The sequence below is a fragment of the Thioalkalivibrio sp. XN279 genome, from assembly GCF_011089885.1.
GTDB lineage: Bacteria > Pseudomonadota > Gammaproteobacteria > Steroidobacterales > XN24 > XN24.
In genome coordinates, this window is record NZ_JAANBD010000028.1 from 1 (window position 1) to 54,656 (window position 54,656).

The window sequence follows — 54,656 nt, forward strand, 5'->3', positions numbered from 1 at the left end:
GCCGCAAACCCGCCGGCGCCGGCCACCAGTCCCACGTGCAGGCCGGAGATCGCCAGCAGGTGGCCGGTGCCGGTAGCGGCCAGGGCCTCGCGCGTGCCGGCGTCCAGCCCGCCGCGGAAACCGAGGGTGATGGCCGTGAGCACGGCGGCCGACTCGGCGTCGCCGACGATTTCCTGGATGTGGCTCGCAGCGCGGCCGCGCCAGCGCAGCAGCCGATCAGCCGCGGCGTCGAGACGTTGCCCGGCGGCTGTGCCGCTGGCGTAGCCGGTGACGGTGATCCCCTGGCGCAGCAACCATGATTCCCGGCTGCTGCTGCCGGTGTTGAGCAGGCCGCGCGGGCGCTGCACCTTGGCCGCGAAGCGCCAGCGCTCGCCCGGCGCCGGCAGTTCCTGTCCTTCGAACCAGGACAGCCTCAGGCGCCCGCGCAATTCCGCGGGTTGCTCGAGGCGCAGCGTGAGCACGACGCGCCGCTGCTCTCGCCGCGGCAGGTCGTCGACCACGCCGACCAGCACCAGGCGCTGGCCGTCGAGCGCAGGTTCGAGGCGCTGCGCCAGGCCCTGGTCCAGGGCGACGGCCGCCAGCGTGAGACCGAAACCGAGCCCTGCCGCCAGCCAGCGGCCGCGCCACGCGACCGCGACGGCCACCAGTAACATGGCCGGCGCGAGCCACGCGGGCGCCGGCCCGAACACATGCAGCACGAGCCACGCGCCGCCCAGCATGCCGAGGCCAAACACGGGCATGGCCGTGCCGGGCGCTGCTACGTGATAATGCGACGAGAATTTCTCGACGAGTGGCAATGCCCCGAAATCTCCTCAACCGGGTGCTCCCGGCGCGCGCACGGCTCCGCGAACAGTGGTTCCTGCGCCCGTTCAATGCCTTGCTGCACGACCCGGCGCTCTGGGCCACCCATCGTAAAAACGTGCTCAAGGCCTTGGCAGTGGGCCTTTTTGCCAGTTTCCTGCCGATACCCGGGCAAACCGTGCTGGCAACGCTGGTAGCGTTGTGGCTCAGGGTCAATCTCCCGGTGGCCGTGCTGGCCTCGTGGTTCGCCAATCCCGTCACCATCGGCCCGATGTACTACGCCTGTTACCGCCTCGGCTCCTGGCTGCTCGAACGCAAGCCCGGCGGCTTCCCGGAAGCAGTCACCTTCGAATGGCTGTGGAGCGAGATCGGACGGGTCTGGCAGCCGCTGCTGCTGGGTTGCCTGGTGCTCGGGACCGTGGTGACCGCCTTCTCGGTACTGCTGCTGAACCAGGTATGGATTCGCATGTCGCGCCGGCGCTTTCGCGACCGGCGGCACTTCCACCCCTGGCGCCGTCAGCCGCCCGCCTGAACCTCTCGGGGCGGCTGCAGCCGGCCGTCATAGAGTTCCACGACCCTGCCCATGCGATGCGCCAGGGCAAGGTCGTGGGTGACCACCACCAGCGCCGTGCCGAGTTCGCGATTCAGCTCCAGCATGAGCTCGAACACCGTGTTGCCGGTGCGCGCGTCGAGGTTGCCCGTGGGTTCGTCGGCGAGCACGACCGCCGGCCGCGTGATCAGGGCCCGCGCCACGGCCGCGCGCTGGCGCTCACCCCCGGAGAGCTTGGCCGGGCGATGGTCCAGGCGCGCGCCGAGCCCGACGCGCCCGAGCAGGTCGGCCGCGGCTGCCTTCGCCTTCGGCACGTCCATGCCGCGAATAAGCAGCGGCATCGCCACGTTCTCCAGCGCGGAAAATTCGGGCAGCAGGTGATGGAACTGGTACACGAAACCCAGCGCCTCGTTGCGCAGCCGTCCGCGTTGCGCGTCGTTCAGGGTAGAGAGGTCCCGTCCCTGCACGCGCACTGCACCGCTGGTCGGCAGGTCGAGGCCGCCGAGCAGCTGCAGCAAAGTGGTCTTGCCGGAGCCGCTGGCGCCGACGATGGCGAGGCGGTCGCCGGCCCGGACCTCGAGCTCCACGCCGTTCAGCACGTCGACGACGTTCGCGCCTTCGACGAAGCGCTTGCACAGCGCATGGCAGGCGAGAACGGTTGCGGGCTCACTCATGTCGCAAGGCCTCCGCCGGCTGGCTGCGCGCCGCGCGCCACGCCGGATAGATGGTCGAGAGCACCGTCAGCACGAAGGCCGTGCCACAGATGCGCCAAAGGTCGCCGACGCGCAGTTCCGCCGGCAGGTCGCTCATGAAATACACGTCGGGCGCGAGAAAGGTCGTGCCCACCAGCGCTTCCAGCACATGCACCAGTTGCTCCACGTTCAGGGCCAGCAGCATGCCGAGGCCGAGCCCGGCCAGGGTGCCGACGGCGCCTATGAGCGTGCCCTGGATGATGAACACGGTCATGATCCCGCCCGGCGAAGCGCCGAGAGTGCGCAGGATGGCGATGTCGCCCTGCTTGTCTTTCACCACCATGACCAGCGTGGAGACGATGTTGAAGGCGGCGACGGCGACCACCAGCAGCAGGATGGTGAACATCATCTGCTTGGAAAGCTGGATGGAACGGAAGAAATTGACGTGCTGGCGCGTCCAGTCGTTGACGTAGAAGCCGCCGCCGAGCGCGACGGCGATCTCGCGCGACAGCTCGGGCGCGCGGAACATGTCCTCCAGCGTCACGCGCAGGCCGGTGACCTTGTCACCCGTGCGCCACAGCCGCGCGGCATCGTCCAGGTGTACGAACGCCAGGCTGCGGTCGAAGTCGTACATGCCGGCCTCGAACACCCCGCCCACGGTGAAGCGCCGCAGCCGCGGCACCACGCCGGCCGGCGTCACCATGCCCTGGGAGATGGCGAGCACGACCTGGTCGCCGACGCCAACGCCCAACTCCCGCGCCAGCGCGCTGCCGAGCAGGATGTTCCAGCGGCCCGCCGAGAGCGCATCCAGCGAGCCGGCCACCAGCAACGACTCCAGCCCCGACACGCGGCGTTCCTGCTCCGGCAGGATGCCGCGCACCAGCGCGCCGCTCACGGCTTCGCCCTGCAGCAACATGCCCTCGCCCTGCACATAGGGCGCGGACGCCGTCACCTCGGGCACGGCTTCCACTTCCGCCGCCACTGCGCGCCAGTCCGCGATGCCGTCGCCGAACCCTTCCAGCGAGGCATGCGCGGCCAGCGACAGGATGCGCGTGCGCAGCTCGCTCTCGAAGCCGTTCATCACCGACAGCACGACGATCAGCACCGCGACGCCGACCGCCACGCCGAGAATGGAAATCGCCGAGATGAAGGAGACGAAGCGGTTGTGCGTGCGTGCGCGCAGGTAGCGCGTGCCGACCAGCCAGCGCCAGCGGCTACTCATAGCGCAACGCCTCCGCCGGCTCGGTGCGCGCGGCGCGCAGCGAGGGATAGAGCGTGGACAGCAGGCACAGCACCAGGGCGATCCCGGTCACCACCGAGACCTGCCCCCAGCGCAACTCCGAGGGCAGCCGGGAGATGTAGTACACGTCCGCCGGCAGCAGGCTGAAGCCGAACACCGACTCCAGCGCCGGCATGATACTGCCGGCGTTGATCGCCAGGGGCACCCCGAGCCCAACGCCGAGCAGGGTGCCGACGCAACCGATGAGCGCACCCTGCACGACGAAGATGCGCATCACGCTCCCCGGCGGCAGGCCCATGGTGCGCAGGATGGCGATCTCCGCGCGCTTGTCGCCGACGACCATCACCAGCGTGGCGACGATATTGAAGGCCGCGACGGCGATGACCAGCGACAGGATCAGCGTCATCATGGTCTTTTCGATGCGCACCGCACGGAAGTAGCTGGCATTCTCCCCGGTCCAGTCGCGCGCCTCGTAGCCCGGGCCCAGCGCTGCCGCCAGCCTGCGCGTCACTTCCGGTGCGGCGAACAGGTCGGCAAAGCGCAGGCGCAGGCCCGAGACCTCGCCGGGCCGACCGCGTGCCGCGGCGGCATCCTCCAGGTGGGCCAGTGCCAGCGTGCCGTCCTGCTCCTCCATGCCGACCTCGAACAGGCCGACCACGGTGAAGCGCCGCATGCGCGGCACCAGGCGGGTGCCGCCGTCCACGCCCGCCGGCACCAGCAGGCTCACGGCATCGCCCAGCCCGACCTGCAGGCGCGCAGCGAGCAGGCGGCCCAGCAGCAGCGCATCGCTGCCCGGCTGGAGCGCTTCCAGGCTGCCGCCCAACAGGTGCTGGTCCACTTCCGAGACCGCGCCCTCCAGCGCCGGGTCAATGCCCCGCAGCAGCGTGCCTTTCAGGCGTCCCTCGCTGGAAAGCATCGCCTGCACCTCGACGAACGGCGCCGCCCCGGTGACGCCGGGCATGGCTTTGACCTGCGCCAGCGGGCCGCGCCAGTCCTCGAGGCCGCCGCCGGGTGCAGTCACCACGCCGTGCGCACTGAGGTTGAGCAGCCGCCCGCGCAGCTCCTGCTCGAAGCCGTTCATCACCGACAACACCACGATCAGGGCGGCCACGCCGACGGCGACGCCGAGCAGCGAGACCAGCGAGATGAACGACACGAAGCGGCTCGCCCGCCGGGCGCGCAGGTAGCGCAGGCCGATACAGATTTCCAGCGGACGAAACATGGCGCGCCATTAAATCACAGCCCGGGACGCAAAATGAGACATTGATGCCGACTGCAACCGGCCCGCGGTGGTATATTCTGTGCGTCAAACGACCGGAGCCGCGCCATGTCCAAGACGCTTTTCGCACTGGCCATCATCAGCCTGCTGGGTGCACTCCCCGCGGCACGGGCCGACGTGCTGATCATTGAGAAGCTCGAGGCCGAGAAGATCGAGATGCCCGTACGCGGCGCCACGATGCAGCGCGTACAGCAGGTCTTCGGCGCGCCGCAGAGCGTCTCGGGTCCCGTCGGCGAGCCCCCGATCACGCGCTGGAATTACGACAAGTTCGTCGTGGTGTTCGAACACAACCGCGTCATTCACAGCGTCGCGAGGCATGACCGGCCGCCGCGGCCCGCGAACTGAGCCCGCTGTCCCGCCTATGTCCTCCAGCACCCTGAAAACCGGGCTGGTCCAGCACGCCGTCGGCGCGGACCTGGCCGCCACTCGCGCCCTGACCGAGGCCGGCGTCCGTGACGCCGCCGCGCGCGGCGCGCGCCTCGTGCTCCTGCAGGAGCTGCACCAGAGCAGCTATTTCTGCAAGGTGGAGGATCCCGAGCTGTTCGACCTGGCGGAACCCATCCCGGGGCCGGGCACGGAGTGGCTCGGGCGCCTGGCCGCCGAGCTCTCGGTGGTCATCGTCGGCTCGCTGTTCGAGCGGCGCGCCGCCGGCATCTATCACAACACGGCGGTGGTGCTCGAGTCGGACGGGCGCCTTGCGGGGCGCTATCGCAAGGCCCACATCCCTGACGACCCGGCCTATTACGAGAAATTCTTCTTCACCCCCGGCGACGACGACCTGCGCCCCATCGAGACCTCGGTAGGACGCCTCGGGGTCCTGGTGTGCTGGGACCAGTGGTACCCGGAGGCCGCGCGCCTGATGGCACTGGCCGGCGCGGACATGCTCCTCTACCCCACCGCCATCGGGCGCTCCGCAGAAGATCCCCCGGAAGAGCAGCGCCGCCAGCAGGACGCCTGGGAGACCGTGCAGCGGGGCCACGCCGTGGCCAACGGCTTGCCGGTGCTGGCCTGCAACCGCGTGGGCTTCGAGCACGACCCCTCCGGCGCCACCAGGGGCATCACCTTCTGGGGCAACAGCTTCGCCTGCGGCCCCCAGGGCGAAGTGCTGGCGCGGGCCGGAGACACGCCGGAAACCCTGGTCGTGGACCTCGACCTGCAGCGTTCGGAGCGCGTGCGCCGCATGTGGCCCTTCCTGCGCGACCGGCGCATCGACGCCTACGGCGACCTGCTGCTGCGCTACCGGGACTGAGCAGGCATGAAGACTGCCTGGAAACACCTGCCCTTACCCGAGGCAGCCGGCCCGCCGTTGCCGTGGGGCCAGCTCTACGGCGCTGCACCCGCCCTCGCCGTCGCGGAGGCCGCACGCCACCACCCCGGGCCCGTGCTGGTGCTGGCCCGGTCCCCGCGGCAGGCGGACCAGCTCGCCGCGGAGATCGCTTTCTTCGCCGGCAGCGATTACGACGTCATGCTGCTGCCGGACGCCGAGACCCTGCCGTGGGACGCGTTCTCGCCCCATCCCGACATCACCTCGCGGCGCCTGGCCACGCTGGCGCGGCTGCCGGGGCTGAAACGCGGCGTGGTGGTGGCCGCCAGCCAGGGCCTGCTGCAGCGCCTGCCGCCCCCGGCCTGGACCGCCACGCAGGGGCTCGAAGTGCGCGTCGGGGATGCGCTGGATCCCACCCTGCTGCGGCAGCAGTTGCAGGATGCCGGCTACCTGGCGGTGCCGCAGGTCAGCGAGCATGGCGAGTTCGCATTACGCGGCTCGCTGCTCGATCTCTACCCGATGGGCAGCGAGCTCCCTTATCGCATCGACCTGTTCGACGACACCGTGGACTCCATCCGGCGCTTCGATCCCGCCACCCAGCGGTCGCTGGACAAGCTGGAAAACATCCGCCTGCTGCCCGGGCGCGAGTACCCCTTCTCCGCGGAGGCGATCCGGGTCTTCCGCGAGCGCTTTCGTGAGCGCTTTCCGGGCGACCCGTCGCGCGTCGGCCTGTATCGCGACATCGGCGAGGGCATCGCCGCAGGTGGCCTCGAGTACTATCTGCCGCTGTTCTTCGCGACGCTCGCGAGCCTGCCGGACTATCTGCCGCCCAGCACACTCGTGGTCGAGGCCGAACCTGCCGAGGGCGTCCTGGAACAGGCCTGGGCGGGCGCACTCGAGCGCCACGGGCAGCTGGCCCATGACATCGAGCGTCCCATCCTGGACCCGGAGGAGGTGTTCCTGCCGCCCGCGGAGCTGCTCAGCCGCCTGCGCGAACTCCCCGCCATCGAACTGGCTCCGTTCAAGCAGGCCGGCGGCGGGCACGACCTGGGCACGGCGGCGCCGCCCGCGCTGAAGCTGGATCCGCGCGCTGCCGAGCCGGCGCGGGCGTTGCTGGATTTCCTGCTCGGCTTCGACGGGCGCGTGCTGTTCACGGCTGAATCCCCCGGTCGACGCGAAATGCTGCGCGGCATGCTGGGCGGGCACGGCATCGCCACTGCGTCCTGCGATGGCTGGGACGCCTTTCTCCAGGGCGCAGAGCCGCACGGCCTGGCCATCGCTCCGCTGGAGGAAGGCCTGCTGCTCCCTGGTGCCGGGCTGGCCGTCATCGCCGAGTCCCAGCTCTTCGGCGAGCGCGTGCGCCAGCGCGCCCGGCGCAAGCGCGGCGCGCGCGATCCGGAAGCCGTCATCCGGGAGCTGTCCGACCTGCGCGCGGGCGCCCCCGTGGTGCACGTCGATTATGGCGTCGGCCGCTACCTCGGCCTGGTCACGCTCGATGTGCAGGACCGGCGCGCAGAGTTCCTCGCCCTGGAATACGCGGGCGGCGACAAGCTCTATGTCCCGGTGCATTCACTCGACCTCATCAGCCGTTACACCGGCGCGTCGCCGGATGCGGCGCCGTTGCACCGCCTCGGCGGCGACCAGTGGCAGAAGGCCAGGCGCCGCGCCGCCGAGAAAGTCCGCGACGTGGCTGCCGAACTGCTCGACCTGCATGCACGCCGCGCCGCGCGCCGTGGACACGGCTTCGCCCTGGCCGAGCAGGACTATGCGGCGTTCCGCGATGCATTCCCCTTCGACGAGACCCCGGACCAGCGCGACGCCATCGATGCCGTGATCGCGGACATGACCACGGCGCAGCCGATGGACCGGGTGATCTGCGGGGACGTCGGCTTCGGCAAGACCGAAGTGGCGCTGCGGGCGGCGTTCGTGGCCGTACAGGACGGGCGCCAGGTCGCCATGCTGGTGCCCACCACGCTGCTCGCGCAACAACATTTCCAGACCTTCGCCGATCGCTTTGCCGACTGGCCCGTGCGCGTGGAGGCGCTGTCGCGCTTCCGCTCACCCAAGGAGGTGGAGCGTGTCGTCGAGGGCCTCGCCTCCGGCGCCGTCGACGTCGTCATCGGCACGCACAAGCTGCTGCAACACACGGTGCGCTTCAAGAACCTGGGCCTGGTGATCATCGACGAGGAGCATCGTTTCGGTGTGCGCGACAAGGAGCGGCTCAAGGCGCTGCGGGCGGAGGTCGATGTGCTGACGCTGACCGCCACGCCGATCCCGCGCACCATGAACATGGCCCTCGGCGGCCTGCGCGACCTGTCGATGATCACCACGCCGCCCACCGAGCGGCTCGCGGTGCAGACTTTCGTCACCGAGTGGAAAGACGACCTGGTGCGCGAGGCCTGCCTGCGCGAGATCCGGCGCGGCGGGCAGGTCTATTTCCTGCACAACGAGGTGCAGACCATCGAGGACGCGGCGCGCAAGCTGGGCGAGCTGGTGCCGGAAGCACGTATCCGCGTGGCGCACGGCCAGATGCGCGAGCGCGACCTGGAGCAGGTGATGCTCGACTTCTACCACCGGCGCTTCAACATCCTGGTGTGCACGACCATCGTCGAGAGCGGCATCGACGTGCCGACCGCGAACACCATCATCGTGCAGCGCGCCGACAAGCTCGGCCTCGCGCAGCTGCACCAGCTGCGCGGCCGCGTCGGGCGCTCGCATCACCGCGCCTATGCCTACCTGGTGACACCGCCGCGCAACGCGATCACGGCGGATGCCGCCAAGCGCCTGGAAGCCATCGAGTCCCTGGAAGACCTCGGCGCCGGCTTCACCCTGGCGACTCACGACCTGGAAATCCGCGGCGCCGGCGAGCTGCTCGGCGAGGAACAGAGCGGCCAGATCCACGAGGTGGGCTTCACCATGTACATGGAGATGTTGCAGCGGGCCGTGGAAGCGCTGCGCAGCGGAAAGGAACCCGACCTCGACCGTCCCCTGGACGCCGGCGTGGAAGTGGAGCTCGGGGTGCCTGCCCTGCTCCCGGACGACTACGTGCCCGACGTGCACCAGCGGCTGGTGCTGTACAAGCGTATCGCCGGCACCGCCGACGCGGGTGCCCTGGAGGACCTGCAGGTGGAGCTCATCGATCGCTTCGGCCTGCTGCCGCCACAGGCGCAGACCCTGTTCCGCGTCGCAGCGGTGCGCCAGCGCGCGGCGCGGCTGGGCATCCGGCGCATCGAGGCGAACTCGGCCGGCGGCAGTTTCCTGTTTCGCCAGGACACTTGCGTCGAGCCCCTGGCCCTGATCCGCCTCATCCAGTCCGACTCGCGCCGTTATCGGCTGGACGGCCAGGACAAACTGCGCTTCAATCTCGACCTGTCCGAGCCACAGGCTCGCTTCGACGCGGTGCACGCGCTGCTGGACCGGCTGGCCCCGCAGCCCGACACAGCCAGCGCAGAGGTGCCGCTCGGCCCGGGGGTACGGAAACATGTCCATTAGCAAACTTGCGCCTCGGCGTACGCATGGCCTGATCGCTGGCGCGGCCAGCTTGCTCGCCGCCATGGCGTCGCCTGGCGCAGCCCTGGCGCAGGACAAGCCGCAGTATTACCAGGTCGAAGTGGTGGTATTCCTGCAGCCCGCAGGAATCAGTGCCGAGCGCCCGCCGCTGCCCGCCATGCCGGCGGCGACCGGCGGCCCGGCCGCGGCTGATGAGTCGCCCGCGCCACAGGGCGTTGCCGCGCCGGACGGCCGGGTGGATGCGGCGCCCGAACAGTCGGTGTTGCCGCCAGGCTTCGCACCACCCCGCGCCGAGCGGTCGCTCGACGCCGCGGCCCGTGCATTGTCGCGGCGTGGCTACGACGTGCTCTGGCACCAGGCCTGGGTGCAGCCGCCAGCACAGCGCCAGGGGTCCGACCTGGCGCTGCTGGCCGCACTGGGCCAGGGCCCGGCGCAACCTGGCCTGACCGGATCCGTCAGCCTAAGTACCGGGCGTTTCCTGCATCTCGGCGTGGCACTCGAATGGCAGGTCGACGGCGCGCTCGCGGCAAAGATGGACCAGCGTCGCCGTATTCGTCCCGATGCAGAGCATTATTTCGACCATCCGCGACTCGGTGTGCTCGCGGTCATCCGGCGAGTCGACCAGTCCGGGGTCGATCAGTCGGAATCTGCGCTTTCTCCCGCTGCGGACGTCGCGTCCCCGGCCTCTGCATCCAGTCCATAGTCCTGCACCACCACCTGCTCGACCCCGTGTTCCTGCGCCTCGGCGAGGGTCGTGCGGCCCATCTCCAGCAACGCACGCCAATCGTGTGCCTGTGCCGGCAGGGCATGGATCACGGCCGCGCTCAGGCTGAGGTTGCTGACGCGCGGCGCGCGCGGGTTGCGGATCGCCAGGGCGCGGACGCGCTCACACACCTGTGCGGCGTGACGCTCGATCACTTCTCGAGGCATGTCCACGCCGATCGCAGCAAACCTGGCGTCGCCGATCCGGGCTGAAACGTCCGTGGTGCGCCGGAAGGCACCCGCCACGGCATGGGCCACCATGCGCAGGCAGGAGTCGCCGGTGACCTTGCCGAACGTCTCCAGATAGACGTCGAAATAGTCGGGCGCAAAAAGGAACAGCGTCAGGGCACGGCGGTCGCGGGCACAGGAGAACCACGCCAGCTCCAGGGCCAGCTCGAAGGCATGCGACGCCTGCAGGCCGGTCAGGCGGTCCACCGTGTCCGCATCTTCGAGCCGGCGCTGGGCGAACTCTGCCCGCGCATCGTGGCGGCCCAGGAGCATCGCCATTTCGCGCTCCGCCGACACGTCGCGGGCGAACGCCAGCCACCAGGGGTGATCTGCCGCATCGAGCACGGGTTCCAGCCGCAGGCTGCACCAGTACAGCGTGCCATCGGGACGATAGCAGCGCAGCAGGGCGCTGCAGCCGTCGGTGCCGGCAACCGCGGCCTGCAGCTCGGCCAGGCCCGGTTGTTCCCGGTCCGTACCGCAGATCACCCACAGCGCATTGCCGGCCAGTTCTGCGCGCCCGAAGCCCGTCATGCGGGCGAAGGCCGGGTTCAGCCACTGCATCGAGGCACGCGCTCCGTCAGCCGCGAGCACCGCGACGCCCTCCCCGGCATGCTCCAGCGCCGGCAGGGCCAGCCCCGCGGGCAGGGCACCAGTGGCGGGTCGCCCGCTCAAGATGTCGCCCCCGCGCCCAGCGCCGCCTCGATCAGTCGTCGCGCCGCCGCCATGCCGGTCTGCACCCAGGCCTCGAGTTCGGTGTGAATGTCCCCGCCGCGCCCGGCCGCCCAGTTCACCACGACGGCGCAACAGGCATACTCGAGCTTGAGCTCGCGCGCCAGCGCGGCCTCCGGCATGCCGGTCATACCGACGATGTCGCAGCCGTCACGCTCCAAACGATCGATTTCCGCGGCCGTCTCGAGCCGCGGCCCCTGCGTGGCGGCGTAGGTGCCGCCGTCACGCGGCTCGATGCCGGCCGCCGCGCCCGCCCACAGCAGCCATTCGCGCACGGTGTCAGAGTAGGGCGCAGTGAAGTCGACATGCTCGAGCGGCATGGCCGTGCCGTCGCAATAGCTGTGCGCGCGTCCCCAGCTGTAGTCGATCAACTGGTCCGGAACGACCAGCGTACCCGGCGCGCAGTCGGCACTGATGCCGCCGACGGCATTCACGGCGATGACCCGGCGTACTCCGGCGTCTCGCAGCGCCCAGACGTTGGCGCGGTAGTTGATGGCGTGCGGCGCAATATCGTGGTCGCGCCCGTGCCGCGCCAGGAAGACCACGGGCATGCCGGCATAGCGCCCCCTGACCAGGGGCGCGGACGGCTCGCCCCAGGGCGTCACCGCGCGCTCCTCGCGCTCGATCTCCAGCCCCGCCAGCTGCGCCATGCCGGTACCGCCGATGATGCCCGTAGGGATCATCCGTGGTCGTCCTCCGCGGCCAGCGCGTACACACCCTGGTGCTGCCGATGGTGCTCGTGGAAATCCATGCCGCAACCGAACAGGTAGCGATCCTCCAGTTTCATGCCCACGTAGTCCGCCTGCATGTTCTTGTAGCGACGCGGATGCTGCTTGTCGATCAGCACCGCACTGCGCACCTGGGTGGCGCCGCGATCACGACAATCCTCGAGGATGGCGTCCAGCGTGTAGCCCTCGTCGAGGATGTCGTCCACCACCAGGACGCTGCGGCCGCGCAAGGAGGTGCGCGGCCGGGCAACCCACTCCAGCTCGGCGATGCCGCGCGTACCACCCTGGTACCGGGTGGCGTGCACGTAGTCGAGTTGCAACGGGAACGCGAGCCGCTGCAACAGCCAGGCCGTGGGGAGCAGGCCGCCGACCATGACCGCCAGCACCACCGGGTCGTGCTCGCCGAGGTCACGCCGGATTTCGACCGCCATCTCGTCCAGTGCCTGCGCCACCCTGGCCGGGTCCGCGAGCAGGTCGGCCCGCGCCAGGATCGCATCGTAGTTCTCACGCATCGCTCATCCCTCGGTTTGCTTGCCGCGGCGGCGCGCGGCGTCCTTCAGTCCCCTTCCAGCACCAGCCTCGGCCGCTCGTCCTCGAACTCCCGCACCAGCGCTTCGGTGCGGCGCCACTCTGGCGACGCCTGCAACTCGCCTTCGAGCGTGTTGCGCCCGCGCAGGCGCGCCAGGCGCAGGTGCCCTGCCGGCTCGTACCAGTCGCCCAGCGCCTCGACCACGGCCACCGCGGCAGGGCGATCGTTGCACACCAGGACGACGTCGCAACCAGCCTCCAGCGCGAGCTTAGCGCGTTCCGGCGGCGTACCGGCAACCGCGGCCCCCGCCATGGAAAGATCGTCGGAGAACACTGCGCCCTGGAAGCGCAGGCGGATGCGCAGCTCGTTGTGCAGCCACCAGCGCGAAAATCCGGCCGGCAACCGGTCGAGCCGCGAGTACACCACGTGCGCCACCATGACGCCGCCCAGCCCCTCCTCGATCAGGCGCTCATAGGGCCGCATGTCGTCGAGCAGGTCGGCATAAGGGCGCCGGTCTTCCGGCAGCGCGTGATGCGAGTCCGCGGCGACGCCGCCGTGTCCCGGGAAATGCTTGCCCACGGCGGCCATGCCCGCGCGCCGCATGCCGGCGGCGAAACGCCCGGCCAGGCGCGCCACGACCTCCGGATCGCGGTGAAAGGCGCGGTCGCCGATGACCTCGCTCAAGCCGTAGTCGAGATCGAGCACGGGGGCAAAACTCAGGTCCACGCCCAGCGCACGCAATTCGGCGGCCATCAGCCAGCCGCAGCGCTCTGCAAGCTGCAGGGCCTGTTCCCGTTCCAGGTCGTACTTGTGGCCCAGTGCATGCATCGCCGGCAGCGGTGTAAAGCCGTCGCGGAAACGCTGCACCCGGCCGCCCTCCTGGTCCACCGTGACGACCAGCTCGGGCTGGCGTAGTGCGTGGATCGCGGTCGTCAGGGCGCGCAATTGCTGCGCCGACTCGTAGTTGCGGCTGAACAGGATCACGCCGCCGACGTTGGGATGCGCCAGCAGCTCGCGTTCCTCGGCCGTCAGCACCGTGCCCGCGACGTCCAGCATTACCGGGCCGAGCGTCATGCCTCGCCCCCCTCGTGGATCAGCACCTCGGTGCCGGCCGGCGCCAGCTCGAACAGCTCGATGACGTCGTCGTTGCGCATGCGGATGCAGCCGTGCGAGGCGGGCACGCCCATGGGCTGGTCGTCAGGCGTGCCATGGATGTAGATGTAGCGTCGCATGGTGTCGAGCGTGCCGAGGCGATTGCGCCCGGGCTCCAGGCCGCTGAGCCACAGGATGCGGGACAGTATCCAGTCGCGCTCCGGATGCGCCCGGGCCAGCGCCGGAGACCAGATCTCACCGGTCGGGCGCCGGCCCACCAGCACGGCGCCGCGCGGCAGCCCGGCGCCGATGCGGGCGCGCACCACGTGCCGCCCTCGCGGCGTGCAGCCGCTGTCCCGGGTCTCGCCCGGCCCCTCGCGCGACGTGGAGACCGGCCAGGCCAGGCTGGCCTGGTCGGGCCGGGCCAGCGTCAGGGACTGCGCTGCGAGGTCGACGAAGATGCGCGCTGCGTCGCTCATGGCGTGCTCAGCCCCGGTCCTGGCGCTCGAACAGCGCAATGGACTCGATGTGCGCCGTGTGCGGAAACATGTCCATCACCCCCGCGCCGCTGAGGCGGTAACCGTGTTCATGCACGAGGATACCGGCATCGCGCGCCAGCGTCCCGGGATGGCACGAGACGTACACGATGCGCGCCGGTCGCAACGCCGGGACGAGGCCGAGAGCGGCCTCGGCGCCCGCTCGCGGCGGATCGAGGAGCAGCCCGTCGTAGCCACGCCGCGCCCACGGCAGCGGGCGGCAATCATCGAACAGGTTGGCGACGTGGAACTCGGCCTCGAGCCCGTTGCGCACGGCGTTGGCGCGCGCCCGCTGTACCAGCGCTGCGTCGCCCTCGACCCCGCAGACGCGTGCGCCGGCGCGGGCCAGCGCCAGGCTGAAGTTGCCGAGCCCGCAGAACAGGTCGAGCACGCCCTGCCCCGGATTGGGCGCCAGCAGTTCGACCGCACGCGCCACCGCGCGCGCATTCACGACGGCGTTGACCTGGACGAAGTCGGTCGGGAGGAACTCGAACTCGAGGTCGAATTCCTCCAGGCGGTAATGGGGCGGCGGCGCGTCCTCCGCAAGCGGCCGCGCGGTCTCGTTCCCGCCCGGCTGCAGCCAGACGTCGACGGCCCGGGTCTTGCCGAACTGCGCCAGTTGCGCCAGGTCGTCCGCGCTGGGCGGGTCCAGCACGCGGAACACCAGCACGCGGCGATCATCACCGACGGCCACCTCGACCTGCGGCACGCGGCGCGCAATGCTGAGGCTGGCGATGAGCGCCCCGATCGCCGGCAGCATGTCGCCGATACCGCCCGCGAGGACCGCGCAGCTGTCCATGTCCGCCAGCAGCGGCGCACGGCGCTCGCGGAACCCGACCAGCACGCGTCCCTTCTTGTCGACCTTGCGCACGCCGAGCCGCGCCTTGCGCCGATAGCCCCACGACGGCCCGGGGATCGGCTCCCAGCTGGCCTCCGGCACCACGCGCCCGATCCTGTGCAGGTTCTCGTGCAGGACATCCTGCTTCGCCGCCAGCTGCGCGGCAGGCGCCAGGTGCTGCAGGCTGCAGCCGCCGCAGGTACCGAAATGCGGGCACCGCGGCGTGACCCGGTCCGGTGATGGTTGCAACACCTCGAGCAGTTCGGCTTCGTCATGGCTGCGGCGCTGGCTGACCCGGCTGGCGATCACGCGTTCACCCGGCAGGGCGTCGGCCACGAACACGGTCTTGCCCTCGACCCGCGCCACGCCGCGCCCGTCGTGGGCGAGATCCAGGATCCCGACTTCGAAAGGCGTCGGATCGACCCGTCGGCTCATGCGCGACCCCAGGCCGCGAGGAACTCGAGCAGGTGTGGCCGTCCGTCCTCGCGCAACAGCGCCGCGACGAGATCGAGTTCTTGCTCGAGTTCGGCGGGCGAGCGCCGCCCGCGCATCAGCTCGAAGCGCAGGAACACCAGCCAGGTGTTAAGTACGTCTGTCTCGCAGTAGTCCCGGATGGCGTCGATGCGCCCGGCGCGCCATTCGTCCCAGACGCGGTCGCCGCTGAGCCCGATCTTGCCCGGAAACCCGAGCAGCACCGCGGCCTCGTCGAGCCGCGCCGCGCCCCGAAACTGGAAGCCCGACAGCACGTCCATCAGGTCGAGGTGCCGCCAGTGAAAACGGCTGAGGTAATTGTTGTAGCGAAAGTCGCGGTCGGCGTCGCCGGTCTCCCAGTAGCGCGTCGCGACGACGCCGTGGCGCAGGGCCCGGTAGTGCAGCACGGGCAGGTCGAAGCCGGAGCCGTTCCAGGACACCAGCTCCGGGCTGAAACGCTCGATGCCGTCGAAGAAGCGCGCCACCAGCTCGGCCTCGTCGCTGTCGGGATCTCCCAGGGTCCAGAGCTTCAGCCCCTCGCGCGAGCGCATGACGCAGGAAATGGCCACGACACGATGCTGGTGCAGCGGCAGGAAGTCGTTGCCCGACTGTTCGCGCCGACGCTGGAACATCGCCTGCGCCACGGCCTCGTCGGCGAGATCCTCGAGGCCGAGATAGCGGCGGCCGAAGTCAGTGTCGGGCACGGTCTCGATGTCGAACACCAGCGTGTTCACGACTGCGCCCTCATGAGGACGGCGAAAGCGACCACCAGTCCCGCCTCGTCGGTCAGGCTGACGTGGCCGTCGCCGATGCCCATCTGCTCGCAGAGTGCGCGCCCGCGCGCCGAATAGACGATCTCCGGCTTGCCGCGCGCATCAGCGACGATACCGACGTCGCGAATCCACATTCCGTGCCGAAAGCCGGTCCCCATGGCCTTGACGACGGCCTCCTTGCCCGCGAAACGCATCGCCAGGAAACGCGCCTTGCGCTTGTGGCGACGGTACTGCGCCTCTTCCTCCGGCAGCAACAGCCGGCGCACGAAATGCTCGCCGAAGCGCGCCAGCGTTGCCTCGACCCGGTCCAGCCGCACCATGTCCGTGCCGATGCCGAAGATCACTGCAGCCTCGCCTCGGTCATGAGCCTTTTCATCTCGATCACCGCCGTCGACAGTCCGTCGAAAATGGCGCGCGCCACGATGGCGTGACCGATGTTGAGCTCGGCGATCTCGACGATCCGCGCGATGGGCTGCACGTTGTGGTAATTCAGCCCGTGGCCGGCGTTCACCGCCAGTCCCAGCGCCGCGCCGTGGCGCGCGGCCGCGATGACCCGCTCGAGCTCGCGCTGCTGCTGCGGCTCGTCCGGCGCATCCGCATAGGCGCCCGTATGCAGCTCCACCACGGGCGCGCCCGCCGCAAGGGACGCATCGAGCTGCGCCGGCTCCGGATCGATAAACAGCGACACGCGGATGCCCGCCGCGGAGAGTCGCGCCACCGCCTCACGCACGCGCTCCAGCTGTCCGGCCACGTCCAGTCCGCCCTCGGTGGTCAGCTCCTCGCGCCGTTCCGGCACCAGGCACACGTCCCGCGGCTGCACCTCCAGCGCGATGTCGATCATTTCGTCGGTCACGGCCATTTCCAGGTTCATGCGCGTCTGCAGCACGTCCTTCATGGCGCGCAGGTCGCGATCCTGGATATGGCGCCGGTCCTCGCGCAGGTGCAGGGTGATGCAATCTGCACCCGCCTGCTCCGCCATCAGGGCCGCGTACACGGGATCGGGATAGCGCGTGCGGCGCGCCTGGCGGATCGTCGCCACGTGGTCGATGTTGACGCCGAGGGCAATGGTGTCTTTCATGCTGGCTCCCCCGCTATGGGCCTGTATTGCACATGATACGGCCTCGGCAGACTGCGGACAGTCCCCCTGGGAAACCGTGGCCGCCTAGCGACGCAACTGCGCCAGCAGCTCGCGTGTCTTCAGCGGCCGTCCGTCCAGGTGCACGTCCAGCGCCGCGCGCAGCAGCCGGCGCGCGTCCGCCAGCGCGCGGCCGTCCGGGAACTCGTCCGCGGCAAGGGCCAGCAACGAGGCGCCCAGCAGCGCACCTGTCGCATCCTCGCGGCAGGGCGCGAGGCCCGAGGCAGGCAGGTAGCTGTAGGCCTGGGCCGGATCGATCGGCTGCCCGGCGGCGTCGAAGCGCAGCTCGGGCCCGTAGCCGAGCACGTCCAGCAGCCGTTTCTCGAAACGCCGCAGCTCCGGCGCGAGCCCCTCTCCCGCGGCCAGGGCCGCCACTGCGCCCGCGTAACCTTCATACAGGCCGGGATGGGGATCCAGACGTGCGGTCAGCCGGAGCAGCAGCTCGTTGAGGTAGTACAGCCCGAGCAGGGTTTCCCCGCCGGGAAACGAAGGCAGCGTGGCCGTGTCGTTCTCTGCAGCCGTGAGCGTGCCCAGCTCGCCGCGCAGCTGCCATGACAGCAGCAAGGGCCTGAAGGGTTGCAGGATGCCCTTCATGCGGCTGCGCGGACCCCGGGCGCCGCGCGCCACCAGGCCGACGCGGCCGTGATCGCGGGAGAGCACCTCGAGCAGCAGGCTGGTGTCGCGGAAAGGCCGCTGGTGGAGAACGAAACCCGGCTCCAGCTCGACGCGCAGCACCGCGGTCAGTCGCCCTCGTAGCCGAGCCGCTTCAGGTCGGCCTCGCGCTCGGTCCAGCGCTCGCGCACCTTGACCCAGATCTCCAGGTGCACCGGGCGTCCGAACCGGGCCTTGAGCTCCAGCCGCGCCGCCTGGCCGACGGCCTTGAGCATTTCCCCGCCCTTGCCGATGACGATGGCCTTGTGCGCTTCGCGCTCGACCCAGACGATGGCGCGCACCTCGAGGCGCCGCCCCTCCTCGCTCTCGGCCAGCCGTTCGATCTCCACGGCGACCCCGTAGGGCAACTCCTCGTGCAGCCGCCGCATGAGTTTCTCGCGCACGATCTCGGCGACGTGGAAACGCTCGTCGCGATCGCTCCACTGCTCCGCCGGGAACAGCGCCGGACCCTCGGGCACCGCCGCCTCGAGCAACTGGCGCAGGCGTTCCAGGTTTTCCCCGCGCTCGGCCGAGACCGGCACAACGGCCACGAAATCCCCGCGCCCGGCGGCCTGTTCCAGCATCGGCAGCAGCGCGGCGCGCGGCTTGACCCGGTCGACCTTGTTGAGCACCAGGAACAAGGGCCGCCCCGAGGCGCGCGCGCGTGCCAGTGCGTCCTCGTCTGCATCGGTCCAGCGTCCGGCCTCGGTGACCAGCACCACCACGTCGGCGTCGGCAACCGCCGACTGCGCGCTGCGGTTCATGAAGCGGTTCAGCGCCTTGCCCTCGCGCCGGTGCATACCGGGCGTGTCGACGAACAACAGCTGTGCCTCCGGGCCGGTAGCCACCCCGACGACACGCTGGCGCGTGGTCTGCGGCCGGCTGGTGACGATGCTGACCTTGTGGCCGACCAGGGCGTTCACCAGCGTCGACTTGCCGACGTTGGGACGGCCGACGACCGCCACGAACCCGCAGCGATAGGCGTCCTCAGTCATCCAGTTGCACCAGCATCGTGGCCGCAGCCGCCTGCTCCGCAGCCCGCCGACTGCGCCCGTGCCCGCTGGTCTCGGCGTCGAGTGCATCCACCCGGCAGGTCACGCTGAAGTGCTGCGCATGGTCCTCGCCCTGCACCGCATCGACGCGATAATCGGGCACGGAGAGGCCGCGGGCCTGCAGCCGTTCCTGCAGCCTGGTCTTCGGATCCTTGAGCGTCTCGTGGGGCGGCAGCTCGTCGAGCCGCGCGCCGTACAGGCACAGCACGACGGGACGCAGCGCCTCGATCCCGCCGTCCAGGTAGACGGCTCCGAGCAGCGCCTCGAGCGCATCGGCAAGGATGGAATCGCGCCGGAACCCGCCGCTCTTCAGTTCCCCCGGCCCGAGCCTGAGCCGCGCCGGGATGCCGACCTCGCGCGCCATGGGGGCCAGGGCGGTGCGCCTGACGAGGCTGGCACGCAGCCGGCTCAGGTGACCCTCCGGGGCGTCGGGCAGGCGCTGGTAGAGCGCTTCGGCAACGACCAGGCTGAGCGCCGCATCGCCGAGATATTCCAGCCGCTCATTGTGGCGGCCGCCGGCGCTGCGATGCGTCAGGGCCTGGTGCAACAACGCGGCATCCGAGAAGCGGTGGCCGAGCGCCTGCTCGAACCACCTCAGGTCATCGGTCAACGCAATACCTCGACCGACTTGTCGAAGTCGACCAGGAAATAGACGTTGGCGATGAACGGCGTGCGGCCCTCGTAGTCGGCCTGGACGCGATAGCCGTTGGCGGTGCGCTCGATCACGATATCTTTCGACTTCAGGTTGCGCACGCTCTCGATGTCGAAGCGGCGCTCGAGCGAGGTGCGGATCTGGCCCGGGCCGGCATTGCTGCCGTCGAGGTCGCGCTTCATTGCGTCCAGCGCCGAGTCGACTTTCATGTACTCCAGGTACACCGGGACCAGCCGGATGGCCGCCAGCACGAAGATTCCGGCGATCATCGCCACGATGACCATCCCGATCAGGGTCATGCCCTGTTGTTTCCTGCGCATTTCCTATCCCCCTCGCATGACGTCGCGGCCGGCGGCGCGGCCGTGTCCAGGTCGACTCATTCTATGCGGTCGCCGATACGGTGCCACAACGGACCGCCGGCTTCCGCGTCCCAGTTCATCCAGATGCGCACTGCGCGCCCCACCAGGTTCTCGGCCGGAATGTAGCCGATAATACGCCCGTCACGGCTGCAGTCGCGATTATCCCCCATCACCAGGTACTGGCCCTGTGGCACCGGCCGGTCGAGGAAAGGGCTGGCACGGTCGCGCTGCTCACCGAGGAACACCATGTGGCGGTCCCCGCCGAGCGTCTCGTACGCCACGCGGGCGTCGAACCAGAAGCCGCCGCATTCGACCTCGAGGGCTTCGCCGGTGAACTCCAGCGGCACCGGCTCGCCGTTGATCATCAGCTGCTTGTTGCGCATCGAGACCACGTCGCCCGGGGTCCCCACCACCCGCTTGATGTAATTGGTCCCCGGGTCGGACGGCAGGCGGAACACGGTGACGTCCCCCCGCTGCGGCCGACCCAGCGCCAGGATCTCGGTGTTCAGCACCGGCAGCCGCAGCCCGTAGCTGAACTTGCTGACGAAGATGAAATCGCCCACCCGCAGGGTCGGCATCATCGAGCTCGAAGGAATCCGGAAGGGTTCGTAGAGGAAAGAGCGGATCAGCAGCACCGCCAGCACGACGGGGAAGAACGAGCGGCTGAACTCGACCAGCGCCGGCTCCCGGGGCGGCTCCGCACCCTCGCCCGCCGCTGCCGCAGCCGTCGCGCGCTGGCGCCTGAGCAGGGCCACGTCGAGCGCCCAAATGAAGCCCATGGCAAAAGTCAGCAGAACTAAAATAAGAGAGAAATCCAATGCTTGTCCTCTATAGTTCGCGCGAAGTATTCGCTATTTGCGTTCCACCTGCAAGACCGAGAGGAAGGCCTCCTGGGGAATCTCCACGTTGCCGACCTGCTTCATGCGCCGCTTGCCTTCTTTCTGCTTCTCCAGCAGCTTGCGCTTGCGCGTGATGTCGCCACCATAGCACTTGGCCGTGACGTTCTTGCGCAGCGCTTTCACGCTGCTGCGCGCGATCACCTGGCCGCCGATAGCGGCCTGGATGGCGACCTCGAACATCTGCCGCGGGATGAGCTCGCGCATCTTCTCCACCACCTCGCGCCCGCGCCGGTACGCGCTCTCGCGGTGCACGATCACGGACAGGGCGTCGACCCGGTCACCGTTGACGAGGATGTCGAGCTTGGTCAGCGGCGCCGCCTGGTAGCGTTCGAAGCGATAGTCGAAGGAGGCATAGCCCCGGCTGCAGGACTTGAGCCGGTCGAAGAAGTCCAGCACCACCTCGGAGAGCGGCAGCTCGTACTCGACCTGCACCTGGCTGCCGGTGTAATGCATGCGCTTCTGTACGCCGCGTTTCTCGATGCACAGCTTGATCACTGCGCCGACGTGCTCATGCGGCACGAGAATGCTGGCGGTGATGATCGGCTCCCGAATCTCGGCCACGAGGTTGCTGCCGGGGAGGCGCGACGGGTTGTCCACTTCCAGGAGCGTGCCGTCGGTCTGCAGCACCTGGTAGACCACCGTCGGGGCGGTGGTGATCAGGTTCAGCTTGTATTCGCGCTCCAGCCGTTCCTGCACGATTTCCATGTGGAGCATGCCGAGGAAGCCGCAGCGGAAGCCGAAGCCCAGCGCGGTCGAAGTCTCCGGCTCGAAATGCAGCGCGGCGTCGTTCAGCCGCAGCTTGTGCAGCGCCTCGCGGAAATCCTCGTAGTCCTCGGAGTTGATGGGAAACAGGCCGGCGAACACGCGCGGCTGCACCTGCTTGAAGCCGGGCCACGGCTTCGGGCACGGCGCGTTGTCCAGCGTGACGGTATCGCCCACCGGCGCGCCGTCGATTTCCTTGATGCCCGCGATGAGGAAGCCGACCTGGCCGGTCCCGAGGCGCTCGCCGTCGGTCCGCTTGGGCGTGAAGATGCCCACGCGGTCTGCGTTGTGGGCGCGACCGGTGGACATGACCCGGATACGGGCGCCCTTCTCGAGCACGCCGTTCATGACGCGGACGAGCGACACCACGCCGACGTAGTTGTCGAACCAGGAGTCGATGATCAGCGCCTGCAGCGGGCCCTCCGGGTTGCCGGCCGGGGGCGGGATGCGCTGGATGATGGCCTCGAGGACGTCTTCCACGCCCTGCCCGGTCTTGGCGCTGGTCAGCACCGCCTCGTGGGCCTCAATGCCGATGATCTCCTCGATCTCGGCCTTCACTTTTTCCGGCTCAGCGGAAGGCAGGTCGATCTTGTTGATCACCGGGATCACCTCGAGCCCGGCCTCGACGGCGGTGTAGCAGTTCGCCACGCTCTGGGCCTCGACGCCCTGCGCCGCGTCCACGATCAGGATCGCGCCCTCGCAGGCCGCCAGCGAGCGCGACACCTCGTAGGAGAAATCGACGTGTCCCGGCGTGTCGATGATGTTGAGCTGGTACTCGCGCCCGTCGCGCGCCTGGTAGCGCAGCGTGACGGCCTGGGCCTTGATGGTGATCCCGCGCTCGCGCTCGATGTCCATGGAGTCCAGCACCTGGGCCGCCATCTCCCGATCGGCCAGCCCGCCGCAGACCTGTATGAACCGGTCGGCCAGCGTGGACTTGCCGTGATCGATGTGGGCGATGATGGAGAAGTTTCGGATGAGGTCCATGGGAGCACGCAGCATGCCGGCTACGTGCCGGCCGGGCATTATACCGGTCCGCGGCCCCGGCAGCGCTAGCTAGCCGGCGCCCAGCGCCGACCTGAGGCGCTCGGCATCGAGGAAATGCTTGCACACCACCTCGCCGTCGAGACACAGCACCGGGACGTCGCGGCCGAACCGCTCGACCAGCGCCGGCACGTCGTCGATGTCGACCAGGCTGATGCGCGTGTCCGGCCCCGCGACCTCGCGCACCGCGGCCTCCATCTGCTCGCACAAGCCGCAGTCGCGCCGGCTGTAGATCACCAGGCCGTCGCGCGTCATGCCTCGCCGCCCGCGCAGCGCTCGCCGTCGCTCAGCCCCAGCACCACCGGCTGCAGGGTCGCGTCCGCACCATGGCGCTCGCCATAGCCCCGCGCCCAGCGCAGGCCGAGGACCAGCCCGAGCCCTGCCCCGGCCACCGCGCCGAGTTCTCCCCCGGGCAGGACCAGGCCCAGCGCCACGCCGCCGGCCAGCGCGGCCAGCAGCGGCACCAGGTAGACCGCTGCCGCCGCCCGCAGCACGGCATCCTCGCTCAATCCGATCAGCACGCGGTCTCCGGGCGTCACGGGCACGGCGCCGGTCGCGGCCCGCACCTGGTGCAGCCGGTCACCGAGCAGCTTGCCGAGCACGCCGCCGCCGCAGCCGCGGCCTGCAGCGCAGCGGGCGCACTCGACCTGGCGGCGGCAGGCGACCAGGGCCCATTCGCCCTCGACCTGCAGCACCCGGCCGGTCTCCGTGATCAATTCCGCGTCGCCTCCGCCGCACGCAGCGAACGCGCCATGCGCTCGACAGTCTTGGGCGGCACCTCGCCCACGGCCGTCACCTGCCGTCCCTCGATGACCAGCGTGAAGGCGTGGGCGGCACCCATGCGCGACAGTCCGGCGAGTTCGCCGTCGGCGGCATCAACCGGCTCCACGAACAGCGACACCGAGGCGAGTCCGTCGGAGTAGACGAGATGCTCCACCGGGTGGTCGCCGCCGGGCAACGTGCGCACCCGCGACTCACTCAGCGTGAAGCCGGGCGGCGGATCAGCCACGCGCCACGCCGCCCCGGCCGCTGCGGGATCTTGCGCCGGGGCGCCCTGCTCGAACCAGGTGAACCCGTCCACCTGGACATCAGGCTGCAGCCGCGCGTCCGGGATCTCGGCCGGCACCACGATGCTCACGAACTGGATTTGTTCCACCGTAAGCCCGGCGGGGTCCAGCAGTTGCACCTTGAGCGGGATGGCCGTCAGCTGGTCGATCCAGAGGCGATGACCATAACGGAAGTCGTCCTGGGGGCGGATCTCGATGATGCTGGCATTGCGGCCGAGCTTGCTCTCCTCACCCGCCAGCTCGAAGGCATACCATTGCTCGATGTCGCTGGAACTCTCCAGCAGTGCGCCCAGCAGGGGGGCGCCGTGCCGGCTGCTCCTGCGCTCCACCAGCACTGTCTGCTGGTCGGCGAAGATGCAGGTCACCTTGCCGTTCTGGCGCAGGATCTCCCGGCCCGGCTGGTCGCGCGAGTACAGCCGCTCCGCAATCTGTCCGTCCACGGCGCGGTGGATCACGTGCATGGTCTCGATGCGGTTGCCCACCATGTGCACGAAGGTGCCCTCGTAGCTGAGGGACTCGACCGCGTTCTCCATGCGCGACAGCAACTCGCGCGCCTCGCCGGCGAACCCCGTCGCGGGCAGGACACACAGCAGGGAGGCGAACAGCGTCGGCCGAAGCTGAGACCGGGTCATTGCGGCTTGCCACCCTCCTCAGCTGGGACAGCCTCGCGGTCCGGCTCCGGCTCCTGGCCCAGGGCGGATTCCGGCTGGATGACAATGATGCGCGTGAGCGTGCCGCGCCCGCTCATCGCCGGCGCGTACTCGCTGTGATTGACGTAGTAACGCGTCAGGCGGTCCGGGCCGCCGCCGGCTGCACGCGTGTACACCGGCTGGATCATCGTGCGCTGCTCCGGCGCCGGAGACGCTACCTCGGTCGCGGAAAAATTGGGCGGCGGCAGCTCTTCCTGCCCGCCGGGCAGGGCGACCAGCGCGACCAGCGCCACCGACGCAGCGACCGCGAACCCGGCGGCCAGGCGGCCCGCGTTCCCGCTGCGGCGCACAGGCTCCGAAGACACCCCGGCATCGATCTCGGCACGCACTCGCTCGACCAGCCCTGCGGGACGCCCGGCCGGGAGCTCACCGCGCAAGGCATCGCCGATCAGGCTGTAGCGCAGGGTGGCGTCGCGCAACGCGGGGTCGCGCGCCAACCGTCGCACCGCCATCGGCACCTCGGCCTCCGGGAGCTCACCGTCCAGCAGTGCAGAAAGCTGCTCTTGCGCGTTCATATCATCATTCCCTTATTTCCCCGGCTCGAGCAGGGGCTTCAGTCGTTTGTCTATCGCCTCGCGGGCGCGGAAGATGCGCGAGCGCACCGTCCCTACCGGGCACTCCATCGCACCCGCGATCTCCTCGTAGCTCATGCCCTCGACCTCGCGCAGCACGATGGCTGTCCGGAGGTCCTCCGGCAGGGCTTCGATGGCGTCGTTGACGGTGCCGCGAATCTCCTCGGACAGGGCAATGCCCTCGGGCGTGTCTTCCTCGCGCAGGCGGCCGTGGAGCTCGTACTGGTCCGGGTCCTGCAGGTCCAGCCCGATGTCGTCCGCCCGCCGCTTGTTCGCAGCCAGCTGGTTCTTCGCAGTGTTGATGGCGATGCGGTACAGCCAGGTGTAGAAGGCGCTGTCGCCGCGGAAAGAGGCGAGCGCGCGGTACGCCTTGATGAAGGCCTCCTGCGCGACGTCCAGCGCCTCGTCGGGGTCGCGCACATAGCGGCCCACCAGCTTGACGATCTTGTGCTGGTACTTGCCGACGAGAATGTCGAACGCCGCCTTGTCACCCTGCTGGACCCTTTCGACCAGCAGCTGGTCGCTGCTCTTGGTGCCCATTCGGGCGCGCACCTCGGAATGCCGGCGTTAATGCTGCCGGCATTCTATCGCGTCCTTCGTGCAAAGCTGTAATGACTCTCATCCGTCGCCATTCGTCCGTAGTCAGCGCGTCTCTGGGCAGCAACACGCGCCACGCGGCGCCGCCAAGATCAAAATGCATGAACACTGCGGATTTTGTGACCACGGAAGTGCCCCGTAGTTCCATGCTGTCTCGGATATCCCCTATGCCGAGGCGCGCCCAGCCCGTGTCAGCGCGCCAGGCGAGCCCGCGCACCCCGCGCCCGCACGGGCGGAGCGCATGCCGCAGGGCGCAGCACAGGGACAGCGGCAGGAGGAGCAGGCACCACGCCGGCAACGCCGACACCAGGATCGCCACGCCGGCGAGGAAATGGCCGGCGGCCAGCCAGGAGGCCAGCGCCCGCGAGGCGCCGGGGCGGAACTCAATCAGCTCGTCGTAGGCACTCAAGGACACTCGCCAGGGCCTCTGTGTCCGGCGCCAGGCGACCGACCAGCAGCGCGTTGATCTCCGGGTCCTGCCACTCCAGCAGGTCCGCGAAGGCCGCACGCTGGGCCGCGCCGGCCTGCGGCCAGTCACGCTCCAGGTAACGCATCAGCAACACGTCGAGCTCGCGCATGCCGCGCCGGCAGCGCCAGCGCAGCCGGCCGAGCTCGGCGGGAGTGATGTTGCCTGCCGAAGAGGGCGAGGTCATGCGTGATTTCCGGGGGAAACCGCGCTTAATGCTGCCGCTCGGCGAGCTTGAGCTTGATCTCGGCGATGGCCTTGGCGGGGTTGAGGCCCTTCGGGCAGGTCCGCGTGCAGTTCATGATGGTGTGGCAGCGGTACAGCTTGAAGGGATCCTGCAGCGCGTCGAGGCGCTCGCCGGTGGCCTCGTCGCGGCTGTCCACGATCCAGCGATACGCCGCCAGCAGCGCGGCCGGGCCGAGGTAGCGGTCGCTGTTCCACCAGTAGCTCGGGCACGCGGTGGAGCAGCAGGCGCACAGGATGCAGGCCGAGGGCTCGTTGATCTTTTCCTGGTCGGCCTTGGACTGCAGCCGCTCGCTGTCGGGCGGCGCCGGCGTGCGCGTCTGGATCCAGGGCTTGATGGAGGCGTACTGGGCGTAGAAGTTGCTCAAATCCGGCACCAGGTCCTTGACCACCGGCATGTGCGGCAGCGGGTAGACCTTGACGTCGCCGCCCACCTCGTCGATGGCCTTGGTGCAGGCCAGGGTGTTGGTGCCGTCGATGTTCATGGCGCAGCTGCCGCAGATCCCCTCGCGGCAGGAGCGGCGGAAAGTGAGCGTGGGATCGATCTCGTTCTTGATCTTGATGAGCGCGTCGAGAACCATCGGCCCGCAGCGCTCGGTGTCCACCTCGTAGGTGTCCATGCGCGGGTTCTCGCCGCTGTCCGGGTCGTAGCGATAGACCACGAAGCGCTTCACCTGCTTCGCGTCCGCGGATGCCTGGAACTGCTTGCCCGGGCGAATCTTCGAGTTGGCCGGCAGCCTGAATTCAGCCATGTCAGCTCATCTCCCTCAGTAGGTCCGCGCCTTGGGCGGGATCGGGTCCGCGTCGCTGGTGAGCGTCTGCTGGTGCACCGGGCGGTAATCGAGCTTCACCTCGGCCGTCGCCGTGCGCCAGGCCAGGGTGTGCTTCATCCACTCGCCGTCGTCGCGCTCGGCGTAGTCCTCGCGCGCGTGCGCCCCGCGACTCTCCTTGCGGTTCTCGGCAGAGACGATGGTGACCAGCGCCTGGCCGAGCAGGTTGTCCAACTCGAGGGTCTCCACCAGGTCGGTGTTGAACACCATGGAGCGGTCGGCGACCTTCACGTCGGCGAAAGATGCGGCGATTTTCTTCAGCTTCTCCACGCCCTCGGCCAGCACCTCGCCGGTGCGGAACACGGCGGCATGCTCCTGCATGGCACGCTGCATCTCGAGGCGGATCTCTGCCGTGGGTCGCTCGCCGTCGGCGTAGCGCAGCCGGTCGAGCCGCGCGATGGTGGCTTCGCCCGCGTCCGCCGGCAGCGGCGCATGGCGCGTGCCGGGCTTGAGCGTGGCGCCGCAGCGCTTGGCCGCGGCGCGGCCGAACACCACCAGGTCGAGCAGCGAGTTGGAGCCCAGCCGGTTGGCGCCGTGCACCGACACGCAGGCCGCCTCGCCCACCGCCATGAGCCCGGGCACCACGTGCTCGGGATCGCCGTCCTTCAGCGTCACCACCTCGCCGTGGTAGTTCGCCGGGATGCCGCCCATGTTGTAGTGCACCGTGGGCAGCACCGGGATCGGCTCCTTGGTCACGTCGACGCCGGCGAAGATGCGCGCCGTCTCGGCGATGCCCGGCAGGCGCTCGTGGATCACCTCCGGACCGAGGTGCTCCAGGTGCAGGTGGATGTGGTCCCTGTGCTCGCCGACCCCGCGGCCCTCGCGGATCTCGATGGTCATGGAGCGGCTCACCACGTCGCGCGAGGCCAGGTCCTTGGCATTGGGGGCGTAGCGCTCCATGAAGCGCTCGCCCTCGTTGTTGGTCAGGTAGCCGCCCTCGCCGCGCACGCCCTCGGTGATGAGGCAGCCGGCGCCGTAGATCCCGGTGGGGTGGAACTGCACGAACTCCATGTCCTGCAGCGGCAGGCCGGCGCGCAGCACCATGGCGTTGCCGTCGCCCGTGCAGGTGTGCGCCGAGGTGCAGGAGAAGTAGGCGCGGCCGTAACCCCCGGTGGCGAGGATCACCGTGTGGGCGCGGAAGCGGTGCAGGTCGCCGGTCTCGAGGTTCCACGCCATGACGCCGCGGCAGGCGCCCTCCTGGTCCATGATCAGGTCGAGGGCGAAATACTCGATGAAGAACTGCGCCTGGTGCTTGAGCGACTGCTGGTACAGGGTGTGGAGCATGGCGTGGCCGGTGCGGTCGGCCGCGGCGCAGGTGCGCTGCGCCGGCGGGCCCTCGCCGAAGCGCGTGGTCATGCCGCCGAAGGGCCGCTGGTAGATCTTGCCTTCCTCGGTGCGCGAGAACGGCACGCCGTAGTGCTCCAGCTCGATGACGGCGTCCGGCGCCTCCTTGCACATGTACTCGATGGCGTCCTGGTCGCCGAGCCAGTCCGACCCTTTCACGGTGTCGTACATGTGCCAGCGCCAGTCGTCGTCGCCCATGTTGCCCAGCGCGGCGCTGATGCCGCCCTGCGCCGCCACGGTGTGGCTGCGGGTCGGGAACACCTTGGTCACGCAGGCCGTGCGCAGGCCCTGCTCCGCCAGCCCGAAGGTGGCGCGCAGCCCGGCGCCGCCGGCGCCCACCACGACCACGTCGTAGCTGTGGTCAACGATCTTGTATGCGCTCGTCATCTTCAGCGTCCTCCGAGGGCGATCTGCAGCACCGCCACCACGCCCACCGCCGCCGCAATGGCATGGACGAACTGGAGCGCCATCAGCAGCGGCACCTTCAACGCGCCGTGCACGTAGTCTTCTGCGATGACGCGCGTGCCGAGCTGCGAATGCCAGGCCGCGGTCAGCACCAGCAGCACCAAAAGCGCGGCGTTCAGCGGGCGGGCGATCCAGGCCACCAGCGCGGCGCGATCGCCGAGATCAGCGCCGAGCAGCGAAAAGGCGAACCACAGGCCGAGCAGCGCCAGCGCCACGGCCGTGACGCGCTGCTGCCACCACTGCGACGTGCCGTCGCCGGCCGGCCCCAGGCCGATGGCGCGGCCGAGTGGAGTGCGCAGGCTCATGCCCCACCTCCGGACAGCAACAGGCCCCAGGCAATCAGCGTGAGCGCAGCCGCGGCGACGAGCACGATCCAACCCGAACGGTAGACCTGCGCAATCTCGAAGCCCCGGCCCGAATCCCACCACAGGTGCCGGATGCCATTGCACAAGTGGTAGAAGAAGGCGAACACGCCGAGGAACAGCACGATCTTCACCGGCCAGGCGCCGAGCACCCCCAGCGCCGCGGCATACGCCGACTCGCCGGCCGCCAGCGCCGCCAGCCAGTAGACCAGCAGCAGCAGTCCGGCGGCGAGCGCCGCGCCCGTGAAGCGATGGGAAATGGACAGCACCGAGGTGATCTGCGGACGGTAGATCTGCAGGTGCGGCGAAAGGGGCCTCTTGCCGGCAGTCATGGGCCAGGTCCTCCTTGGCAGGACGAGCGCTTGGTCATGCGAACCATGGAACGGCGCACCGTCGAGGGACGAACGCGCCGCGAAAGTGTCAGAAGTCTATGCAACGGCCGTTCTTTTCCCAGTCGCCGTAACGCACCGGCTCCGGGCCCTCGCGTCCCCCGATTTCTTTCGGCAGCGGCCTGGCGGCGGTTTCGGACACAGGATCCACGCCGGCCTCGGCCGCTTCGCTGTCGGGACTGCCAGGGTTGTCTTTGGCCTGCTCGGACATGACTGAGGATTTTGCCATGCACCGCAACAACAGGCCAGCGCCGCGTGAACGCGCGGTAGAATTCCACGTTCGCCGGAACCCCTGGAGCCCAGTGCCGATGACCTCTCCCGCCTGCACCCTGCCCATGCTCGGAAGCCTCGTCGTCCGCGGCGACGATGCCCGCAGCTTCCTGCAGAACCAGCTTTCCTCGGACCTCGCCCTGGTGACGGACACGAGCGGCCAGCTGTCGGGCTGGCATGACCCGAAGGGCCGCGTGCTGGCGTTCCTGCGCGTGCTGCCGCATGCGGAAGGATTCCTGCTGGTCATGCACGCCGGGCTCCTGGCGACCGTCGCGCAACGCATGCGCATGTTCGTGCTGCGCGCCCGCGTCACCATCGAGGCCGGGCCCGCCGTTTACGGCGTCTCCGCGGAGGCGCTGGCGACGCTGCTGGGCCCGGGCATGTCATTGCCCGAGACCAGTCATCCCGAGTCGGGCGGTCCAGTGTCCGCCGGCGCGCTCCCCGCCATCGTCACCGGCCGCCGCAGCGCCCTGCGCCTGCCCGGCGCGGCCGGCTGGCTGGTCGCGGGCGAAGTGCCGCCCGAGCAGGTCGCCGACGACGCCACCGCCTTGGCCGCATGGGAACGCGCCGAACTCGAAGCCGGCCTGCCCGAGGTCTATCCCGAGACCAGCGGTGAGTTCGTGGCGCAGATGCTCAACCTCGACCGCATCGGTGCGATCAGCTTCACCAAGGGCTGCTATCCCGGCCAGGAGATCGTCGCCCGGGCGCACCACCTCGGCCGCGTCAAGCGCCGCGCCCAGGTGTTCCGCCTGCCCGGGCCGCCGCCGGCGCCCGGCGCCGTGCTGGACGAGCCCGCCGGCAAGGTCGTGCGCGCGGTGCCGCTGAACGGCGAGTCGCTCGTGATGGTCGTGGTCGCCGAGCCGGAGGGCTGACCTGCCCCGGTCGTGCACGCTTTCAGACCTGCCCGCGGGGCCGGACCGTCATCGCCCTGTCTCCCTCGGAAATCTTTATCTCGCTCGACAGGGCGATGACGTCCCGACCCCGCTGCCCCGCCACGGGTCCAGCCGAGCCGGGTGCAGTAACGCTCGGTCAGGCTCCCAGGCTAGCCGGCCGGCGATGTGCCAGACGTGGCTTGGCTACCGCCGCGCCATCGCAGTTCCGCCCAAGCATTCCGCGCGGACACCGACCTGCGCCGCCGGCCGCGGGCAAGCGGCCATACAGCCATAGCGCTGATACCGGTCGTACCGGCCAAGCCATCGCGGCCCCGGTGCGCTTGCGACGCTGACGAACCTCAAAGGCAGCGCGGTCGGGACGCACGATGCCCATCGAGCGATATAAAGATTTCCTGAGCGAGAGGGGCATCGTGCGGTCCGGCCGCGCGGTCAGGGCGGGGGCCACACGGCGGTCTGGGCGGGCCGTCGCGCGGCCGGGGGCACGCGGTCAGTCCGGATCGGCCTCCGGCCGCAGGTGCGGGAACAGCAGCACATCGCGAATCGACGGCTGGTCCGCGAACAGCATGACGAGCCTGTCCACGCCGACGCCGAGCCCGCCCGCCGGTGGCATGCCGTATTCCAGCGCGCGCACGTAGTCCGCGTCGTAGAACATGGCTTCCTCGTCGCCCGCGGTCTTTTGCTCCACCTGGGCGCGAAAGCGCCTGGCCTGCTCCTCGGGGTCGTTCAGCTCGGAGAAGCCGTTGGCAAGCTCACGCCCGCCGACGAACAGCTCGAAACGGTCGGTGAGGAAGGGATCGTCGTCGTTGGTCCGCGCCAGCGGGGAGACTTCCAGCGGATAGCCGGTGACGAAGGTCGGCTGCTGCAGGTCGGCCTCGACGGTATGTTCGAACAACTCGAGCAGCAGCTTGCCGGCGCCCCAGCCGGGCTCGGTATGGGCGTCGAAACGTTCCAGATACTCGCGCAGGTAATCCGCATCCCGGGCACGCGCTGGATCAAGCTCCGGATTGGCCTCCGCCACCAGGTCCTCCAGTCCAACGCGCCTGAACGCGGGCGCGAGGTCGACCTCGACACCCTGCCAGCTCAGCTGCGTCGTGCCGAGCACGGCGTCCGCCATGGTGCGCAACAAGTCTTCGGCGATGTCCATCATCGCCACCTGGTCGACCCAGGCCTGGTACAGCTCGAGCATGGTGAACTCGGGGTTGTGCCGCGTCGACAGCCCCTCGTTGCGGAAGTTGCGGTTGATCTCGTACACGCGCTCGAAGCCGCCCACCACGAGGCGCTTGAGATACAACTCGGGCGCAATGCGCAGGTACATGTCGATATCGAGCGCGTTGTGGTGCGTCACGAAGGGACGCGCGTTGGCGCCGCCGGGGATGGGCTGCATCATCGGCGTCTCGACCTCGAGGAAGCCGCGCGCGTCGAGATAACTGCGCATGAAGCTCACCATCTGCGAACGCAGCCGGAACACGCGGCGGCTGTCGGCGTTCATGACCAGATCGAGGTAGCGCTGGCGATAGCGCGTCTCGGTGTCCGCCAGGCCGTGGTACTTCTCCGGCAGCGGGCGCAGGCATTTCGCCACCATGCGGGCGCGGCGCACGCGCACGGTCAGCTCGCCTGTCTTGGTCTTGAAAAGCGTCCCCTCCGCGCCCACCAGGTCGCCCAGGTCCCAGGTCTTGAAGTCCTGGTACAGGCCCGCGGGCAGCGCATCGCGTTCGAAGAACAGCTGGATGGCGCCGCTCATGTCCTCGAGGCGCGCGAAGCTGGCCTTGCCCATGACGCGCTTGGCCATCATTCGTCCGGCCACCGCGACCTCTATCCCTTCCGCTTCCAGCTTCTCCTGGTCGAGCGTGCCGAACGCGTCCTGCAGGTCGCCGGCGCAGCTGTTGCGACGGTAGTCGTTGGCGTACGCCTCGCCCGTGCTGCGCTGCGCCTCGAGCTTGCGGCGACGCTCGGCGATCAGGGCGTGCTCTGGCTGTTCGGACATGTCGATTCCCCGTGCGGTCAGAGGCCTTGCTTCAGGCTCGCCTCGATGAACTGGTCCAGGTCGCCGTTGAGCACGGCCTGGGTGTTGCCGACCTCGACGCCGGTGCGCAGGTCCTTGATGCGGGACTGGTCGAGCACGTAGCTGCGGATCTGGCTGCCCCAGCCGATGTCGGCCTTGGTCTCTTCCAGCGCCTGGGCCTCGGCGCGCCGCTCCTGCATTTCCTTCTCGTAGAGCTTGGCCTTGAGCTGCTTCATGGCCGTGGCCTTGTTCTTGTGCTGGCTGCGGTCGCTCTGGCACTGCACCACGATGCCGCTGGGCCCGTGCGTGATGCGCACGGCGGACTCGGTGCGGTTGACGTGCTGGCCACCGGCGCCGCTGGCGCGGTAGACGTCGATGCGCAGGTCGGCGGGGTTGATCTCGATGTCGACCTCGTCGTCCACCTCGGGCGAGACGAACACGCCGGCGAAGCTGGTGTGGCGCCGGTTGCCGGAATCGAACGGCGACTTGCGCACCAGGCGGTGAATGCCGGTCTCGGTGCGCAGCCAGCCGTAGGCATAGGGACCGGTGACATGGACCGTGGCGCTCTTGATGCCGGCGACCTCGCCCTCCGAGGCCTCGATGATCTCGGCCTGGAAGCCGTGCGCCTCCATCCAGCGCAGGTACATCCTGAGCAGCATTTCCGCCCAGTCCTGGGCCTCGGTGCCACCCTGCCCCGCATTGATGTCGACGAAGGCGTTGTGTTCGTCCATGGCGCCGGAGAACATGCGCCGGAACTCAAGGTCGCCGACTTTTTTTTCCAGCGAATCGGCGTCGGCGGCGATGCCGGCGACGGTATCTTCGTCCCCTTCCTCGATGGCCATCTCGAGCAGGTCGCGGCCGTCGTTCACGCCGCGCGAAATCTGGTCGAGGACGGCGACTACACCCTCGAGCTGGGCGCGTTCCCGACCCAGGGCCTGGGCCTGCTCCGGCTTGCTCCAGACGTCGGGGTTCTCAAGCTCGCGCATGACTTCCTCGAGCCGCTCTTTCTTGCCCGGGTAGTCAAAGGTACCTCCTCAGGGCATCGGCCCTGTCGGCGAGGTCGTTCAGTTGCTGGCGAAGCTGCGCGGTTTCCATGGCGATGAGTGTTTTCGCTGCTCAGGGCAAACGCGAATTCTACCACGCAGCCTGCAGCTGACGGCGGCCGCGAGCGGGCGGTGCGGCTCAGGCGGGCTCGAGGTATTCGACCACCAGCTGCGCGGACCTGAGACCGTTGTACTCGTTCACGTCGAGGCGATACGCGAGGCGCAGGCGCGCCGGTCGCGCGTTGCCGAGACGGTCCGCCTGGCGGAACGCAATGGCATCCATGATGCGCCGCCCGCCCGCCGGGCGAACCCGCATCTTGAGATGGTCAAGACCCACCGTGCGCGCATCGAGCAGCTCGAAGCAGCCATCGAACAGCGGCTCAGGAAACCCCTGCCCCCACGGCGCGGCATCGCGCAGCAGCTCAGCGGTGGCCAGGCCCAGTGCCTCTTCCGGCAGTTCGCCGTCGGAAACGATCTCCCCGTCCAGCAGCCCGGGTTCCAGTCGCGCAGCCACAGCCGCGGCCAGCGCCGCACGGAAATCGTCCAGCCCGGCCGGGGCCAGCGTCAGCCCGGCCGCCATGGCATGGCCGCCGAAGCGCTCCATCAGCCCGGGATGCGTGGCATCGACATCCGCCAGGGCATCGCGGATGTGCAGCCCGGGCACCGAGCGCGCAGAGCCCTTGAGCATGCCGCTGTCGTCTGCCGCGAAGGCCACGACGGGCCGGTGATAGCGCTCCTTGAGGCGTGCCGCCACCAGTCCGACCACGCCGCTGTGCCAGCCGGCCCGGTGCACGCACAGCACCGGCGGCAGGCGGCCCGCCGCGGGCTCCAGCCCGGCCACGGCGCGCAACGCCTCCTGCTGCATCTGCGCCTCGATCTGCTTGCGCTCCTCGTTCAGGCTCGACAGCAGCATGGCCAGCTCCTCCGCACGTCCGGGGTCGTCGCTGAGCAGGCACTCGATGCCCACGGACATGTCGTCCAGCCGCCCGGCGGCGTTCAGGCGCGGCCCGGCGGCAAAGGCCAGGTCGGTCGTCACGACGGTGCGCGGGTCGCGGTTGCCGGCGCGCAGCAACGCGGTCACGCCCGGACAGCAGGCGCCGGCCCGGATACGGCGCAGCCCGTGCTCGACCAGGATGCGGTTGTTGCGGTCCAGCGGCACCAGGTCGGCCACCGTGCCCAGCGCGACGAGATCCAGCAGGCCGGGCACCAGGCCCTTGTCGGCGCCGAGCTGGCGCGCCAGCGCCGCGGCCAGGTAGAACGCCACGCCCACCCCGGCCAGGCAGCGGCTGGGGAACGCCTGTCCCGGCAGCGCCGGATTGACGATGGCCGTGGCCGCCGGCAGCGTTTCGCCCGGCAGGTGGTGGTCCGTGACCAGCACTTCCATGCCGAGTTCGCGTGCCAGCGCCACGCCGGCGTGGCAATTGATGCCGCTGTCGACCGTGACCAGCAGCGCTGGCGCGTGCTGCTCGGCATCGCGCACCAGTGCCGTGCTGAGGCCGTAGCCGTGCACGAAGCGATCGGGCACGAGGTAGGACACAGCGGCGCCGAGTGCGCGCAGCACGCGCACCAGCAGCGCGGTGCTGGTGGCGCCGTCGGCGTCGAAGTCACCGATCACCAGGATGCGCGAACCGCGCGCGACGTGCCCGGCGAGCAGCGCGGCCGCCGCTTCGACACCCTCGAGGCTGCCGACCGGGGCCAATCCGCCGAGCCCGAGATCGAGCTCCGCCGCAGCGCGCACGCCGCGCGCGGCGTACAGGCGCGCCAGCACCGGCGGCGAACCCGCCAGCGCCGCCAGCGCGGCGGCATCGACGTCGCGGCGGCGGATGGGCCGGGTCAGCACGCCAGCGCCCAGTGGCGCGGACGCCGCCAGAACTGCAGCAGGCCGGCTGCGCCGAGTTCATGCGTGGCGCGACCCGTGGCAAGGCGCAGGCGCATCCCGGGGCTGCGCCTCAGCCGTGCGAGCAGCGGTGCAATGACCTCGCGATCGATCCGTGCCAGCGCCTCGACCTGGAATGCTTCGGGCGCCAGCGCCCAGGTTGGTGCCTCGTCGCGCGCGCCCGACTGCAGCGGCACGACGCCGAGACGGCGTAATCCCGCGAGATACGGCTCGCCCGCTCCGGGGACGGCCGGCACCTCGACCGCTGCGCGCGCGGGCAGCTCAAGCCGCCCGCCGCCCCAGGGGTGCAGCCCGGCCACCAGTGGCAGGCCCTGCTCACGCCGCGCTGCATTCACAGGGTGCGCGAAGAACAGCATTTCCGCCTCCGACAACAGCTTTCTCAGCGCGGGCTCCGGCGGCGCCGGCCGATGCGCCGGGTCGAGCAACAGCGACGGCGTCGCAAAGCCGCGCCAGGGCACGCCTGCGCTCTCCTGCCAGAGGTACCAGCGCACCGGCGTGGCCACCTGCAGCCGCACGCCGTCAGCGGCGAAAGCTGCGTTGAAGCCTGCTGCAAGCGCCTGCGCCTCTGCCGAGGTCAGGGCCAGCGCTGGCGCCCGCAGGCGGAACGCCCCGCGCTGCTCGGCGTCCATGCCCAGCGGCTCCACCCGCAGGCAAGCAGACGCGGCCGCGCCGAGATCAGCCAGCGCGCTGACCGGGCCGACCGGCCAGCGCCCCAGGTCGCCGCCCGCCTGCGCCGCCAGCAGCGCCCAGCAGCATCCGCCCGGGCGCGACCGCGCGCGCGCCAGCAAGCGTTCGAGCGCCGGCAGGCGCGGCGCGTCCTGCTGCGCGACCGTCTCCAGGCCGGGGAGAAAAAGGGTGGACCGGGTGGGCACGATGTCGTTACGTCTTGAGCTCGGGAGCAGATCCATTATCGTAACCGGATGCGACTGACACTCGACAGCCGGCCCGGCGCCAATCTCGTCACCCGCATCGGGCCCGCGGGCATCCAGGTGGGCGAAGACGTCCTGGACGCCAGCTTCATCATCAGCCCCGGCGAACTCCTGCGCCGCTGGGCAGTGAGCGACGCCGCCACCCTCGACCTGGCGGCACTGGCGCCGGCGCTGGCGCTGGAACCGGAGATCCTGGTGCTCGGCACGGGCGCCCGCATCCAGTTCCCGGCGCGCGCGCTGTTCGCGGAACTCGCCGCTAAAGGCATCGGCCTGGAAGTGATGGATACTGCGGCCGCCTGTCGCACCTACAACGTGCTGGCTGGCGAAGAGCGGGCGGTGGTGGCCGCGATCATCCTGCCCTGAGCGTCCTGCAACGGGCCGCGCGTGGCGCCGGCCCCTTCAGTCCAGCAGCGTGTCCAGGGACAGGCCGTGGCTCTCCATGATGCTGCGCAGCCGCGCGAGCGCGTCGAGCTGGATTTGCCGTACCCGCTCGCGGGTCACGCCGATCTCCTCTCCCACCTGCTCCAGCGTGAGCCGCTCGCAGCCGTGCAGCCCGAAACGCCGCTCCACCACCGCACGCTGCTTGTCGCTGAGGCGCTCAAGCCAGTGCTCCAGCACCATGTGCACGTCGTCGAGCTGCGCCAGGTTGGCGGGCTCCATCTCTTCCGCGCCGGGCAACAGGTCGAGCAGGTTGCGCTCGCCGTCCCGCCCCTGCACGTTGGCGCTGGTGACCTGCCGATCATTGAGACCGAGCGCACGCGACACGTCGTCCGGCTCGCAGTCCAGCGCCGCCGCGATCTCCTCGGCCGTCGGGTCGCGGTCCAGCTCCTGCGTCAGGCGTCGTGCGGTGCGCAGGTAGACGTTGATCTCCTTGAGCACGTGAATCGGCAGCCGGATGGTGCGGGTCTGGTTCATCAACCCGCGCTCGATGGCCTGCCGGATCCACCAGGTTGCATAGGTCGAGAAGCGAAAGCCTTTCTCCGGATCGAACTTCTTCACCGCATGGATCAGGCCGAGGTTGCCTTCCTCGACCAGGTCCAGCAGCGGCAGGCCGCGGTTCATGTAGCGCCGGCTGATCTTCACCACCAGGCGCAGGTTGCTCTCGATCATGCGCTTGCGCGCCGCCTCGTCACCGGACCGCGCACGGCGCGCGAAGTACACCTCTTCCTCGGCGGTCAACAGGGGAGAGAAGCCGATCTCCGAGAGATACAGGCGGGTCGCGTCGGGGGCTTCGCCGTCTGCGTGGCGGGCATGGGGTGCAGTGGACGCAGCGGCATCGGGATCGGCATCGGCATCGGCATCGGCATCGGGCTCATCGACCACGGCGTCGTCCCCGAAAGCCCCGTCCTCGACGGCGGCAAGTTCCGGCTCGTCCGTGTCGATTTCCGGCGCCTCGTCGACGTCGGGACTGCGACCTTCGTCCTTGTCGCGCTTCTTGCCCATGTCGCCCCAGTGCTTGATCGGAACCCGTTTCAGGGACCCTGCCGGACCGGCAAATAAACGACCGGATCGATCGGCTTGCCGTCCCGCCTGATCTCGAAGTGCAGCAGGGGACGGTCGCCGGGACCTCGCCCCATCAGGGCGATGACCTGTCCGGATTTCACCTGGTCCCCCTCCGCGACTCTCAGCGACTGGTTGTAACCGTAGGCGCTGAGATACGAATCGTTGTGCTTCAGGATAATAAGCTGGCCGTAACCGATCAGTCCACTACCGCTGTAGACCACCTGGCCGTCCGCTGCAGCAAGAATTTCCAGGCCGTCCCGTCCCGCAATACCGATCCCGGTCGGATTCCGACGGCTCTCGCCGAAGCGCCAGACCATCGCTCCCTGTGCCGGCCAGCGCCATTGCGGCGCAGGCTGGTTGGCGCCCTGCCGCGGCGGCACCGTGGTGACTCGCGGCGGCGCAGCGTCGCCCGCTCGCTGCGGTGGCGCGGTTCTCACGACCGGCCCCGTGCCGCCGCGCGCCGGCTTCAGGCGAATGTGCTGGCCGGGATAAATGCGGTTGGCATCGGTGATGCCGTTCCAGCGCGCCACCTCGCGCCAGTCCAGCCGGTAACGGAAAGCGATCTGGAACAGCGTGTCGCCCCGCTGCACCACGTGGACGTCCGGCCTGTCGGCGACGCTCTGCTGGGGAGGATAAGGATCCCAGCGCGTCAGTTCGGCGCAGCCGGCCGAGACGATCAGCGCGGCCACGAGCAGCCAGCGCCAGGTCACGCCTGCACGATGAACCACGCCAGCAACAGCAGCGCGACGAGCAGCCAGCCGAGGAACTCGACGTTGTGGCGCAGCTTCTGCTCCATTGGCGCCCCGCCCCAGCGGATCAGCCCGGCGACGAGAAAGAATCGTCCGCCCCGCCCGACGATGGATGCCAGCACGAAGGCCGGCAGGAACATGGCGAGCGCGCCGGCCGCCACGGTGAACATCTTGTAGGGAATGGGCGAGAAACCCGCCGCCAGGACGGCCCAGAAACCCCAGGTCTCAAACCAGTCCCGGGCCTGCAGGTAGCCTTCCCAGTAACCGGCGGAAACCAGCCAGGGCTCGATGGCTTCCAACGCGAAGTAGCCAATTGCATAACCCAACAAGCCGCCGGCTACCGAGGTGAGCGTCGTCAGCAGGGCCAGGCGCCAGGCACGGTCGGGCCGCGCCAGCGCCATCGGCGCCAGCATCACGTCAGGCGGAATGGGGAAAAAGCTGGACTCGGCAAAGCTCAGCCCGCCGAGATACCACGGTGCCTTGGGATGCGCCGCCCAGCGCAGCACGCGGTCGTACAGCGGCCCGAACAGGCGCATCAGGCGGTACCGCCGAGCAAAGGCACGAAACTCACCAGCCCAAGGCTGCGCCGCTCGTACTGGTCGCCGTGACGGGTGATTTCCAGCAACTCCTGGCGGCCGCGGGGCCCGACCGGAATCACCATCCGGCCGCCGTCCTCGTCCAGCTGCTCGAGCAACGCCTGCGGCACCTGGTCCGGGGCCGCAGTGACGAGAATGCCGCCAAAAGGCGCATGACGCTTCCAGCCCTCGAAGCCGTCCCCATGGCGCAGATGGACGTTGTAGAGGTCCAGCGAGCGCAGCAGGGGGCGTGCACGCCTGACCAGCGGCGCGAGGCGCTCGATGCTGTAGACCTGCGGCACGATGCCGGCCAGCACCGCGGTCTGGTAGCCGCAGCCGGTGCCGATCTCCAGCACCTTCTCCGGCGTCGGCTCGGCCACGATGGCCTCGGTCATGCGCGCGACCACCCAGGGCTGCGATATGGTCTGCCCCAGCCCGATCGGCAGCGCCGTGTCCTCGTAGGCGCGACTGGCCAGGGCCTCGTCGACGAACAGGTGGCGCGGCACGCTGCGGATCTGCTCCAGCACGCGATGGTCAGAGATGCCCTGCTCCTTCAGGCGCTGCACCAGCCGGTCGCGCGTGCGGGCCGAGGTCATGCCGATGCCGTGGTGGTCCAGGCGGTCGTTCACCCGCCGTCTCTCCCGAGCCAGTCCGCGATTTTCTCGACGTGCTCGTGCCGCGTGAGATCCACCTTCAGCGGTGTCACCGCCACCCGGCCCGACTCGATGGCGTGAAAATCGGTGCCCGGTCCCGCATCCTGGCCGGGGCCGGCGAAACCCACCCAGTACAGCGGGCGACCGCGCGGGTCGGTGCTGCGGATCACCGGCTCCGCCTTGTGGCGGTAGCCGAGGCGTGTCGCCTCGAAGCCGTCCAGCTCTTCCCAGGCGACATCCGGCACGTTGACGTTGAGGATGGTCTGCGGCGGCAGCTCACGTTCCAGCGCCTGTTGTACCAGGCGCCGGGCCACCCGCCCGGCCGTGTCGAAATGACGGTGCTTGCCCCACACCAGGGAAATGGCGATGGTCGGCAGGCCGAGGAACCGACCCTCCATGGCGGCCGCCACGGTGCCCGAGTAGATCACGTCGTCGCCCAGGTTGGCGCCGTCGTTGATACCCGAGATCACCATGTCGGGCTCCTCGTCCAGCAGGCCGGTGAGGGCCAGGTGGACGCAATCCGTCGGCGTGCCGTTGACGAAGTAAAAGTCAGGCCCGACCTCGGTGAGGCGCAGCGGCTGCTCCAGCGTCAGCGAATTGCTGGCGCCGCTGCAGTTGCGCTCGGGCGCGACGATGACGATGTCGGCGAGGTCGCGCAGGTGCTCTGCGAGACAGCGCAGGCCCTCGGCGCGATAACCGTCGTCATTTGCAAGCAGGATTCTCAAGGGTGGACAACCGGCCCCGGAAGATGGCAGTTACTATACCGGCGAGCCACGGGAGGAACCAGCGATGAGCCCCTCAGACGACGACCGCGAGCTGTTCCGCAAGGCCGTCGAGGACGTCCGGCCCATCGCAGGCCGCGAAGAGCCCCCGGCGCGCCCGACGCCCCCGCCGCGCGCCCGTTTCCGCCGCCGTGACGAGGCCGAGGTGCTCGCAGAGAGCCTGGCCGCCGATCCGGAAGCCGAAGGCGAGACCGGTGAGCACCTGGGCTTTCGCCGCCCGCAGGTTGGCTTGCCGCTGTTCCGCAAGCTGCGCCGCGGCGAGATCAGCGTGCGCGACGAGATCGATCTGCACGGCCTCACCGCAGCGGAAGCCCGCGCCGCGCTGTACGAGTTCCTCGCCGAGGCCGGCCGCCTCAACTTCCGCTGCGTGCGCGTGATCCACGGCAAGGGCAAGCGCTCGGGCCACGGCGGGCCGGTCATCAAGCGCAAGATCGGGCGCTGGCTGCAGCTGCGCGAGGACGTGCTGGCTTATTGCTCGGCGCGGCCGGTGGACGGCGGCACGGGCGCTGTCTACGTCCTGCTCGGCTGACGGCCTGCTCGGCTGACAGTCAGTTCGGCGAGGGCTCCGGGGGCTGGGCCGCGACCTCGTCATGTTCCCTCTTGGCTCAGATGCCTGCGAGTGAACATGACGAGTCCGCGCCCCTGCTTCGCGGGTTCACTCGGATTCCTGCCATCGCCACGACGGTGGCCGTCGGACCTCACTGACCCAAAGCCCTGGCGGTCCGCCTCGCGCGTGTCGGCCGAGGCATAGGCGCCGACTGTGCGCCTTTGTCATTATCCCGACCACGACACAGTGGCAGCGGCCGTGCACGCCTCGCGCGCAGGCATCTGAGCCAAGCGGGAGGCGTGCGCGGTCGCTGTCGCGGTCAGGGATGGCGGGGGGATCGCCGGGGCGATCAGTCGACGTCGAGCAGCTCGCGCAGCACGGCCGTGGCGAACGCCCCGGCGGGCAGGCTGAAAGACAGCTCGAGGACATCGTCCTCGGTGCGCCACGCGAGCTCTGCCACGCGCAGGCGCAGCGACCGCCGCTCCTGCTCCAGCCCGTGCGCCGCGAGTCCCGCGGCGAATAGCGGGAAGCGGGCGGCGACGACGCGCTCGAGTTCGGCGCCGGGGCCGTGGCCGGGCGGTTCGCCCTGGCCCCAAAGCGGACCCGTGGGATGCACGTCCAGCGCCGCGAGACGGGCAGGCAACGCGTCGTCGCCGGCCTCGGCGATGAACCAGCTGCCGCTGCCGTCGAGCTGCACGGGGTCGCCCGCTGCCGCTGTCTCCCAGCTACCCGCTGATATGCGCGCGGCGAGGACCGCGTTGAAGATCAGCGAACGCGCCGCCGACAGGGCGAATCCGCGCTCGTCACGCCGTGGGCGCAGCTCGCCGCTGAACCAGCGCTCTGCAAGGCGCAGGTTGCCCTGCTCGCGACCGAAGCGCTGCGGGCCGAAGGCATTGGGCACGCCGCGCGTCGCGATCGCCCGCAGGCGCGGCTCGAGCAGGCCCGGGTCGGCTTCCAGCCCGGTGACACGCAGGCGAAAAGTGTTCCCGCGCAGCGCGCCGCGCTTGAGCTTGCGGTCGTGCGACCGCCATTCGAGCAATTCCACGCCCTCGATCATGAGCGCGGCGGGATCCGGATGCCGGCCACCGGGACAAAGCACGCTGAACCACTGCTCAGTGACGGCATGGCGGTCCTTGAGGCCGGCGTAGCCGACGTCGTGGCGCGGCCGCCCGGCCCAGCGCGCGAGCTGCCCCGCCACCCAGGCCGTGTTGCAGCCCGTCTCGCGCAGCCGCAGGAAGAGATGCTCGCCCTCACCTTTCAGGGCGAAGCTGAGCTCCTCGGTGACGACGAAATCCGCGGGCTCCGCACGAATACGGCCTTTGCCGGCCGGGCCGCCGAAGGCGAACGGCAAATCACGCCAGGGATCGAAGGCTGGCTGGCTCAGGAGGCTTCCTCGAGCAGTGCCACGGCATGCGCCGCCAGGCCTTCACCGCGCCCGATGTAGCCGAGACGTTCAGTGGTGGTCGCCTTGACGTTGACGCGCGCCGCGGCGATGGCGAGGTCGGCGGCGATGCGCTCGCGCATCTGCGGGATGTGCGCCGCCATGCGCGGCGCCTGCGCGACGATGGTGACATCCGCGTTGGCGACGCGCAGGCCGTGCTCCGCGACACGCGCAACCACGGCGCGCAGCAGGTCGCGGCTGTCCGCGCCTTTCCATTGCGCGTCGGTGTCCGGGAACATGCCGCCGATGTCGCCCAGCCCGGCGGCGCCGAGCAGCGCGTCGCACAGCGCGTGCAGCGCAACGTCACCGTCGGAATGCGCCACCACGCCGCGCTCGTGCGGGATGGCCACGCCACCGACGTGCACCACGTCGCCCTCCCCGAAGGCGTGAACGTCGAATCCATGGCCTATGCGCATCATTTCTCCTCGCGGGACCGCAGCACCGCGTCGGCCAGCGCCAGGTCTTCCGGCGTGGTCACCTTGAGGTTCGCGCCTGAACCCGCCACCAGTGCCGGGCGATGCCCGGCCCGCTCCATCGCCGCGGCCTCGTCGGTGACGGGCTCACCGGCCTCGACAGCATCGGCCAGCGCCCGGCGCAACAGCCCGTAGCGAAACATCTGCGGCGTCAGCGCGCGCCACAACTTCTCGCGCGGGACAGTTCCCACGACGCGGTGTTCATCATCCGCCTGCTTGAGGGTATCCGCCAGCGGCAACGCCAGCAGCCCGCCGACCGGGTCGTTGCCGATCTCCGCGAACAAGGACTCGAGATCCGCTGACGAAAGGCAGGGACGCGCCGCGTCGTGCACCAGCACCCAGTCGTCCTCCGCCGCGCGGTCAGCGAGCGCTTCGAGGCCGCTGAGCACGGAGTGGCAGCGCTCGACACCGCCCGGCGCGGTGAGGATCCGCGGCCCGGGGGAGACGGCCTCCTGCCAGCGCCTGTCCCCGGCCGCGATGACGAGCACCACCGCGTCGATGCGCGAGCAGCTCAGCAACGGGGCCAGGGAGTGAGCGAGCAGGGGCCGTCCGCGCAGCGGCAGGTACTGCTTGGCGGTCGCTGCGCCCATCCTGCGCCCGCTGCCGGCGGCGGGCACGACGGCCCAGGCGCGCGCCATCAGCGCCCCCCGGACACGGCGTCGAGCGATGCTTCCTCGAGCTCGACGACCTGGAACAGGGTCTCGCCCTCGCGGATCATGCCCAGTTCACTGCGCGCGATCTCCTGCACCGCGTCCAGGCCGGTCTTGAGATCGGAGACCTCGGCCGCCAACGCGCGGTTGCGTTCGCGCAAGGCTGCGTTCTCCACCTCCTGGGCCGCCACCTGCTCGTCCAGCCGCCAGGCCGCGCGGTAGCCGCCGTCGGACACCCACAGGCGCACCTGGAGAAGGAGCAGCAGCGCCGCCAGGATGAGGATCACCGCCCGCACTCGCGGCCCTGGCCCGCCTCAGCCGCCGCTGAGCGGCAGTGCCGCGCGGCCCGGATAGCGGGCCGAAGCGCCCAGCTCTTCCTCGATGCGCAGCAGCTGGTTGTACTTGGCGACGCGATCGGAACGCGACAGCGAACCGGTCTTGATCTGCGTCGCCGGGGTCGCCACCGCGATGTCGGCGATGGTCGCGTCCTCGGTCTCGCCGGAACGGTGCGACACGACGGCGCTGAAGCCGGCCGCATCCGCCATGGCAATGGCCTCGAGCGTCTCCGTGAGGGTGCCGATCTGGTTCACCTTGATGAGGATGGAGTTGGCGATGCCCTCGTCGATGCCGCGCTTGAGGATCTTCGTGTTGGTGACGAACAGGTCGTCGCCGACCAGCTGCACCTTCTTGCCAAGGCGCTCGGTCAGCAGCTTCCAGCCGGCCCAGTCGTCCTCGGCCATGCCGTCCTCGACGGAGACGATGGGATAGCTCGCCACCAGGCCCTGCAGGTAGTCGCAGAAACCGGCGGCGTCGAACTCGCGGTTCTCAGAGGCGAGCCGGTACACGCCGTCGGCATAGAACTCGGAGCTGGCCACGTCGAGCGCCAGCACGATGTCCTCGCCCGTCTTGAAGCCGGCCTTTTCGATCGCAGCCAGGATGGTCTCCAGCGCCGCCTCGTTGGACGGCAGGTCGGGCGCGAAGCCGCCCTCGTCGCCCACCGCCGTAGCGAGCTTGCGCGACAGCAGCACGGCCTTGAGAGCGTGGAAGATCTCCGCGCCGTAACGCAGCGCTTCGGAGAAGCTCGGCGCGCCGACGGGCATGATCATGAACTCCTGGATGTCGACGCTGTTGTCGGCATGCGAGCCGCCGTTGATGATGTTCATCATCGGCACCGGCATGGCGAAATCGCCGCCGGTGTGCAGGTAGCGGAACAACGACTGGCCGCTCGCTGCTGCTGCCGCCTTGGCCGCGGCCAGGGACACGGCAAGGATCGCGTTGGCGCCGAGGCGGCCCTTGTTGTCGGTGCCGTCGAGCTCGATCAGGCGGCGATCGAGCGCCTGCTGGTCGTTCGCATCCATGCCTTCGACGGCGGCACGGATCTCGCCGTTGACGTTGGCCACGGCCTTCTGCACACCCTTGCCGAGGTAGCGGGACTTGTCGCCGTCACGCAGCTCGACGGCCTCACGCGTGCCGGTGGACGCACCGGAGGGCACGCCGGCGCGGCCCATGAAGCCACCCTCCAGCATGACGTCGGCCTCGACGGTGGGGTTGCCGCGCGAATCCAGGATCTCGCGCCCGCGCACTTCTACGATCTTTGCCATTGGTTTTTCTCCGCTACTGCATCTCGTCGAAGGGCCGCGCCTTGACGGTCTCGTCGAGCACCTTGAGCGTCTCCAGCAATCCCTCGAGCCGGTCCAGCGGCCATGCATTGGGACCGTCCGAGAGGGCATTCGCCGGGTCGGGGTGGGTTTCCATGAACAGGCCCGATACGCCGGCTGCCACGGCCGCGCGCGCCAGCACCGGCACGAACTCGCGTTGCCCGCCCGAGGCGGAGCCCTTGCCGCCGGGCAGCTGCACCGAGTGTGTGGCGTCGAAGACCACGGGTGCGCCGGTCTCGCGCATCACCGCCAGGGCGCGCATGTCGGAGACCAGGTTGTTGTAACCGAAGGTGAAGCCGCGCTCGCAGGCCATGACCTGCTCGTTGCCGGTGGAGCGCGCCTTGTCGATGACGTTCTTCATTTCCCAGGGCGAAAGGAACTGGCCTTTCTTGATGTTCACCGGCCTGCCCTGCGAGCAGGCGGCGACGATGAAATTGGTCTGGCGGCACAGGAACGCCGGCGTCTGCAGCACGTCCACCACGGCTGCGACCTCGCCCAGCGGCGTGTCCTCGTGGATGTCGGTCAGCACCGGCACGCCGATCTCGCGCTTCACCGCCTCGAGGATCTTCAAGCCCTCTTCCATGCCCGGGCCGCGGAAGCTGCCGATGGAGGAGCGGTTCGCCTTGTCGAAGGACGACTTGTAGATGAACGGCACGCCGACGCGGGCCGTGATCTCCTTCAGCCGCCCGGCCGTCTCGAGCGAGAACTCCCTGCCCTCGATGACGCAGGGCCCGGCGATGAGGAACAGCGGGCGGTCGAGGCCCACCTCGAAGCCGCACAACTTCATGCCGGCACCGCCTCGGCCTCTTCATACTGCCGCCGCACGCGCGCCGCCTCGATGAAGCCGGAGAACAGCGGGTGGCCGTCGCGCGGGTTGGAAGTGAACTCGGGATGGAACTGGCAGGCGACGAACCACGGGTGTTCCGGCAGCTCGACCATCTCGCACAGGCCGTCCTGCGACCAGCCCGACATCACCAGGCCGGCCCGCTCGAGCGGCTCGCGGTAGTTGTTGTTGAACTCGTAGCGATGGCGGTGGCGCTCGACGATGCTGTCCTTGCCATAGATGGCGGCGACGCGGCTGCCGGGGCTCAGCAGGCATTCCTGACCGCCCAGGCGCATGGTGCCGCCGAGATCGGAGCCCGCATCGCGCTTCTCCAGCGCACCCGTGCGGTCCATCCACTCGGTGATCAGCGCGATCACGGGATGCGGCGTGTCCGGCTTGAATTCCGTGCTGTGCGCGCCCTCGAGCCCGGCCACGTGGCGCGCGTACTCGATCACCGCGATCTGCAGGCCGAGGCAAATCCCGAGGTAGGGCACGCCCTGCTCGCGGGCATATTGCGCGGCGATGATCTTGCCCTCGATACCGCGGTCGCCGAACCCGCCCGGGACCAGGATCGCGTCCATGCCGTGCAGGCGGTCGGTATTGCCGTCGCGCTCGATCTGCTCGGCCTCGACGAAGTGGATCTTCACCTTGGTGCGGGTGTGGATGCCGGCGTGGATCAGTGCCTCGTTGAGCGACATGTACGAGTCCTGGAAGTCCACGTACTTGCCCACCATGGCGATGTCCACGCGGTGCAGCGGGTTGGCCTTGGCGTCCACCACGGCCTGCCACTCCGACAGGTCCGCCGGCGGCGCCTCGATGCGCAGCTTGTCGCAGATGATGTCGTCGAGATGCTGGCCGTTGAGCATCAGCGGGATCTTGTAGATGTCGTCCACGTCGCGGCAGGAGATGACCGCCTTCTCCTCCACGTTCGTGAACAGCGCAATCTTGCGCCGCTGGTCGGCCGGCAGCGCGCGATCGGAGCGGCACAGCAACACGTCGGGCTGGATGCCGATGCTGCGCAGCTCCTTCACCGAGTGCTGGGTCGGCTTGGTCTTGGTCTCGCCCGAGGCAGCGATGTAAGGCACCAGTGTCAGGTGCATGTACGCGACGCGCTCGCGCCCGAGCTCCACGCCCATCTGGCGGATGGCTTCGAGGAAGGGCAGCGACTCGATGTCGCCGACCGTGCCGCCGATCTCCACCATGCAGACGTCGGCGCCGCCGGCGCCCGCATGCACGCTGCGCTTGATTTCGTCGGTGATGTGGGGGATGACCTGCACCGTGGCGCCGAGATACTCGCCGCGCCGCTCCTTGGCGATGACGGTCTGGTAGATCTTGCCGGTGGTGAAGTTGCTATGCCGCGAGGTCACCGTGCTTACGAAGCGCTCGTAGTGACCCAGGTCCAGGTCGGTCTCGGTGCCGTCGTTGGTGACGAACACCTCGCCGTGCTGGAACGGGCTCATGGTGCCGGGATCCACGTTGATGTAAGGATCCAGCTTGATCATGCTGACTTTGAGGCCGCGGGCCTCGAGGATGGCGCCCAGGGACGCCGAGGCGATGCCTTTCCCAAGAGAGGAAACTACGCCGCCGGTTACGAAGACGAAACGGGTCATCAGGAATACCGCCGTTCAGGAGGAATGGCGCGCCACCGGCGCGTGAAACGACGGGAAGTCAGGTTAGCAGAAGGCCGCTCCGCCCACAATGAATTCCTCCGCGCCGGGCAGCTCGCACCTCTCCCAGCGCAGGCGCCAGGCCGGCTCCCCCGCAGGCGCCCACCACGCGGCGTCAACCCACTGCGCGCCTGCTGCCGCCAGCGCGCCGCCGATCTCCAGCAGCGGCATGCGCGTCCGGATCCACGGCGGCACCCCCGCGTCCTGCAGCAACTTTTTCAGCGCGCGCGATCCTGCGCGCCCCGGCAGCTCGAGCCGTTCCCCGCCGCGCCGCGCCACCACCCGCCACGGCCCGGCTGCCAGCGCCTTGCCTGCCAGCCCGCCGCGGTCGCTCGGGACCAGGGCGAGCGTGCCGAGACCCGGGCCCAACGCGAGCGGCTGGCGCGGATCGGGCCAGTCCAGCGCCCCCGCCGGTTCGGGCAAGGCATGTGCCGGGGCGAGCCAGAGCAGGTCGCCGTGACGCAGGGCCACGACCTCGCCCCACTCCACCTGCGGCTGCGCGTCCGGGGCCGCCTCCAGCACTTGCGCCAGCAAGGTGGCCAGCCGGCGCTCGTCCGGCACCGCCAGCCCCAGCTGGCGTGCCTGCCAGCGCGCCAGGTTGCGCTGCCTTCCCGCGGACAGTCCCCGCAGGGCCGATAGGCGAATCGCATGTCCCGCCACGCAGTGCGCTGCATCCAGCGCCGCCAGCTCGTCCAGCAGGCCCGACGCTTCCGCGCAGTGGCGCGCGCTGCGCCCGGCCGCCGCCGCGGCACCAGGCCAGTGCGCGCGCAGCGCCGGCAGCACCTCGCTGCGCAGGTGATTGCGCGCGTAGCGCAGCTCCTCGTTGGCCGGATCGAGGAGCCAGCCGGAGAGACCCTCGCGCGCAGCCCAGTCGGCCAGCGCGGCACGCGTGAAGCCCAGCAACGGCCTGAGATGCAGCCCGGGGCCGAAGCTCGCTGCCGCCGGCATCGCCGCCAGCCCGGCCACGCCCGCGCCGCGCAACAGCTGGATCAGCACCGTCTCGAGCTGGTCGTCGGCATGGTGCGCCGTGAGCAGTGCCTCGCCGCGCTCCAGCGCCTCCGCCAGCGCCGCGTAGCGAACTTCCCGCGCTCGCGCTTCCGGACTTTCACCCGGGGCCGGGCGCGCATCGACCCGCAGTACGGTCAACGGCACGCCCAGGCGCACGCACAACGCTTCGCAATGCCGCGCCCAGCCATCCGCATCCTGATGCAGGCCGTGATGCACGTGGATCGCCCGCAGCCCGTCGCCTGGCAGCCGGTCACGCAGCCGGCACAAGGCCTCGAGCAGCACCGTGGAGTCCAGCCCGCCGCTCAGCGCCACGCAGAGGCGCCGGGCGGCGGCCTGCGCGTCGATCGCAGCGAGCGTGTCCCGCAGCGCGGTCGGGCTGAAAGCGTTCATGGCGGCTATTCTGCCCCGCGCGGCTGCCCGGTGCGACGGAGCTTCACCAGCGCGACCGCGGGCAGCACCGTGCAGGGCCCCTCCCGGGGCCGCTGTGAATACGTCCCTGTACGCTCGCTCGCGCACGTCCTGTGCGCGAGCGCCCCGCGACGGGCCATGCGCGTTCCCGCCCGCTGCGTGGTCAGAGGGGACGCCCCGTGCCCCGCGGAGCATCGAGGCAGGGCCCGGAATGAACGTAATGCGCCGATCCGGACTGGCCCGCCCGGCGGCTCCCATGGTGAAGCCGCGACGGCGCGCCCGGATGCCGGCTACGGCAGCTTGGGTGGCGGGCACAGGCGCCTGGCGGGGGCATGGGGTGGGCGGGGGACGTCACCTGCGCGCCGGGAGGCGCTCGCGCACAGGACGTGCGCGAGCGAGCCTACATGGACGTATTCACGGCGTCCGCCCGGGGCGCAGGTGACGGCCTCCGCCAGGAGCCCGGTGGCCGGCGCGCCAGGGACCAGTCAGCCCTCGCGGAAATCCCCATAACCGACCAGCCGCTCATACCGCTGCGCCAGCAGCTGGTCGCGCGGCAAGTCATCCAGCTGGGCCAGGTGCTGCGCCAGCCGCTTGCGCAAGGTTGCCGCCATGGCGTCGTAGTTGCGGTGCGCGCCGCCGAGCGGCTCGGGCACGACCTCGTCGATCAGGCCGAGCTCGTGCAGCTTCTGCGCGGTGATGCCCATGGCCTCGGCGGCGTCGGCCGATTTCTCCGCGCTCTTCCACAGGATGGAGGCGCAGCCCTCGGGAGAGATGACGGAGTAAATGCTGTACTGGAGCATCAGTACGCGGTCGGCGACGCCGATGGCAAGCGCGCCGCCGGAGCCGCCTTCGCCGATGACCACGGCGAGGATGGGCGTCTTCAGGTCGGACATCTCGAGCAGGTTGCGGGCGATGGCCTCGCTCTGCCCGCGCTCCTCGGCGCCGACACCGGGATAGGCGCCCGGGGTGTCGATGAAGGTGATCACCGGCAGGCCGAACTTCTCCGCCAGGTGCATCAGCCGCAACGCCTTGCGGTAGCCCTCCGGGCGGGGCATGCCGAAGTTGCGCTGTACCTTGGCCTTGGTGTCGCGGCCTTTCTGCTGGCCGATGACCATCACCGGTCGGCCGTCGAAACGCGCCAGCCCGCCCACGATGGCGGCGTCGTCGGCGTAGGTGCGATCGCCGTGGAGCTCCTCGAAATCGGTGAACAGGCGCTCGATGTAGTCCAGCGTGTAGGGTCGCTGGGGATGGCGCGCGACCTGCGATACCTGCCACGCGCTGAGCGCGGAGAAAATGCTGCGCGTCAGGGCGTCGCTCTTCGCCTTGAGCTTCTTGATCTCCGAGGAGATGTTGACCTGGGAGTCGTCGCCGACAAAGCGCAGCTCGTCGATCTTCGCCTCGAGTTCGGCGATGGGTTGTTCAAAATCAAGGAAATTCAGGTTCATGGGCGCTGTCGCAGGGCGTTCAGGATGCTGAAATTAACATACTCGCGGGCGGTGGCGTTCAGTGCGCCGGCTCGCCGTAAAGCATGCGCACGTTGTCCGGCCCGAGGAGAGCGCCGGCCCGGTGCAGCAGTTCCAGTCCGGGGCGCACGCGCCACTGCTCGCCCAGCTGCACGCGCGCCGTCGCCGTCTCACCACGATAAACCAGGGTCACCGGGCAGCCGCCGCCGCGGAAAGGCTCCAGCGCATGTTGCAGCTCGGCCACGAATCCGGGCGCCGGCTTGTCACAGCGCAGCATGAGCCGCCGCCCGCGCTCGGCCATGGCGGTGTCGAGGTCCACCACGCGCTTGGCCGTGAGGCGCCAGTCGTCGATGAAATCGTCGAAGCGCAGGTTGCCTTCGGCGATGACGATGGCGTCCTTGGCGACCACGTGACGGCACTGCTGGTAGGTCTCCTCGAACATGGTGACCTCCAGCCGGCCGCTGCGATCGTCCAGCACCAGCGTGATCCGGTTGCCGCGACGGCGCATGTCGACGATGAGCCCGGCGACGACGAGATCCCGGCGCCCGGCGGCGTAGCTGCGCTCGCCCTCGGCGGGACGGTCCGCCGCGAGCTCGCCGATGCGCGTCCCGGCCAGGGCCGCGAGGTCGTGTGCCACTTCGTCCACCGGATGCCCGGTGAGGAACAGCCCGAGGGTGTCGCGTTCGCCGGCCAGGCGCTCGGCCGAGCTCCAGTCGGGCAGCGCCTCGCCCTCGTCGGGGGGATCGCCGGCGCGACTGGGACCGGGCGCGGGCGCGATGCCGAACAGGTCTTCCTGCCCCGCAGCCGCTGCGCGCGCGCTCTGCTCGGCGTGGCCGATAGCCCCCGGCAGGCGGTGCATGAGAGTGGCGCGGTTCGGCCCGATGCTGTCCAGCGCGCCGGCGCGGATCAGCGCCTCGATGGTGCGGCGGTTGACGCGCTGCAGGTCGATGCGGGAGCAGAAGCCGGTCAGCGAGCTGAAGCGGCCACCCTGCTCGCGCTCGTCGATGATGGCCTGGACCGCGGCGTGGCCCACGCCCTTGATGGCGCCCAGGCCGTAGCGCAGGCGGCCCGTGCCGGCGACGTTGAAGGTGTGCTCGGACTCGTTCACGTCCGGCGGCGCCACCTCCAGGCCCATCTGGTGGCACTCGTCGATGAGGGTGACGATCTTGTCGGTGTGGTCCATGTCGGTGGACAACACCGAGGCCATGAAGGCTTCCGGGTAATGCGCCTTCAGCCACGCGGTCTGGTAGGACAGCATGGCGTAAGCCGCGGAGTGGCTCTTGTTGAAGCCGTAGCCGGCGAACTTCTCCATCAGGTCGAAGATGTGCGTGGCCGTGCCGCGATCCACCTCGCGCGCCACCGCGCCGTCGACGAAAATCGAGCGCTGCTTGGCCATCTCCTCGGCTTTCTTCTTGCCCATGGCACGGCGCAGCAGGTCGGCGGCGCCCAGGCTGTAACCGGCCAGCACCTGCGCGATCTGCATCACCTGCTCCTGGTACAGGATGACGCCGTAGGTCGGCTTGAGCACCGGCTCCAGCTCGGGATGGAAGTAATCGATGGGGCCGTCCTGGCGGCCGTGCTTGCGGTTGATGTAGTCGTCCACCATGCCGGACTGCAGCGGGCCGGGGCGGAACAACGCCACCAGGGCGACGATGTCGTCGAAGCTGTCCGGCTGCAAGCGCTTGATGAGGTCTTTCATGCCGCGCGATTCAAGCTGGAACACGGCGGTGGTGCGGCAGGCGCGCAGCAGCTGGAAAGTGGGCGTGTCGTCCAGCGGGATGCGCGCCATGTCCAGCGCCTCTTCGCCCGCCCGGGCACGCAGGTCGTTCACGCGATGCACCGCCCGGTCGATGATGGTCAGCGTGCGCAGGCCGAGGAAGTCGAACTTCACCAGGCCCGCCGCTTCGACGTCGTCCTTGTCGAACTGGGTGACCGGCGCCTCGCTGCCTTCTTCGCAGTACAGCGGGGTGAAGTCGGTCAGGACCGTCGGCGCGATCACCACGCCGCCGGCGTGGCGCCCGGCGTTGCGCGCCAGGCCCTCGAGCGACTTCGCCAGGTCGATCAGTCCCCGGACCTCGTCCTCCTCCTCGTAGAGGCGCCTGAGCTCCGGCTCCTGGGCCAGCGCCTTGTCCAGCGTCATGCCGACCTCGAAGGGGATCAGCTTGGCGATGCGGTCGGTGAAACCGTAGGGATGGCCCAGCACGCGGCCCACGTCACGCACCACGGCCTTCGCCGCCATGCTGCCGTAGGTGATGATCTGGGCCACGCTGTCCCGGCCGTAGCGCTGCGCGACGTAATCGATCACGCGGTCGCGGCCGTTGATGCAGAAGTCGATGTCGAAGTCCGGCATCGACACCCGCTCTGGATTGAGAAACCGCTCGAAGAGAAGGTCGTAACGCAATGGATCTAAATCAGTTATTCCAAGAACGAAGGCGACCAGCGAGCCCGCGCCCGAGCCGCGCCCCGGTCCCACGGGGATGTCGTTGTCCTTGGCCCAGCGGATGAAGTCCGCGACGATGAGGAAGTAACCGGGGAAGCCCATGTCGCAGATGACGTCGAGCTCCCGCTCGAGCCGGGCCCGGTAGGCCGCGGCGTCGTCGCCCGGGTTGTCGGCCAGCAAGGCGTCGAGGCGCTGCGCCATTGCGCTGGCCGAGAGCTTGCGCAGGTGACTGGCCGCATCCTCCCCCGCCGGCACCGGGAAATCGGGGAGGAAAGTCTCGCCCAGGCGCAGGTCCATGCTGCAGCGCCGGGCGATCTCGACACTGTTCTCCAGCGCCTCCGGCAAGTCGGCGAACAGCGCCGCCATGTCCGCGGCGCTCTTGAGGTACTGTTCCGCGCTGTAATCGCGCGGCCGGCGCGGGTCGCTGAGGGTATGTCCCTGGTGGATGCAGACGCGCGCCTCGTGGGCGTCGAAGTCGTCGGCGTGGAGGAAGCGCACATCGTTGGTGGCCACCACGGGCGTGCCGGTGGCCGCCGCCAGGCTCACTGCCTCCGCGACATGGTACTCGTCGCCCTCGCGCCCGGTGCGCTGCAGTTCGAGGTAGTAGCTGCCGGGGAAGCGCGCGCGCCAGAACTCCAGGCACTCCGCGGCGGTGTCCTTGCGTCCCGACATCAGGGCGCGGCCGACGTCGCCTTCGCGGGCGGCGGAGAGCGCCACGAGACCGGCGCAGGCCTCCGGATCCAGCCACTCGCGCTGCACCAGCACCTGGCCGAGGCGGCGGCCCTCGAGGTAGGCACGGCTGAGCAGGCGGCAGAGGTTTCTGTAACCGCGGTCGTCGCGGCACAACAATGCCAGCCGGGTCGGGTGGCGGGGGTCGCCCGGCTCGTCGATCCAGATGTCGGCGCCTACCAGCGGCTTCACGCCTTGTTTCAGTGCGCCGCGATAGAACTTCACCATGCCGAACAGGTTCACCTGGTCGGTCACCGCCACTGCGGGCATGCCCAGTTCCGCCACGCGCTGCAGCAACTGCGGGATACGGATGACGCTGTCGGCCAGCGAGTACTCGGTGTGCAACCGCAGGTGGATGAAGCCCGCGCTCATCGTCCCGCCCTCGCCAGCAGCTCCGCCACCGGCGCGAAGCTGCGCCGATGCGCAGCGCAGGGC

General features: G+C 69.7%; 59 protein-coding genes (1 of these 59 running past the window's edge). 8 read left to right on the forward strand and 51 right to left on the reverse strand.

All coding sequences use genetic code 11. From position 1 onward, the window contains the following. The coding region (locus G8346_RS09640; protein ID WP_166050679.1) for a ComEC/Rec2 family competence protein at positions 1-740 on the reverse strand (740 nt) is incomplete at its 3' end. Between the two features lie 56 nt (positions 741-796). On the opposite strand from G8346_RS09640, the gene G8346_RS09645 reads away from it, so the two are divergent. After that, positions 797-1,333: a DUF2062 domain-containing protein gene (locus G8346_RS09645; RefSeq protein ID WP_166050681.1), complete on the forward strand. Its 537-nt coding sequence runs from the start codon at positions 797-799 to the stop codon at positions 1,331-1,333. On the opposite strand, the gene lolD is transcribed toward G8346_RS09645, so the two are convergent. From lolD to G8346_RS09660, 3 genes are read right to left on the reverse strand one after another with little or no spacing between them, the layout of a single operon-like run. Further along, a complete protein-coding gene (gene lolD / locus G8346_RS09650) occupies positions 1,318-2,025 on the reverse strand; it encodes a lipoprotein-releasing ABC transporter ATP-binding protein LolD (RefSeq protein WP_166050683.1) in 708 nt (235 codons plus the stop codon). The two genes, G8346_RS09645 and lolD, sit on opposite strands and share 16 nt — an antisense overlap. Further along, positions 2,018-3,265, reverse strand: coding sequence for a lipoprotein-releasing ABC transporter permease subunit (locus G8346_RS09655; RefSeq protein WP_166050685.1), 1,248 nt, complete (start codon positions 3,263-3,265; stop codon positions 2,018-2,020). Before G8346_RS09655 ends, lolD begins: the two co-directional genes overlap by 8 nt. Continuing rightward, the gene (locus G8346_RS09660; RefSeq protein ID WP_166050687.1) at positions 3,258-4,505 is read right to left on the reverse strand and encodes a lipoprotein-releasing ABC transporter permease subunit; all 1,248 of its coding nucleotides are present in this window, start codon (positions 4,503-4,505) and stop codon (positions 3,258-3,260) included. The genes G8346_RS09655 and G8346_RS09660 overlap by 8 nt, the downstream gene beginning before the upstream one ends. A gap of 105 nt (positions 4,506-4,610) precedes the next feature. Between G8346_RS09660 and G8346_RS09665 the strand changes: the two genes are divergently transcribed. The 4 genes from G8346_RS09665 to G8346_RS09680 are packed head-to-tail and all read left to right on the forward strand — an operon-like array spanning position 4,611 to position 10,039. Next, positions 4,611-4,907, forward strand: coding sequence for a hypothetical protein (locus tag G8346_RS09665; RefSeq protein WP_166050689.1), 297 nt, complete (start codon positions 4,611-4,613; stop codon positions 4,905-4,907). Positions 4,908-4,923: 16 nt separating this feature from the next. After that, positions 4,924-5,811, forward strand: a complete 888-nt coding sequence (locus tag G8346_RS09670; protein ID WP_166050691.1) for a carbon-nitrogen hydrolase — start codon at positions 4,924-4,926, stop codon at positions 5,809-5,811. A gap of 6 nt (positions 5,812-5,817) precedes the next feature. Beyond that, positions 5,818-9,318, forward strand: a complete 3,501-nt coding sequence (gene mfd / locus G8346_RS09675) for a transcription-repair coupling factor (RefSeq protein ID WP_166050693.1) — start codon at positions 5,818-5,820, stop codon at positions 9,316-9,318. Continuing rightward, positions 9,308-10,039, forward strand: coding sequence for a CsiV family protein (locus G8346_RS09680; RefSeq protein ID WP_166050695.1), 732 nt, complete (start codon positions 9,308-9,310; stop codon positions 10,037-10,039). The genes mfd and G8346_RS09680 overlap by 11 nt, the downstream gene beginning before the upstream one ends. Here G8346_RS09680 and G8346_RS09685 read toward each other — a convergent pair. The 27 genes from G8346_RS09685 to G8346_RS09810 all read right to left on the reverse strand — a co-directional run bounded on the left by G8346_RS09685 (position 9,973) and on the right by G8346_RS09810 (position 29,829). Next, positions 9,973-10,998, reverse strand: coding sequence for a diguanylate cyclase domain-containing protein (locus G8346_RS09685; protein ID WP_166050697.1), 1,026 nt, complete (start codon positions 10,996-10,998; stop codon positions 9,973-9,975). The genes G8346_RS09680 and G8346_RS09685 overlap by 67 nt on opposite strands. After that, a complete protein-coding gene (locus G8346_RS09690) occupies positions 10,995-11,738 on the reverse strand; it encodes an S-methyl-5'-thioinosine phosphorylase (RefSeq protein ID WP_166050699.1) in 744 nt (247 codons plus the stop codon). The genes G8346_RS09685 and G8346_RS09690 overlap by 4 nt, the downstream gene beginning before the upstream one ends. After that, a complete protein-coding gene (locus G8346_RS09695) occupies positions 11,735-12,295 on the reverse strand; it encodes a hypoxanthine-guanine phosphoribosyltransferase (protein WP_166050701.1) in 561 nt (186 codons plus the stop codon). Before G8346_RS09695 ends, G8346_RS09690 begins: the two co-directional genes overlap by 4 nt. 44 nt (positions 12,296-12,339) lie before the next feature. Then, positions 12,340-13,386 (reverse strand): beta-N-acetylhexosaminidase, encoded by a 1,047-nt coding sequence (gene nagZ, locus G8346_RS09700; RefSeq protein ID WP_166050703.1) that lies wholly within the window; start codon positions 13,384-13,386, stop codon positions 12,340-12,342. Beyond that, complete coding sequence (locus G8346_RS09705; RefSeq protein ID WP_166050705.1) at positions 13,383-13,883, reverse strand: L,D-transpeptidase; 501 nt, start codon at positions 13,881-13,883, stop codon at positions 13,383-13,385. The genes nagZ and G8346_RS09705 overlap by 4 nt, the downstream gene beginning before the upstream one ends. Before the next feature lie 7 nt (positions 13,884-13,890). Beyond that, the gene (rlmD, locus tag G8346_RS09710) at positions 13,891-15,213 is read right to left on the reverse strand and encodes a 23S rRNA (uracil(1939)-C(5))-methyltransferase RlmD (RefSeq protein ID WP_166050707.1); all 1,323 of its coding nucleotides are present in this window, start codon (positions 15,211-15,213) and stop codon (positions 13,891-13,893) included. Next, the gene (locus G8346_RS09715) at positions 15,210-15,983 is read right to left on the reverse strand and encodes a 3'-5' exonuclease (protein WP_166050709.1); all 774 of its coding nucleotides are present in this window, start codon (positions 15,981-15,983) and stop codon (positions 15,210-15,212) included. Before G8346_RS09715 ends, rlmD begins: the two co-directional genes overlap by 4 nt. Further along, positions 15,980-16,366, reverse strand: coding sequence for a holo-ACP synthase (gene acpS / locus G8346_RS09720; RefSeq protein ID WP_166050711.1), 387 nt, complete (start codon positions 16,364-16,366; stop codon positions 15,980-15,982). Before acpS ends, G8346_RS09715 begins: the two co-directional genes overlap by 4 nt. Then, positions 16,363-17,100: a pyridoxine 5'-phosphate synthase gene (gene pdxJ / locus G8346_RS09725; RefSeq protein WP_166050713.1), complete on the reverse strand. Its 738-nt coding sequence runs from the start codon at positions 17,098-17,100 to the stop codon at positions 16,363-16,365. The genes acpS and pdxJ overlap by 4 nt, the downstream gene beginning before the upstream one ends. An 84-nt stretch (positions 17,101-17,184) precedes the next feature. Beyond that, a complete protein-coding gene (recO, locus tag G8346_RS09730) occupies positions 17,185-17,892 on the reverse strand; it encodes a DNA repair protein RecO (RefSeq protein WP_370520589.1) in 708 nt (235 codons plus the stop codon). Positions 17,893-17,897: 5 nt separating this feature from the next. Next, complete coding sequence (gene era / locus G8346_RS09735) at positions 17,898-18,803, reverse strand: GTPase Era (RefSeq protein WP_166050715.1); 906 nt, start codon at positions 18,801-18,803, stop codon at positions 17,898-17,900. Then, positions 18,796-19,470: a ribonuclease III gene (gene rnc, locus G8346_RS09740; protein ID WP_166050717.1), complete on the reverse strand. Its 675-nt coding sequence runs from the start codon at positions 19,468-19,470 to the stop codon at positions 18,796-18,798. The genes era and rnc overlap by 8 nt, the downstream gene beginning before the upstream one ends. Beyond that, on the reverse strand, positions 19,467-19,832 hold the full coding sequence (locus tag G8346_RS09745; protein ID WP_255454000.1) for a DUF4845 domain-containing protein: 366 nt from the start codon (positions 19,830-19,832) through the stop codon (positions 19,467-19,469). The genes rnc and G8346_RS09745 overlap by 4 nt, the downstream gene beginning before the upstream one ends. A 56-nt stretch (positions 19,833-19,888) precedes the next feature. Continuing rightward, a complete protein-coding gene (lepB, locus tag G8346_RS09750) occupies positions 19,889-20,650 on the reverse strand; it encodes a signal peptidase I (RefSeq protein ID WP_166050722.1) in 762 nt (253 codons plus the stop codon). 72 nt (positions 20,651-20,722) lie between these two features. Continuing rightward, positions 20,723-22,531 (reverse strand): translation elongation factor 4, encoded by a 1,809-nt coding sequence (lepA, locus tag G8346_RS09755; RefSeq protein WP_240901429.1) that lies wholly within the window; start codon positions 22,529-22,531, stop codon positions 20,723-20,725. 54 nt (positions 22,532-22,585) lie between these two features. After that, positions 22,586-22,828, reverse strand: a complete 243-nt coding sequence (locus tag G8346_RS09760; RefSeq protein WP_166050724.1) for a glutaredoxin family protein — start codon at positions 22,826-22,828, stop codon at positions 22,586-22,588. Then, on the reverse strand, positions 22,825-23,289 hold the full coding sequence (locus tag G8346_RS09765; protein WP_166050726.1) for a SoxR reducing system RseC family protein: 465 nt from the start codon (positions 23,287-23,289) through the stop codon (positions 22,825-22,827). Before G8346_RS09765 ends, G8346_RS09760 begins: the two co-directional genes overlap by 4 nt. Next, a complete protein-coding gene (locus G8346_RS09770; protein WP_166050728.1) occupies positions 23,286-24,272 on the reverse strand; it encodes a MucB/RseB C-terminal domain-containing protein in 987 nt (328 codons plus the stop codon). Before G8346_RS09770 ends, G8346_RS09765 begins: the two co-directional genes overlap by 4 nt. Further along, entirely contained in the window at positions 24,269-24,865 is a 597-nt protein-coding gene (locus tag G8346_RS09775; protein WP_166050730.1) for a sigma-E factor negative regulatory protein, read from the reverse strand. Before G8346_RS09775 ends, G8346_RS09770 begins: the two co-directional genes overlap by 4 nt. 12 nt (positions 24,866-24,877) lie before the next feature. Further along, positions 24,878-25,462, reverse strand: a complete 585-nt coding sequence (rpoE, locus tag G8346_RS09780) for an RNA polymerase sigma factor RpoE (RefSeq protein ID WP_166050732.1) — start codon at positions 25,460-25,462, stop codon at positions 24,878-24,880. After that, positions 25,410-25,934, reverse strand: a complete 525-nt coding sequence (locus tag G8346_RS15140; RefSeq protein WP_370520590.1) for a protein YgfX — start codon at positions 25,932-25,934, stop codon at positions 25,410-25,412. The genes rpoE and G8346_RS15140 overlap by 53 nt, the downstream gene beginning before the upstream one ends. Continuing rightward, the gene (locus G8346_RS09785) at positions 25,903-26,172 is read right to left on the reverse strand and encodes a succinate dehydrogenase assembly factor 2 (RefSeq protein WP_166050734.1); all 270 of its coding nucleotides are present in this window, start codon (positions 26,170-26,172) and stop codon (positions 25,903-25,905) included. Before G8346_RS09785 ends, G8346_RS15140 begins: the two co-directional genes overlap by 32 nt. A 25-nt stretch (positions 26,173-26,197) precedes the next feature. Next, positions 26,198-26,980 (reverse strand): succinate dehydrogenase iron-sulfur subunit, encoded by a 783-nt coding sequence (locus G8346_RS09790; RefSeq protein WP_166050736.1) that lies wholly within the window; start codon positions 26,978-26,980, stop codon positions 26,198-26,200. 15 nt (positions 26,981-26,995) lie between these two features. Next, positions 26,996-28,789: a succinate dehydrogenase flavoprotein subunit gene (sdhA, locus tag G8346_RS09795; RefSeq protein WP_166050738.1), complete on the reverse strand. Its 1,794-nt coding sequence runs from the start codon at positions 28,787-28,789 to the stop codon at positions 26,996-26,998. A gap of 2 nt (positions 28,790-28,791) precedes the next feature. Then, entirely contained in the window at positions 28,792-29,172 is a 381-nt protein-coding gene (gene sdhD / locus G8346_RS09800) for a succinate dehydrogenase, hydrophobic membrane anchor protein (RefSeq protein ID WP_166050740.1), read from the reverse strand. Continuing rightward, a complete protein-coding gene (gene sdhC, locus G8346_RS09805; protein ID WP_166050742.1) occupies positions 29,169-29,561 on the reverse strand; it encodes a succinate dehydrogenase, cytochrome b556 subunit in 393 nt (130 codons plus the stop codon). Before sdhC ends, sdhD begins: the two co-directional genes overlap by 4 nt. Before the next feature lie 88 nt (positions 29,562-29,649). Continuing rightward, the gene (locus G8346_RS09810; protein WP_166050744.1) at positions 29,650-29,829 is read right to left on the reverse strand and encodes a DUF1674 domain-containing protein; all 180 of its coding nucleotides are present in this window, start codon (positions 29,827-29,829) and stop codon (positions 29,650-29,652) included. Between the two features lie 97 nt (positions 29,830-29,926). On the opposite strand from G8346_RS09810, the gene G8346_RS09815 reads away from it, so the two are divergent. After that, positions 29,927-30,760 carry a folate-binding protein YgfZ gene (locus G8346_RS09815; protein ID WP_166050746.1) on the forward strand — a complete coding sequence of 278 codons (834 nt, stop codon included), beginning with the start codon at positions 29,927-29,929 and terminating at the stop codon, positions 30,758-30,760. Positions 30,761-31,268: 508 nt separating this feature from the next. On the opposite strand, the gene lysS is transcribed toward G8346_RS09815, so the two are convergent. From lysS to G8346_RS09835, 4 genes are all read right to left on the reverse strand, one after another. Beyond that, complete coding sequence (gene lysS / locus G8346_RS09820) at positions 31,269-32,765, reverse strand: lysine--tRNA ligase (protein ID WP_166050748.1); 1,497 nt, start codon at positions 32,763-32,765, stop codon at positions 31,269-31,271. Between the two features lie 17 nt (positions 32,766-32,782). Further along, positions 32,783-33,878 (reverse strand): peptide chain release factor 2 gene (prfB, locus tag G8346_RS09825; protein ID WP_166050750.1). Its coding sequence is split into 2 segments (ribosomal slippage): positions 32,783-33,805 and positions 33,807-33,878, totalling 1,095 coding nucleotides; the frame shifts between segments, so codons are not numbered across the junction. 87 nt (positions 33,879-33,965) lie between these two features. Then, positions 33,966-35,666, reverse strand: coding sequence for a single-stranded-DNA-specific exonuclease RecJ (gene recJ, locus G8346_RS09830; protein WP_370520592.1), 1,701 nt, complete (start codon positions 35,664-35,666; stop codon positions 33,966-33,968). Further along, positions 35,660-36,631 carry a hypothetical protein gene (locus tag G8346_RS09835; RefSeq protein ID WP_166050752.1) on the reverse strand — a complete coding sequence of 324 codons (972 nt, stop codon included), beginning with the start codon at positions 36,629-36,631 and terminating at the stop codon, positions 35,660-35,662. The genes recJ and G8346_RS09835 overlap by 7 nt, the downstream gene beginning before the upstream one ends. Positions 36,632-36,643: 12 nt before the next feature. Between G8346_RS09835 and G8346_RS09840 the strand changes: the two genes are divergently transcribed. Further along, positions 36,644-37,015 (forward strand): Mth938-like domain-containing protein, encoded by a 372-nt coding sequence (locus G8346_RS09840; protein WP_166050754.1) that lies wholly within the window; start codon positions 36,644-36,646, stop codon positions 37,013-37,015. Positions 37,016-37,051: 36 nt separating this feature from the next. Here the strand turns inward: G8346_RS09840 and rpoS are convergent, their stop codons facing one another. Genes rpoS through surE form a run of 5 tightly spaced genes read right to left on the reverse strand, consistent with a single transcriptional unit; the run spans position 37,052 to position 40,857 of the window. Next, complete coding sequence (rpoS, locus tag G8346_RS09845; RefSeq protein ID WP_166050756.1) at positions 37,052-38,095, reverse strand: RNA polymerase sigma factor RpoS; 1,044 nt, start codon at positions 38,093-38,095, stop codon at positions 37,052-37,054. Between the two features lie 29 nt (positions 38,096-38,124). Continuing rightward, on the reverse strand, positions 38,125-38,883 hold the full coding sequence (locus G8346_RS09850; RefSeq protein ID WP_166050758.1) for a peptidoglycan DD-metalloendopeptidase family protein: 759 nt from the start codon (positions 38,881-38,883) through the stop codon (positions 38,125-38,127). After that, on the reverse strand, positions 38,862-39,440 hold the full coding sequence (locus tag G8346_RS09855; protein WP_166050760.1) for a YqaA family protein: 579 nt from the start codon (positions 39,438-39,440) through the stop codon (positions 38,862-38,864). Before G8346_RS09855 ends, G8346_RS09850 begins: the two co-directional genes overlap by 22 nt. Beyond that, a complete protein-coding gene (locus G8346_RS09860; protein ID WP_166051860.1) occupies positions 39,440-40,075 on the reverse strand; it encodes a protein-L-isoaspartate(D-aspartate) O-methyltransferase in 636 nt (211 codons plus the stop codon). The genes G8346_RS09855 and G8346_RS09860 overlap by 1 nt, the downstream gene beginning before the upstream one ends. A gap of 29 nt (positions 40,076-40,104) precedes the next feature. Beyond that, positions 40,105-40,857, reverse strand: coding sequence for a 5'/3'-nucleotidase SurE (gene surE, locus G8346_RS09865; RefSeq protein ID WP_166050762.1), 753 nt, complete (start codon positions 40,855-40,857; stop codon positions 40,105-40,107). 64 nt (positions 40,858-40,921) lie between these two features. Between surE and G8346_RS09870 the strand changes: the two genes are divergently transcribed. Next, a complete protein-coding gene (locus G8346_RS09870; RefSeq protein WP_166050764.1) occupies positions 40,922-41,443 on the forward strand; it encodes a Smr/MutS family protein in 522 nt (173 codons plus the stop codon). Positions 41,444-41,810: 367 nt separating this feature from the next. Here G8346_RS09870 and truD read toward each other — a convergent pair whose 3' ends face one another. From truD to rnhB, 11 genes are all read right to left on the reverse strand, one after another. Continuing rightward, complete coding sequence (gene truD, locus G8346_RS09875) at positions 41,811-42,812, reverse strand: tRNA pseudouridine(13) synthase TruD (RefSeq protein WP_166050765.1); 1,002 nt, start codon at positions 42,810-42,812, stop codon at positions 41,811-41,813. 29 nt (positions 42,813-42,841) lie between these two features. After that, on the reverse strand, positions 42,842-43,318 hold the full coding sequence (gene ispF / locus G8346_RS09880; protein ID WP_304940781.1) for a 2-C-methyl-D-erythritol 2,4-cyclodiphosphate synthase: 477 nt from the start codon (positions 43,316-43,318) through the stop codon (positions 42,842-42,844). Further along, positions 43,318-44,016: a 2-C-methyl-D-erythritol 4-phosphate cytidylyltransferase gene (ispD, locus tag G8346_RS09885; RefSeq protein ID WP_206202726.1), complete on the reverse strand. Its 699-nt coding sequence runs from the start codon at positions 44,014-44,016 to the stop codon at positions 43,318-43,320. The genes ispF and ispD overlap by 1 nt, the downstream gene beginning before the upstream one ends. After that, on the reverse strand, positions 44,013-44,321 hold the full coding sequence (gene ftsB, locus G8346_RS09890; protein ID WP_166050771.1) for a cell division protein FtsB: 309 nt from the start codon (positions 44,319-44,321) through the stop codon (positions 44,013-44,015). Before ftsB ends, ispD begins: the two co-directional genes overlap by 4 nt. A gap of 18 nt (positions 44,322-44,339) precedes the next feature. Continuing rightward, entirely contained in the window at positions 44,340-45,626 is a 1,287-nt protein-coding gene (gene eno, locus G8346_RS09895) for a phosphopyruvate hydratase (RefSeq protein ID WP_166050773.1), read from the reverse strand. 13 nt (positions 45,627-45,639) lie between these two features. Next, on the reverse strand, positions 45,640-46,470 hold the full coding sequence (gene kdsA / locus G8346_RS09900) for a 3-deoxy-8-phosphooctulonate synthase (RefSeq protein WP_166050775.1): 831 nt from the start codon (positions 46,468-46,470) through the stop codon (positions 45,640-45,642). After that, on the reverse strand, positions 46,467-48,116 hold the full coding sequence (locus tag G8346_RS09905; protein WP_166050777.1) for a CTP synthase: 1,650 nt from the start codon (positions 48,114-48,116) through the stop codon (positions 46,467-46,469). Before G8346_RS09905 ends, kdsA begins: the two co-directional genes overlap by 4 nt. A 63-nt stretch (positions 48,117-48,179) precedes the next feature. Continuing rightward, positions 48,180-49,571 carry a tRNA lysidine(34) synthetase TilS gene (gene tilS, locus G8346_RS09910; RefSeq protein ID WP_166050779.1) on the reverse strand — a complete coding sequence of 464 codons (1,392 nt, stop codon included), beginning with the start codon at positions 49,569-49,571 and terminating at the stop codon, positions 48,180-48,182. Between the two features lie 503 nt (positions 49,572-50,074). After that, the gene (locus G8346_RS09915; RefSeq protein WP_166050782.1) at positions 50,075-51,034 is read right to left on the reverse strand and encodes an acetyl-CoA carboxylase carboxyltransferase subunit alpha; all 960 of its coding nucleotides are present in this window, start codon (positions 51,032-51,034) and stop codon (positions 50,075-50,077) included. A 58-nt stretch (positions 51,035-51,092) separates the two neighbouring features. After that, entirely contained in the window at positions 51,093-54,593 is a 3,501-nt protein-coding gene (gene dnaE / locus G8346_RS09920) for a DNA polymerase III subunit alpha (protein WP_166050784.1), read from the reverse strand. Beyond that, positions 54,590-54,656: the 3' portion of a ribonuclease HII gene (rnhB, locus tag G8346_RS09925; RefSeq protein ID WP_166051862.1), read on the reverse strand. 506 nt of this gene lie beyond the right edge of the window; 67 of the gene's 573 nt are visible here — the last part of the coding sequence; the start codon falls outside the window, past its right edge — the gene reads right to left on this strand; the stop codon is at positions 54,590-54,592. The genes dnaE and rnhB overlap by 4 nt, the downstream gene beginning before the upstream one ends.

What these genes read in the sequence shown, in the direction of transcription:
- G8346_RS09645 (WP_166050681.1), top strand. Translation starts at nt 797, where the DNA reads ATGCCCCGAAATCTCCTCAACCGGGTGCTCCCGGCGCGCGCACGGCTC.
- lolD (WP_166050683.1), bottom strand. Translation starts at nt 2,025, where the DNA reads ATGAGTGAGCCCGCAACCGTTCTCGCCTGCCATGCGCTGTGCAAGCGC.
- G8346_RS09655 (WP_166050685.1), bottom strand. Translation starts at nt 3,265, where the DNA reads ATGAGTAGCCGCTGGCGCTGGCTGGTCGGCACGCGCTACCTGCGCGCA.
- G8346_RS09660 (WP_166050687.1), bottom strand. Translation starts at nt 4,505, where the DNA reads ATGTTTCGTCCGCTGGAAATCTGTATCGGCCTGCGCTACCTGCGCGCC.
- G8346_RS09665 (WP_166050689.1), top strand. Translation starts at nt 4,611, where the DNA reads ATGTCCAAGACGCTTTTCGCACTGGCCATCATCAGCCTGCTGGGTGCA.
- G8346_RS09670 (WP_166050691.1), top strand. Translation starts at nt 4,924, where the DNA reads ATGTCCTCCAGCACCCTGAAAACCGGGCTGGTCCAGCACGCCGTCGGC.
- mfd (WP_166050693.1), top strand. Translation starts at nt 5,818, where the DNA reads ATGAAGACTGCCTGGAAACACCTGCCCTTACCCGAGGCAGCCGGCCCG.
- G8346_RS09680 (WP_166050695.1), top strand. Translation starts at nt 9,308, where the DNA reads ATGTCCATTAGCAAACTTGCGCCTCGGCGTACGCATGGCCTGATCGCT.
- G8346_RS09690 (WP_166050699.1), bottom strand. Translation starts at nt 11,738, where the DNA reads ATGATCCCTACGGGCATCATCGGCGGTACCGGCATGGCGCAGCTGGCG.
- G8346_RS09695 (WP_166050701.1), bottom strand. Translation starts at nt 12,295, where the DNA reads ATGCGTGAGAACTACGATGCGATCCTGGCGCGGGCCGACCTGCTCGCG.
- nagZ (WP_166050703.1), bottom strand. Translation starts at nt 13,386, where the DNA reads ATGACGCTCGGCCCGGTAATGCTGGACGTCGCGGGCACGGTGCTGACG.
- G8346_RS09705 (WP_166050705.1), bottom strand. Translation starts at nt 13,883, where the DNA reads ATGAGCGACGCAGCGCGCATCTTCGTCGACCTCGCAGCGCAGTCCCTG.
- rlmD (WP_166050707.1), bottom strand. Translation starts at nt 15,213, where the DNA reads ATGAGCCGACGGGTCGATCCGACGCCTTTCGAAGTCGGGATCCTGGAT.
- pdxJ (WP_166050713.1), bottom strand. Translation starts at nt 17,100, where the DNA reads ATGAAAGACACCATTGCCCTCGGCGTCAACATCGACCACGTGGCGACG.
- era (WP_166050715.1), bottom strand. Translation starts at nt 18,803, where the DNA reads ATGACTGAGGACGCCTATCGCTGCGGGTTCGTGGCGGTCGTCGGCCGT.
- G8346_RS09745 (WP_255454000.1), bottom strand. Translation starts at nt 19,832, where the DNA reads ATGCGCAGGAAACAACAGGGCATGACCCTGATCGGGATGGTCATCGTG.
- lepB (WP_166050722.1), bottom strand. Translation starts at nt 20,650, where the DNA reads ATGGGCTTCATTTGGGCGCTCGACGTGGCCCTGCTCAGGCGCCAGCGC.
- lepA (WP_240901429.1), bottom strand. Translation starts at nt 22,531, where the DNA reads ATGCTGCGTGCTCCCATGGACCTCATCCGAAACTTCTCCATCATCGCC.
- G8346_RS09760 (WP_166050724.1), bottom strand. Translation starts at nt 22,828, where the DNA reads ATGACGCGCGACGGCCTGGTGATCTACAGCCGGCGCGACTGCGGCTTG.
- G8346_RS09770 (WP_166050728.1), bottom strand. Translation starts at nt 24,272, where the DNA reads ATGACCCGGTCTCAGCTTCGGCCGACGCTGTTCGCCTCCCTGCTGTGT.
- G8346_RS09775 (WP_166050730.1), bottom strand. Translation starts at nt 24,865, where the DNA reads ATGAACGCGCAAGAGCAGCTTTCTGCACTGCTGGACGGTGAGCTCCCG.
- rpoE (WP_166050732.1), bottom strand. Translation starts at nt 25,462, where the DNA reads ATGGGCACCAAGAGCAGCGACCAGCTGCTGGTCGAAAGGGTCCAGCAG.
- G8346_RS09785 (WP_166050734.1), bottom strand. Translation starts at nt 26,172, where the DNA reads ATGACCTCGCCCTCTTCGGCAGGCAACATCACTCCCGCCGAGCTCGGC.
- G8346_RS09790 (WP_166050736.1), bottom strand. Translation starts at nt 26,980, where the DNA reads ATGGCTGAATTCAGGCTGCCGGCCAACTCGAAGATTCGCCCGGGCAAG.
- sdhA (WP_166050738.1), bottom strand. Translation starts at nt 28,789, where the DNA reads ATGACGAGCGCATACAAGATCGTTGACCACAGCTACGACGTGGTCGTG.
- sdhD (WP_166050740.1), bottom strand. Translation starts at nt 29,172, where the DNA reads ATGAGCCTGCGCACTCCACTCGGCCGCGCCATCGGCCTGGGGCCGGCC.
- sdhC (WP_166050742.1), bottom strand. Translation starts at nt 29,561, where the DNA reads ATGACTGCCGGCAAGAGGCCCCTTTCGCCGCACCTGCAGATCTACCGT.
- G8346_RS09810 (WP_166050744.1), bottom strand. Translation starts at nt 29,829, where the DNA reads ATGTCCGAGCAGGCCAAAGACAACCCTGGCAGTCCCGACAGCGAAGCG.
- G8346_RS09815 (WP_166050746.1), top strand. Translation starts at nt 29,927, where the DNA reads ATGACCTCTCCCGCCTGCACCCTGCCCATGCTCGGAAGCCTCGTCGTC.
- lysS (WP_166050748.1), bottom strand. Translation starts at nt 32,765, where the DNA reads ATGTCCGAACAGCCAGAGCACGCCCTGATCGCCGAGCGTCGCCGCAAG.
- G8346_RS09835 (WP_166050752.1), bottom strand. Translation starts at nt 36,631, where the DNA reads ATGGATCTGCTCCCGAGCTCAAGACGTAACGACATCGTGCCCACCCGG.
- G8346_RS09840 (WP_166050754.1), top strand. Translation starts at nt 36,644, where the DNA reads ATGCGACTGACACTCGACAGCCGGCCCGGCGCCAATCTCGTCACCCGC.
- rpoS (WP_166050756.1), bottom strand. Translation starts at nt 38,095, where the DNA reads ATGGGCAAGAAGCGCGACAAGGACGAAGGTCGCAGTCCCGACGTCGAC.
- G8346_RS09855 (WP_166050760.1), bottom strand. Translation starts at nt 39,440, where the DNA reads ATGCGCCTGTTCGGGCCGCTGTACGACCGCGTGCTGCGCTGGGCGGCG.
- G8346_RS09860 (WP_166051860.1), bottom strand. Translation starts at nt 40,075, where the DNA reads ATGACCTCGGCCCGCACGCGCGACCGGCTGGTGCAGCGCCTGAAGGAG.
- G8346_RS09870 (WP_166050764.1), top strand. Translation starts at nt 40,922, where the DNA reads ATGAGCCCCTCAGACGACGACCGCGAGCTGTTCCGCAAGGCCGTCGAG.
- ispF (WP_304940781.1), bottom strand. Translation starts at nt 43,318, where the DNA reads ATGCGCATAGGCCATGGATTCGACGTTCACGCCTTCGGGGAGGGCGAC.
- eno (WP_166050773.1), bottom strand. Translation starts at nt 45,626, where the DNA reads ATGGCAAAGATCGTAGAAGTGCGCGGGCGCGAGATCCTGGATTCGCGC.
- kdsA (WP_166050775.1), bottom strand. Translation starts at nt 46,470, where the DNA reads ATGAAGTTGTGCGGCTTCGAGGTGGGCCTCGACCGCCCGCTGTTCCTC.
- G8346_RS09905 (WP_166050777.1), bottom strand. Translation starts at nt 48,116, where the DNA reads ATGACCCGTTTCGTCTTCGTAACCGGCGGCGTAGTTTCCTCTCTTGGG.
- tilS (WP_166050779.1), bottom strand. Translation starts at nt 49,571, where the DNA reads ATGAACGCTTTCAGCCCGACCGCGCTGCGGGACACGCTCGCTGCGATC.
- G8346_RS09915 (WP_166050782.1), bottom strand. Translation starts at nt 51,034, where the DNA reads ATGAACCTGAATTTCCTTGATTTTGAACAACCCATCGCCGAACTCGAG.
- dnaE (WP_166050784.1), bottom strand. Translation starts at nt 54,593, where the DNA reads ATGAGCGCGGGCTTCATCCACCTGCGGTTGCACACCGAGTACTCGCTG.